Here is a 46,467-nt window from a genome sequence, read left to right on the forward strand (position 1 = left end):
AAGGTTTATCGTAGAAGATTCTACAATGCGAAGTCCTTATTCTTGCAGTGAGGGCATTTAACTTTTTGTGAGCTAGTGGAGTGCATAAACTAATGCATTTTTCTTTGTGAAAATGAAAAACATGAAATTGAATTTATAAGATTTTTCAAAAAAGACGAAAAAAAACAGAGAATGCGCATAAAAGCAAAAAGAGCTAAAAAGCTAGAAAAATTGCTTATTACGCCTCTTAATTAAGTTGCGTTTTTTTTTTTTTTGGTTACAATTCGCAATTTAAGTTTCAAATTACAACATAATTTTAGTTTGAAAAGTGCAATTTTCAATAGTAAAGAGATAAATTTATGAAATTCACCAGAGTTCTCCAACCCTTTTTGAGTCCCAAAAAATTAAAAAAACTCCAAAATAATCCCACAGCATTTTTTAATGATGCCATAAATAAACGCGCTATTCCTATCAAAAATCAACTCAAAAACCTAAAACCAAAGAAAAAGCACGGTTATGCAGAGTATTACATCATCTCTGCAGTTTATAATGTAGAAAAATACTTAGAGGATTATTTTAATTCTATCCTCAAGCAAAGACTTGATTTTAAAAACAATATTCACATCATTTGCGTAGATGATGGCAGCACAGATAAAAGTGCGCAAATCATTAAAAGCTACCAAAAGCAATCCCCTAATAATATCTTTTATCTCCATAAAGAAAATGGTGGGCAAGCCAGTGCTAGAAATATGGGATTAGAATGGCTACAAGAGAGGCTAGGAGACCAAAATGCAGAATCCTTTGAAGAGTATTTGTTTGCCTCACAAGCCCAATATGACAAATGTGGTAGTGGCGAAGCGACTAAATCCATTTGGATTACCTTTATAGACCCTGATGATTTCTTAGACAGAGATTATTTTTATGAAGTGGATAGTTTTTTAGAAAAATCACAAAATTTAGCCCAAAATCTAGCAATGATTTCCTGTAATCTTATCTTTTATTATGAAGCTAGAAATACCTATTCCCAAACACATCCCCTAAGATTCAAGTTTCAGAAAAAAGAAGAGATTCGCTCTATTGCTAATCTGAATAATTTCATACAACTTTCAGCCGCATCTGCTTTTTTAAACTTCGCAAAACTCCCTAAAAACTTACGTTTTGATGAAGAGTGCAAACCAGACTTTGAAGATGCTAAGTTTGTCAATGAGTTTTTGTTAGAAAACTTAAGCCTTAAAGCTACGTTCTTAAAAGATGCGCAATATTTTTATAGAAAAAGGAGCGATGGGACTTCTACACTTGATAATAAACTCCAAGCTGATATCAATCCAGTCTTAAAGCTAGGTTATCTTCTTCTTCTTCATGCCAAAAATAAAAGCGGCTATATCCCAAGCTTTATCCAAAGAATGGTTATTTATCATATTTATTGGATAATAGCATTATGCTTAAATAAAACACAATTTAGCTTTCACACCACAGAGCAGAGGGCGGAATTTCATAAGCTCTTTAAAGAGATTTTCTCCCTTATTGCAACTCAAAATATTTTAGATTTTACTTTAAGCGGTTTTGAATGGCTACATAGAGTTGGAATCCTGCATTGTTTTAAAGAAGAATATCCCCCTTATCAAGTTGTCAAATTAGAAAAAATAGCGCACAAACAGAGGCAGATTCTACTAAGCTATCTCACCCCTTACCCAAGAGATGTGGAGAGTGTTAGGGTTGATGAGAAGGAAGTTTATGCAGACATTGAGAAAATTATGCAGTATAACTTCTTAGATAAAGTCTTCTGCTATGAAAAAAGACTTTGGGTGCATATTCCAAAAGATGCTAAAGAGCTTCAAATTTTCATCAGAGGAAAAGAAGCAAGAATCTTTTTTAAAAAGGAATGGTATAGCAAAATCCCTCTTTTAGGGCTTTTTGAAATAAAGAAGAAAGAGGATTTATGGGTATTTTGCGATAGAGACTATGAAGCAAGGGATAATGCCGAGTATCTCTATACCTATATTGCAAACACTTATCCTAATCAAAAGATAATCTTTGCGCTCAATAAAGATTCCAAAGATTACAAAAGGCTAGAGAGGGAGGGATTTAATCTCGTAGAATTTGGAAGCAAGGATTTCTGCGCATATCTTCAAAAAGCAACTAAAGTCATCTCCTCTCACTGCGATGCTTATCTTACTAGATATTTTCCAAAGGACATAGAATTTGACTTTATTTTCTTGCAACATGGAGTTACAAAAGATAATGTCTCTAGCTGGCTTAATAACAAAGCTATTGATGGCTTTTTAACAACCTCAAAAAGAGAATATGATTCCATAACAGAAGATTTTACCACTTACAAATACACCAAAAAGGAAGTCAAGCTCACGGGATTTGCTAGATTTGATCCCCTCTTAAAAAACAACCAAACAAACACAAAACAAATTTTGATTATGCCAACTTGGAGGAAATATCTAGGACTTGAAACTCAAACTGGAGGCTATAACCCCAATCTTATAGCTTCAGCTGTGCTTCATAGGAGTGCTTATTTTCAGGCATGGCATAGCTTTCTAAGCTCTAAAGCTTTAGAAAATCTAGCTTTGAGATTTAATGTCAAAGTCGTCTTTAACCCTCACCCTAATGTAGCCCTTTATGTGCATTACTTTAACCTCCCTAGCTTTATCTCTATCAATTCAGAAAAACCCTTCTTGGAGCTTTTTTGCGAATCCTCCTTGATGATTACAGATTATTCAAGCGTTGCTTTTGATATGGGTTATTTGCAAAAACCGGTTTTGTATTATCAATTTGATGAGCAAACATTCTTTGAGCAGCACTCCTATACGAAGGGATATTTTGATTATAGGAAAGATGGCTTTGGTCCTGTTGCGAACACAGAGGAAGAGTTGCTTAAAAATTTAGAGGAGATTTTAAAAAACCATTTTCAAATGGGAGAGTCCTATAAGCTAAATAGTGAAACTGCCTTTGCCTTTAGAGATGGAAAATGTTGCGAGAGAATCTATCAAGCCCTCTTAGAAATGGATAAACCCTATGAGAAGCATATATCCTTAGGGTATATTTTAACGCTTGCAAATAACGCCTTAGAATTGCAATGCTATAAGGAAGCAAAAGAGCGATTCCAAACTCTCTTAGAGTTGAGCCAAGATTTTAGTTTCAAAGAATCTAATTTAGCGCAATCTTTTAGAGAGGATTGGATTTTGAACTATCTTAAGTGCGCAAGAGTGAGTGGGGATTCTAAAAATGCTTTAGAACACCTAGAGAAATTAAAGATTCAAAAACAACAAAGACTTTCTCCGCCTTGCATTTTTGAGATTGTCAAAAATGTCCTTGCGATAGAGACTAAAGCAATAAAAGAGAATCAAGAGACTCAAAAAGAAATTAGAGAAACAAAACATATCAAAGAAGCCTTGAAAGCCTTAGAAAGCATTCCTTTATCCTCCTTAACCCATAAGGAATCTTTGGAGTTTATAACTCTTAAACTCCAAATCACCGCTCTTTTAGATAAAGCAAACTTAAAAGAAGTCTATGCAACATTAAAAAGAGATTTTGCAAGGGATTCTAAAGAATTGGATTTAGAATTATTGCTTTTTATAGCACTAACTCACTATTTTGCCCCCCCCCCCCGCATAATTCTAGGATTCCTCTTTGTTCTTATCCAAGCACAACCTAAGGTTTTAAAAACTCTTAGATTCCAAGCAGGGCTTCAACCTGCCTTTAGTTTAGTTTCAGCATATTGGACCCCCATTTTAGCATCAGCCCCATTAGAAAAATCTACAAATTCTGTATTAAGGACTAAAGAGTATTTGCAATGTTGTTTAATAGAAGCTTTGCTTAAAAATCCTTATCTTATCTTAAATAAAGGAGAGAGGTATGCAAGCTAAAGTTGCCGTTATCATTCCTGTTTATAATGCAGAACAATACCTTAAAAAATGTCTAGATTCCCTGACTTCTCAAACGCTTACAAGCCTACAAATCCTTTGTATTAATGATGGCTCAACAGATAGGAGCTTACAAATCCTTGAGGAGTATGTTAAAAAAGACAAAAGAATACAAATCCTCAATCAAGAAAATAGCGGACAAGCCAGTGCTAGAAATCTAGGCATTGCTTATGCTCATGCAGAATGTGTCTATTTTGTAGATTCTGATGATTGGCTAGAAAGGGACGCTTTAGAGAGATTTTATACCCTACTTTTAAAAAGCGATGCCGATATTCTCTTAAGCGGTGCATTAGCCTATTATGAACATACAGGAGAGTATCATTTAACAGAGTTTTCTACGATTCTCCATAACACCCCTTATACCTCTTCGCAAACCTATTGCCCAAAAGAAATAAAACCCCTTATTTTTGCAGGATTTGCACCATTTTTTAAATTCTACCGCTATGATTTTCTAAAAACTCTTCTTGATAAAGGAGAGCTTTTTCCGCAAAAAAATAATGAGGAGAAGCTACTTTTTGAAGATGTTTTGCCATCTGTTAAAAGTATGCTCCTTGCAAAAAAAATCTGTCTCTTCAAACAAGACTTATACTATTATCGTATGCGAGAGGGCTCTACAATGCGAAATAGCTATTCTAGAGGCGCAGGCATTTATGATTCCTTTGTGATAATGCATCAAGTGCAGCAGTTTTTATTAGATACCCATATGATGAAAGAGTTCAAAGAGGAATTCTTTCTCTTTGTTTGTAAATACATTGCATATCACTTTAAAAATTGCACTTCAAGCTTTAGACCAACTTTTTCTCAAAAGTCTAGAGAATACTTAGCCACCTTTGATAATTCTTATTTTTTGACAAAAGAAACACAAAAATACAGAAAAAAGATTCTGCGCACTTTAGATTCCTTAAATAAACCAAATGGTGCCGCCCTAAGAGTCAAAAATCATCTAAGCTATAAATTAGGATATGCGATAATCCAAGCAAAATCCCCCTTAAAAGCCCTAGCTCTTCCCTTAACTTTGATTCAAATACTCCTAACGCATAAATTAGAATCCAAAGTTTTAAAAACCCTTTATAGATTCCACGTAGAGCTTCAACCTCCTCCCTTAGAAAGCTATGCAGACTATGAGGAGGCATTAGAGACTAAATGGCATTTAAGTTATCGCTTAGGAAAAGCCCTACTAAAAAATCCTTTGACTTTTGTTTTTAAGATAAATTCTATTTATAGGGATTATAAAAGGAAAAAACAATGAAAATAGCGGTTGTTTTAGCTGGGGGTATTGGCAAAAGAATGGGAGATGTGAAGTTGCCTAAGCAATTTTTAGAAATCAATGGCATTGCTACGATTGTTTTAACTCTAAAAAATCTCTTAGACTCACGGCTTTTTGATAGCTTATATATTGTGATTCACAAAGACTGGAGACAATATCTTTATGAGTTGCTCACAAACTCTTTACTACAAATTCCTAAAGAAAATATTATTTGCGGGGGAAGGGAGAGAATAGATTCCATAGAAAATGCCCTTGATATTCTAAAAGCAAAAGGGACAAACCCTGATGACATCGTGCTTTTTCACGATGCAGTGCGACCCTTTATTACAAAGGAACTCTTAGATAGAGGTTTGTGTGCAGCCCTTAAATATGGTGCTTGTGTCGCTATTACTCCTGTTAAGGATACGATGATTATTGTAGAAAATGAAGTAGCCCTTGCAATGCCTAATCGCTCCTCACTCTTTCATGGACAAGCTCCTGATATTTTTAAATTTGGTCTTATTTATGACTGCATTAAAAGCTTAAAGCCCGAGGAAAAGCTAACAATCACAGGCACAGCGCAAATCTGCCAGAGACAAGGAGTGAAAGTGCATACTTATCTAGGCGATGAGAGAAATATAAAAATTACAAGCATAATGGATTTATTTTTAGCAAAAGCAATTTATAGGGAGATGTATGAACAATGAAAGCGTGCGTATTACAAGGAATCGAAAAGATAGAACAAACAAAAGTCGCTAGACCTAACGTGAAAGTAGGCGAAGCTCTCGTGCAAATCAAAGCCTGCGGTATTTGTAGCAGTGATTTAGACAGATTTCACAAGGGAGCTTATCATTATCCCCTAATCTTAGGACATGAAATTTCTGGAGAAATCGTTGCAGTCGCAGAGGATTTAGATAAAAATCTCATTGGCAAAAGAGTCGTGGTATTTCCTCTGCTCCCTTGCAAAAAATGTCAAAATTGTCAGAGTAGAAATTATGCACAATGTGAAAATTACAATTACTTTGGCTCAAGGAGAGATGGAGGATTTGCAGAATTCTTATCTGTGCCATTATGGAATCTTAAGATTTTTGAGGACAAATTTGACTTTTTAAACGCTTCTCTTTGTGAGCCTGCTGCTGTGGCAAAACATGCCCTCTCAAAACTACGTGCAGACAAAAGAATTTGCATTGTAGGCTCTGGTGTGATTGGCATTTTAATAGGCATTTGGGCAAAACTTGAAAATTTAAGAATCTCTTTTTTAATACGTAATGCAACAAAAGCAAAATTCCTAGAATCACTAGGCTTTGAAGTCATATTTAATGAAAAAATTGCAACGCAAAAATTTGATTCTTGTATAGAATGCGTAGGCTCTGAAGAATCCTTGCAATCTTGCATAGAAGCAACTAAAAGTAAAGGCAAAATCATTCTTGTAGGCAACCCAAAAGGTGCGATAAATCTACCGCAAAAAGTCTATTGGAAAATTTTAAGAGAGGAGTTACAAATCATAGGAGTTTGGAATAGTGATTATCCTAAAGATTGGGATTTTGTTTTAAAAAACTTAGATAAAATCCCCGCAAAATCACTCATTACGCATACTTTTAAGCTCCAAGAATGTCAAGAAGCTTTTAAATTCTTATCAAATGCTAATTTTCACATAAAAGGAACTTTTGTTAATGGGTAAAATTTCTGCTTCTTTAATGTGTAGCAATCCTTACACACTCCAAAAGGATATACAAACTCTAGAAAAGGCAAAGATTGATTATTTGCATCTTGACATTATGGATGGGCATTTTGTCCCAAATCTAGGCTTTAGCATAGATTTTATACACTCCTTACGCAAAACCACTTCCACCCCCTTTGACTTCCATCTCATGGTAGAAAACCCTCTTAAAATCATTCCCCGCCTTTCTTTGCAAAAAGGCGATATTATCTCCATTCATTTTGAAGCAAGCTATTACTTAGAGGATATTATCGCGCTACTTAAAACCTATGAATGTGAGCTTTTCATCGCGCTAAACCCACAAACTCCTATCTGCATACTAGATTTTATCCATCCTCACATTAATGGAATCAATTTCTTAACCATAAATCCGGGATTTTCTGGGCAAAAGCTCTTACCTCAAACGATAGAAAAATTTTCATACCTTAAAAATTATCTTTGTAAAAACAATTTAAAACACATTCTTATTGAAGTGGATGGAAATATGAGTTTTCAAAATGCTAAGAAATTTAAAGAAATGGGCGCAGATATTTTTGTCGCTGGCACTTCTAGCATCTTTCCTAATAAAAAACTCTCCAAAAAAGAAATCCAAAACTTCCAAACTCTCCTAAAAGGATAAAAGATGCAATTCTCCATAATTGTTCCTGCATATAATGCACAAAACACAATTGCAGATACTCTACAATCCCTATTAGAGCAAAAAGTAACTCCCGAATATACTTTTGAGATTATCATTATTAATGATGGAAGCAGCGACGCCACCTTAAAAGTGTGTGAATATTATTCGCGCTTTTATCAAAACATAGCAATCTATACGCAAGAAAACGGGGGCTTGACAAAGGCTAGAAATGTAGGTGCTTCAAAGGCTAGAGGTGAGGTGCTTCTTTTTGTAGATTCTGATGACATGCTTCCTCCAAACACACTTTGGAATTATTATTTAGTCTTTAGCAATTATGCAGTTGATTTTGTAGCTGGTCTTATGGGGAATTATTGGGAGCATAATAAAACATATAGCATACAAAAAAACTATCTTAAAGGACACAAAGGATTCTTAGAGGATAAATCTTTATGGGTGCCTATCTTTGCTAATGCATGTAGTGCTTGCACAAAGGCTTATAAAAAAGAATTTCTCAATAAGCATCATTTACGTTTTCTTGATGGACATCATTTATGCGAAGATCATCTTTGGACTCTCTCGCTCCTTAAATATGCTAAATCCATATTTTTGCTTGATGAAGTTGTTTTCTATTACCGTATGCACCCTAATAATAGCGTAAGCAACTGGAAAAAAAGCTATTTAGAAGACATGATAGCGGTGCAAGAAGGAATCTTAAAACTCCAAATTCCTTTGGATTTAGACTGCTATTACCGAAGATTTTTAAAAGATTTTGATTTTAAAAAACATTTGATAGAACAAGCTATTATTGGACAAGGGAGAGATAGCTTAGAAGAGATGGTTAAGCCTTTGCAAAAAGTCTTAGAGACTATCCCGCTCCAATACCAACAAAAACATATGCCCAAATGGTATGCTTTCAAAGACCATAGCGAGAGTGGAATCTATAAGGAAATGCTACGTATAAGGCGCAATAGAAAAATCAAACGTTTCGCCAAGAGATTAAAAAATCCTTTTATCAAGCCACTAAAAAACTTTTTTGGTCTTGTTAATGGATTATGGTATAGGAGATTTCTTAACAAATATCAATGTCGCGATAAACTCCTTAAAGCTCTCTACCAAAGCTTCTTGCTTCTGCCCATAAAAAAGGGGAAAATTACTTTCTCTGAAGGTGCTTACGGAATGAAATATCTAGGTGCTATAAAAGAAGTATTACTTTCAAATTCTGAATTTTTTGTCAAAACTATTCCTAATAAAACACTCTTAAGTGCAGATATAAAAAGAATGTATCATTTCGCAAAATCGCAAGTGATATTAATAGATGATTACCACAGACCTCTTTTTGGTATCACACCAAGAAAAGAAACTCTTGTGTTGCAGTGTTGGCACGCAGGAGGGCTTTTTAAAAAATTTGGTTGTGATAGTGCTAAAAACAACAAAGAATTTGCAAAAGAAATCAAATGGCACCAATCCTACTCTTATGCTTTTGTCTCTGGGAGGGAGGCAATAGAGGGCTATATGAGTGCTTTTAATCTCAAAAGGGAGCAAATCAAGCTTACAGGAAATATTGCCACAGATATGCTTATCAAAAATCAAAGAAGCCAAATGGAAGCTAAAGTGCTTCTAGGTGTCAATCCTAAGAAAAAACTCCTCGTCTATGCCCCGACTTTTAGGGACTGGGATAGACCTAACTTTAACCTTAATTTAAACTTCCAAGCCTTGATAGAAAAATATGGCGATAAGTACGAATTTGCCATAAGAATACACCCGAGCCTAAAACCTACAATTCCTTTAAGCAATGTTTATGACTTCTCCTTAAAAGAAGAATGGCTAGTTTTAAATGCCGCAGATGCTCTAATTGCAGATTATTCCTCTATTATTTTTACCTATGCTTATTTTGGACGCCCTATTTACTTCTATCCTTATGATTATCCAAAGTATATGGGAGAGAGAGGATTTTATAAAGATTATTTGCATTTTGTTCCCGGAGATATCGCCTTTAGCGAGGAGGAATTACTAAAGCTTTTAGAAAATATCCCACAGACAAGCCAGAGGGTGCAAAAGCTATGGAAAGACTATATGGGAGAATGCGATGGCAACACCGCACAAAAAATCGCTAACTTTATAAAAGATAAGGTAGAGATAGAGAATGTTTAGTTTCTTTAAATGTTTGGGCTAATTTGTCTCATAGAAGCGACATAGACTAACCCCCTTACATGGCTCTTAAGGATTGCTTAGAGTCTAATTTCCACTTTATTTTCTATTGGTTTTTTGATTCTAATTGCCTTAAAATGCGCTCTTTAAGCAAACACAATAAGCTTAAAACTTAATCCACAAAAGCTAAAATGTTTTAGGGATTAAGTTTAAAATTTACAGCCTTGTATTTGTAAAGTTTATAGGTTTTGCTAGAAAAACTTCTTGTATTATCGTCTAGTTTTCCCTGCAATGATGAATCTTAGTGCATTTAGCTTAATGAAACCTCCTGCATCTTTTTGATTATAAACAGAATCTTCCTCAAATGTGCTATAAGCTGCGTTAAAAAGCGAATTTTTAGACTCTCTACCAAGGATTGTAACATTGCCTTTATAAAGCTCTAAACGAACTACGCCTTCTACTTTTTCTTGTGTTTTATCAATCAAGGCTTGCAGGGCTTCACGTTCTGGACTAAACCAATACCCATTATAAATCAAACTTGCATATTTTGGCATAATTTCATCTTTTAAATGCGCTTCTTCTCTGTCAAGACATAACGATTCTATTGCACGATGTGCTTTTAAATAAATCGTTCCTCCCGGAGTTTCATAACAACCACGTGACTTCATTCCCACATAACGATTTTCTACTAAATCTAAACGTCCAATTCCATTTTCTCCTGCTAACTTATTAAGTTTTTCCCAAAAATTTGCGGGACTTAATTTTTCTCCATTAATTGCAACTCCATCTCCATTTTTAAATTCTATTGTAAGGATTGTTGACGTATCAGGGGCATTCTTTGGCGAAACACTCCAACGCCACATATCTTCTTCAGGTGCAATACTTGGATCTTCTAAAATCTGCCCCTCATAACTAATATGTAGTAAATTAGCGTCCATTGAATAAGGAGATTTATTTGCTTTTTTTTCAATAGGGATTCCAGCATTTTCCGCATACGCAAGTAGTTTTTCACGACTATTTAAATCCCACTCTCTCCAAGGGGCAATCACTTTAATATCCGGGCTTAACGCATATGCTCCAATCTCAAAACGCACCTGGTCATTTCCTTTGCCTGTTGCGCCATGCGAGATTGCATCTGCGCCTACTTTCTTAGCAATCTCTACTAAGTGTTTTGCAATCAATGGACGTGCAATGCTAGTTCCTAGCAAATACTCCCCTTCATAGATTGTATTTGCCCTAAACATTGGAAACACAAAATCACGAATAAACTCTTCTCTTAAATCCTCAATAAAGATATTTTCAGGCTTGATTCCAAGCTTCTGCGCCTTTGCTCTTGCTGGCTCTACCTCCTCTCCTTGTCCGATATCCGCAGTAAATGTTACCACTTCACAACCATAAGTATCGCCAAGCCATTTCAAAATCACACTCGTATCTAATCCGCCACTATATGCCAAAACCACTTTTTTGAAGTCTTTTTGCATTCTAAATCTCCTATTATAAATTGCTAGCGCGATTATAGCGTTAGATAAATTAATCTTATTTTAGCTAGAATACCACAAAGGATAAAGATGAGAGTTGATAAATTTTTAAATGCGGTTAATATTGTAAAAAGACGCGCAATTGCTCAAGATATGCTTGCAAATGGAGTTGTTAAAATTGCAGGCGTTAAACTAAAGGCGAGTCGCGATGTGAAAGTTGGTGATATTATAGAAATTGCCTTTTTAGAAAAGTCAAAATTCTACCAAGTCTTACAAATTCCAGAACAAAAAACTATTAAGAAAAACGACTCGCACCTATATTACAAAGAGGTGCAGCAATGATTTATTGCGCAGGAAAAATAGAAAACTTCGCTTTTGCAAAGAGTATAGGTGTAGGATTGGTGGAATCCTCTATCAATCTCACCCGCTCAATTCTACATGATAAGCCTGATGAAATCGTTTTTGTTGGCACATGCGGAAGCTACTCTATCAAAAAACCTTTACTAGAAATCTTTGAATCTTCTAGTGCTTGCAATATTGAACTCTCTTTTTTGCAGGAGCAATCTTACACTCCTTTGAATAATTTTTTAACAAATGTTTCATGTGAAACAATGCCTAAAGATTCCAATACTTCAATACAAATGCTCACCAAAGCACAGAAAATTATTAACTCTAGCAATTACATCACAACAGACGCTAAGTTAGCCGAGCATTTTGTAAAACTTGGAATTTTATATGAAAACATGGAATTTTTTAGCGTGTTGCAAGTCGCTCAAGCCTTTAACCTTCCAGCAATTGGAATCTTTTGTAGCACAAATTATATCCACAAAGACGCGCAAAAAGAATTTCTTGCGAACCACAAAGTGGCAATGCAAAAGTTAGAATCCTATGTCAAAAACAAATTAGATTCCACTTTAGGCGTCTAAATGCAAGATATTTTTAGCCTCTCTCTAAATGCTCTTGGAATTATGCTTGAAGATGCAGGATTCCAAAAATTCCGCGCAAAGCAAATTTATCATTGGCTTTATGTCCGCTATGTGGAAGATTTTGAAGCAATGGACAATCTCCCAAAAGATTTAAAAACTTATTTAAATCAAACTTTCACCAGCACAAGTGCGCAAATTTGCAAAGAAGAAAAAAGTTGCGATGGTAGCGTGAAATATCTTTTTCAAACACAAGACAACCTAAGCTATGAAGCTGTCTTTTTAAAGATGAAAGACGATAAATTTACTCTATGTTTATCCTCTCAAGTGGGCTGTAAAGTAGGTTGTAGTTTTTGCTTGACTGCAAAAGGAGGATTTATGCGGAATCTAAGTGCTGGAGAAATTGTCTATCAAGTCTTAGCAATTAAAAAACAACAGGGCATTCCGCATAACAAAGCAATCAACATTGTCTATATGGGAATGGGTGAGCCGTTGGACAATTTAGAGAATGTTACAAAAGCAATTAAAATTCTTGCTGAACTTGATGGATTAAGCATTTCTACACGTCGTCAAACCATCTCTACAAGCGGAATCGCACCAAAGATTAAAAAGCTAGGCGCACTTAATCTTGGAGTGCAACTTGCAATCTCTCTACACGCAGTAGATGATAAACTAAGGACAGAACTTATGCCGATTAATAAAGCTTATAATATCCAAGCGATTATTGATGAAGTAGTGCAATTTCCTATTGATAATCGCAAAAGAGTGATGTTTGAATATCTTATGATTGATGGCTTAAATGATGGTTTAGATAGCGCAAAAAAGCTTGTAGTCTTGCTGAATAAACTTAAAGCGAAAGTGAATTTGATTTATTTCAATCCTCATGAAGGTAGCATTTACAAGCGTCCAAGTGCAGAAAAAATGGAAGCCTTTAGAGAATTTTTGCTCAAAAAGGGACTTTTATGCACCATTAGAGAATCTAAAGGTTTAGATATTAGCGCAGCTTGTGGGCAACTAAGAGAGCGCGCAATTACACAAGATGAAGATACACAACACGACAACAAACAAAAGGAAATACAATGGGCTTATTAGATATTATTTTAGTTATATTTTTAACAATTGTATTTGTCATTGGAATGGGTGCATTCTTGTATTATGCGTATAAAAAATAATTCCTAATTCAATATTTTAATAAATCTCCCTTGCTTTAATAGTTTGCATACAATGCCAAAACTCAAAATCCTAGCCAGACAAGCTTAAGCACCAAAAGACAATAGTCAAAAATCTTAAACCCTAATTTGTTTTCAAAATTTTTAAATTATACGGAATGCTTTTTGCTTGTAGTTTTGTATATTTTTTAAAGAAGTCTAAATGATAAAAAACTATTAAGTCTGCGTTAGCAAATGTTTTAAGCAGCACAATAGCATTTAATGCAGAGAATTAATAAATGACAAGGGAGTATCGTAGATAGCTTTATTAATTGGGATATTTCAAAACTAGTCAATACGCGTGGAATATTTGAATTTACGGCTACTTCTATTAATAATCCAGTGGTGCTTAAAAGTCCCTTTTTGAGCAAAAACTCTCTAAAAGCAAACAAGAAAAAATGCTAGAAAATGTGCTAAAAGTTTTAGAATCTGAAACTGCGATTCAAAGGGACAATGAAAGCCCTAAACATTTTGTAAAACACAAAAAATCAAGCATTAATATTTTAAGCAATTGGCAATAAGATTAGAGCAAAAAATACTAAACAGCTTTAAAATCCTAACTCCTCATAAAGCGCAATAGCGTATCTATCTGTCATGGACGCAATATAATCTGCGCAAATACGATGCGTTTTTTCACCATTTTGGATACGTTTTTGCAAATCCTTTGGCAATAAACTAGTCTCATCATTAAAACATTCATAAAGTTTGCGCACACAACGTTTTCCCATAAACATCTTTTTAGCGATTTCTTCGTGGCGATAAAGAGATTGGAACAGAATCTTTTTTAACACTTTAATTTCTTTCTCCATTTCCTTTGTGTGTGTAAGTGGCAAAGGTTCAGCCGCATTGTATTTAAAACATTGCGGAATCTCTTGATGAAATACTGCATTATTCTCTAAAATATCATAAACAAGTATGGTAATCAAACGTGAAGTGAAGCGATGGCGAAATATGGAATCCTTACACCCTATTTTTTCCACCTCCTCCACATAAATAATCGCCCTATTAACAAGCGCACTATCTCTTAATGTATCAAAATCTATCAACCCATATTTAATTCCATCATCAATATCATGGCTAAGATAAGCAATTTCATCGGATAAATCCACAAGAATTGCTTCTAGGCTTGGGTGAAACTCTAATTGAAAAGTCGCTTTAAGATTCTCTTTCAAAAAAGGCTTTTCATAAGGATAAGAATGCTTTAAAATTCCCTCTAATGTCGCAAAAGTAAGATTTAATCCATCAAAGTCTTTGTAACGTTTTTCTAACTTTGTTACTACACGAAAAGATTGAAAATTATGCTCAAACCCATTGCTATACCCATATTTACGCATAACTTTATCTAGCTCGTCTCCCCCTGCATGTCCAAAAGGAGTATGCCCTAAGTCATGTGCTAGAGCAATTGCTTCTGCTAACTCTGCATTTAAGCCCAAATGTGTTGCTAAAGTGCGCGCAATTTGACTCACTTCTAAAGAATGCGTTAAACGTGTGCGAAAATAGTCTCCGCTATGGTTTAAAAACACTTGTGTTTTATACTCTAAACGTCTAAAATAAGAGCTGTGGATAATGCGGTCTCTATCCCGACTAAAAGGATTTCTAAAATCGGGATTTACTGGATAAAAACGTTGTGTTACACTCTCCATATTTTTGCCTTTTTTGTATTATTTTAGCGATTTTGCGTTAAGATTTGCAAAGATTTTGAAAAGAAAAGGAATTAATCCTATGCAAGTTTTTGACAATGATTTTTTTTATGTATTATGTAAGCCTTTTGGAGAATACCAAACAAATTGCTATTTAGTCTTTGATAAAACTAAAAAGGAAGCTTTAATCATTGACCCAGGGATTGGTGCAAGTTCTTGGGTGATTGATACCCTTAAAAGCACAAATACGATTCCTCTTGCGATTTTAAACACACATGGGCATTTTGATCATGTATGGAGCAATGCAGAATTATTAAAATATTTTGCAGAGATTCCTTTGCTTTGTCCTTATGAAGACGCCTTTATGTTAGCGCAGGATTGTTTTAGCACGGGATTACCAAATTCCATCCCCACACTCCTAATTGGTGCAAAAGAAAACGATAAAATTTGCGAAAAAACTTCCAATACAAGCAATTTAGAGCGCAAAAACGACTTTACCTATGGAAATTTTGCAATCACATTTATCTGCTACCCCGGACATACGCCCGGTTGCAGTGTTGTTGTTATTTGCCATAAAGATTCCAGCTCCTTAGAATCACAAGAAGATTTGCAATCCCTCTCTAGTGGAAATAAAGTAATGTTTAGCGGAGATTTTATCTTTCATCGCTCTATTGGAAGAAGTGATTTTCCCTACTCTTCCCACACCACAATGAAAGCGAGTCTAGAGAAGTTTTTAACTTTGCAAGAAGATATGCTTATCTTGCCAGGACATGGCAGCCCAACAAGTGTAGCACAAGAACAAAGCAACATTCCCTTTTGGCTTCCACGTCTTTAGTGTTTGTTTTCATAAAGCATAAATTGAAATCGTTGTGCTATCATTTGTGCGCGTTGCAAAATCTCACTAGCAATTTTGTCATTAAAAACCTCTTTTAAGCTCTCATCAAACAAATCTAGCCAAATCTTAAAATACTCTCTAGGAAATGGAGGTAAATCTAAATGTGCTTTTAAAGGAACACCTGCATAATTGCCCTCCCCTAATAACATTCCCTGCCAAAAATTAGAAATTTTGCTTTTATGGAGATTCCACACCTCATCACTTTTGCCAACAACATTATTAAAAATCTCTCCAACACCATTTTTATCTGCACGAATCCTTGCATAAAAAACATCCATTAAAACATCTATGCCTTCTTTGCAAATCACATCATATTTTTGCATCTCCTCTCCTTAATAAAAAGCTAATTTTGCTAACAAAACAATAAAGATTCCAAGTCCCAATGTGATAGGGTGTATGATTTTTCTTAAAGGGCTTGGTTTTTTAAGTCCATAAAAGTAAGTTAGAGACACTATAATCATTGCGCCTATCCCAAGTGCTAAAATTGTTTTAACTACTAAAAATTGTTGCAACTGTGTATTAAAAAATCCAACTTCAGAATTAACATATTGTGAAAGCATTGCCCCGCCGCTTAGAAGCAAAACCAAAAAACACAAAGGCATAAACTTGCTTCTTGTGCTAATAATGTTTGAAACTTTATTTGCAATTTCATCATCTAGTCTTTTGCGCACCAAACTCAAAAATACCACATCACAAAAAATATAGCCTAGAAAAATAATTGCACACATTAAATGTGTTACTAGAAAATAGGGATAAAAAGATTCCATTTGTTTTTTATAACCTTTGCATAAAATTCTGTAATACTATCCAAACTTTCATATTTAAAAATTGATAATCGTTAATATTTCTGTTAAAATACTTCTAACAAAAGGAGGAATACATGGAAGATTATTTCAAGCTACTTTACAACATAGGTTATAAGCGCTTTTTCAATAAAGATGAAATTTTGTTTTTTGAGGGGGAGACTCCCAAAAAACTTCTTGTCTTACTAAGTGGAAAAGTTAGAATCTACAAATCTACGCAACCTGCTAAAGACATAGCCCCAAGAGAAAAGACTCTGCACTACATCAGTGCTCCAAATTTTCTAGCAGAAATGCCAAGCCTCTTAAAGCAACCCTTTCCAGCAAGTGCAGTTTGCGCTCAAGATTGCGAAGTTTTAGAGATTAATCTTGAAACTTTTCAGAAACAATGCGCAGAAAATCCGAATTTCTACCAACAACTTATTGCTTCACTCTGTCAAAAAATCAGAATCCTAGAAGCATTAATCACAGAATCTCATCTAAGTTTAAAAGACAAACTAATGTCCTTTTTACAGAATAATACACAAAACCTAAGCACTCTAACACAGCGCGAAATTGCCAAACGTCTAAATACAAGCCCAGAATCCCTCTCACGCATAATTAGAGAGCTAAAAACACAAGGCAGAATTGAGACAAAGAAAGGAAAAATTATCCTAAAATAATTCCTAAAAACTCTTTTGAAATAAAATTGTTAGTGCATCAAATGCGCTTAAGAATTCTCTTTTAAAATGCAGTATGATCGCAGGCACAATTACAATTAACACAGCAAAAGCAATGGCGATTTTAACAGGAAACCCAATGGCTAGCAAGTTAAATTGTGGATGTGCTTTCATAATCATTCCAAAAATAATATCACTCAATAAAATCAATGCAATAATAGGAAAAGACATTGTAAGTCCAATCACAAAAAGATGAGAAAAAGACTTAACAATATATTCTATGTAATTTTGTGCATACATAAATCCACCAAGCGGAATCTCTTTAACACTCTCACCTACAAAATAAAAAAAGAGATGGTGATAATCAAGTCCTAGCATAACAAGAAGCGCAAGAAGCGTTAAAAGCTGCCCAACAATTGGCTTTTGCGCCCCAGTTACAGGATCATAAGCATTAGCAATAGTTAAACCCATAGCAAAAGAGATTAGCTCACCTCCAAAAGAAATCATGCCAAACACAATCTGCAATGCCATAGAAGCAAGAAATCCCAGCATAATTTCTGAAAGTCCAGCCACAATAAAGCGCAAAATCGTCCAATCTGCAGGAGGAATCACATCAAGCATTGGAATAAAAAAAATCGTCAAAAAGAAAATCAATGCACCCTTTAATTGCGCAATGATAAGCTGATTTTCAAAAAAAGGAAAAAATGCAATGATCCCAGCAAAACGTAACAATAAGAGCAAAAAGTTTGCAACATTACCCTCCGTTAAGTATGCTAAAAGTTCCACGACTAAAAAACCTTCTTTTTAGAAATCATTTCTTGAAACTCATTATAAAATCTACTTAAATAGAATCCCTCACACATAGCATGTGATATTTGCTCCGATGATGGAAGCAATATTCCTTTCTCTTCATAAAATTTTTCTATTGTGAATATTGGTAACAAATATTTTTCTCCCTTTAGTAAATTCTAAACGCAATTTCTATGAAACTTTTTAAAATTATCCTCATATACTTAATTAGCATAGGATTCTAACTATTTCAAAGGCACAAGCTGCGTTTTTTCTAAACGATAAGCATATAAGGCTTTATTAGCTAAAATTGGGTCGTGTGTAACAAATACTAGCGAAGATTGGGTCAATTTGACATAGTCAAAAAGTAACTGCATTACACTAAAAGCGGTCTCTCTATCTAAATTCCCTGTAGGCTCATCAGCAAAAATGATTTTTGGACGCTTTGTTAAGATTCTAGCAATAGATAAGCGCTGCTGTTGCCCACCACTTAATGTGCCTATATTTTGAGGTAAAATCTCTGAGATTCCAAATAAACTCAAAGTTTCTGCATCAATTTTTTCTCCACTTAATAATGCTGCAACTTCCAAATTTTCCTGCGCACTAAATCCAGAAAATAAATAGTGGGATTGAAAAATAATTCCAATGTCATTACGTCGTAAGGCAAGAAGTTTATTTGTAGGAAGCGTGTAAATATCATCACCAAAGATTCTAACTTCACCACCTTGTGGTTTTAGAAAACTTGAGAGTATATGCAAAAGTGTGCTTTTGCCACTTCCGCTAACTCCCATAATAGAAAGCGTTTCTCCAGCTTTTAATCCTAAAGAAACTTTCTCTAAAATTTGTCGTTCATAGCCAAAAGAGAGATTTTTAGCTACTAGCATAGGCTAACTAGCCAAGTTGTGCCGCAACTTCATCTGCGAAATTGCTCGCCTGCTTTTCAATGCCCTCACCAAGCTCAAAGCGCACATATTCCACCACTTCAATAGAGTCATTAAGCTCTTTTGATTTTTCTGCCAACACTTGTGCAATTGTTTTTTTATCGTCCATTACAAAAAATTGTCCAAGAAGTGTTAATCTTTGATCCAAAATCGTGGAATCTGCCTTAAAACGTTCAATTTGACCCGGAATAATTTTATCCCAAATTGCTTCAGGCTTGCCTTGTGCTTTAAGTTCTGCTTTTAGCACTTCTTCTTGTTTTGCTAAAATAGCATCTGTCAATTCTAACTGGCTAATGTATTGTGGAATCTTATGCAAGGGCTTACCAAGTCTTTTTAGTTCTTCATTTTCCTTTTCAAGCTCCGCAATAATCGCAGTTTTTTCAGTATTTACGAAGTCTCTGTCAAAAGAGTGGTAAGAAATCACTTGTGGCTTCATTGCTGCTGCGTGCATACAAAGATTTTTTGTAAAATCAGCAAGCTTTTTAGCATTTGCTTCATTTTGACATTTAAGAGCAATGATAACACCCACGCGCCCATTAGAATGCACATACGCATTTACGATTCCACTACCTTGTGCTTCTACTTTTGCAATTCTTCTTACAACGATATTTTCACCAATTTTTGCAATTTGCGTTTTTAAATATTCTTCAAATTTCGCACCATCAAGCTCTAAGGAATGCAATTCCTCTGCTGTTGAAATATTAGAATCTTGCACCATTGTAATGGTCTTTGCGCTCAATTCTCTAAAGCCGTCATTTTTCGCAACAAAATCTGTTTCAGAGTTAATCTCTACCATGCTTGCTTTTTTAAAATCTTTGGAGACTTGGATACTAATTGCACCCTCTGCTGCAACTCTATCTGCCTTTTTAGCAGCCTTACTCAAACCCTTTTCTCTTAGGTATTCCACAGCTTTTTCTAAATCGCCACCAACTTCTACAAGAGCCTTTTTACAATCCATCATTCCTGCATCAGTCATATCACGGAGTTGCTTTACTAATTGCGCACTAATCTCTGCCATAAGTTCTCCTTATTTTTCATCTTTTGTGAAATCTTCTTCATGCATTACTTCCTCAATAAGCTCCTGTTTTTCCTCTTCACTTGCTAAAGTGGCTTCTGCTAGAACTACTTCTTCAGCAACAGCCTCACCACCTGCGATTGCGCGTCCTTCAGTAATTGCCTCTGCCATTTCTTTACAAAAAAGTTGAATGGAGCGAATTGCATCGTCATTTCCTGGAATCGGATAATCTACCACATCAGGATCACAATTTGTATCAAGTGGTGCAACAACAGGGATTCCGAGTCTTCTAGCTTCTGCAACGGCTATTTTTTCCTTTGCTGCATCAATGACAAAAATCATATCTGGAGCTTTCTTAAGATGCCTTACACCACCAAGATATTGTGTTAGCTTCTCTTTTTTACGCAAAATCATTAATTTTTCTTTTTTTGTCAAAAGATCAATTTGTCCGCTTGCTTCCATTTCCTCAATAATTTCTAATTTACGGATAGATTTTCTAATTGTTGAAAAGTTTGTTAGCATTCCGCCAAGCCAACGATAATTCACATAAGGGGCTTGCACACTCTCTGCATATTGCTTTAACGTTTCGCTCGCTTGCTTTTTTGTCCCTACAAACATAATTGTTTTACCCTCTGCTGCTGCATCACGCACGATATTATAAGTGTAGCGAAAGTAACGCAAAGTCTTCTGCAAATCAATAATGTGAATATTTTTTCTTACACCAAAAATGTATTTTTTCATTTTTGGATTCCAACGTCTTGTTTGGTGTCCAAAATGCACACCGCATTCTAAAAGGTCTTTCATTGTTACCATAAATTTCTCCTTATAATGTTGGTTTTCCCTCCACGCTCCTTAACGCAATGCGCAACCTAACTAGGATTAGCGTGTGTGAGTTTTGATAAAATAAAAGGTCGTGATTTTACTGAAAATCTGTTTAAGTTTAGCTAAATTAAAGCTACAAATGTGGAATCAAAAAGGCAAAAAAACGATTCCATATAAGCTATTAAGCCCCAACAAACTCCGCAATGTTTTTTAAGATTCCATCAATTAAAATCTCCTTACTCTCTTCATAACCCCACGCATTATGTGGTGTTAGCACGAGTTTATCAGCGATTTCTTTATCAAGCAGTGGATGATTTTGCACCATTGGTTCTTTTATAAACACATCAAATCCTGCACAAATTTCACGTTTTTTAAGCTCTTGTGCTAGTTCTTCTTCATTAACAATTCCACCACGTCCAACATTTATCAAAATTGCTCCCTCTTGCAAAAGCCCTAAATTCCCCGCATTAATTAAATTTTGTGTGCTAGGATTAAGTGGCGCGTGGATAGAAATGATTTGTGATTCTTTTAAAAGTGCTTCTAATTCTTTCCTAGGATAGCTTGGATTTGCATTCTTTCCACTCGTGGAGAAATAACTCACTTTTGCTCCAAACGCACTTGCAAGCTTTGCTACGCATTGTCCGATATTTCCAAAGCCAATGATTCCCCACTGCTTATTTTGGATAAGGTTTAGCGGATAAGAGAGATTTGTAAATAATGGATTTTGCGCATATTCACCACTTTTGCAATATTTATCATAAAAGGGCAGTTTTGCACTCAAAGCCAATGCCATCATTAGCGTGTGTTGTGCCACGCTTTGTGTAGAATATCCTGCAACATTTTTAACCACGATTCCAAACTTGTTAGCAGCTTCTAAATCTACATTATTCATTCCTGTTGCTGTGATACACACAAGCTTTAAAGTCCCCTTTAACTCTGCTAAAATCCCACTATCTAACACAACTTTATTTGTCAGAATAATCTCTGCTCCTTTACAACGTTCAAGCGTCTCTTTAAGTGCTGTCATTGGGTATTCTATGTAACTAAAATGTGGATTAATAGCTTCTAATCGCTCTTTTAAAGAATTTTTTCCGAGCGTTAAACTATCTAAAAATACGATTCTTGTGTTTTTCTTTTGCATTTACAAACCTTTTAGCTTTTAGTTATAATTTTAACCATTCTATCACAAAAGAGGCAAAATGCATAACCATTCTAAAATTGTTTCCATTCTCTTAGATTCTCTCCCTTACATTCGCCTTTTTCGTGGCTCAAAAATCGTTATCAAATACGGCGGTGCTGCGCAAATTAACCCAAAGTTAAAAGAGCAATTTGCCATTGATATTGTCATGCTCTATATGCTAGGAATTAAACCTATCATCGTACATGGTGGTGGTAAGCGTATTAACGAACTCCTTGATGCGCTAAAGATTCAAAGTGAGTTTGTTAATGGACTACGTGTAACAAGCATTGATGCACTAAAAATTGTTGAAATGGTGCTAAGTGGTGAGATTAATAAAGAAATCACAGCATTTTTAAACTTTCATGGTGTTAATGCACTTGGGATTAGTGGCAAGGACGCATCGCTTTTTCAAGCCATTCCAAAAGAGAATGGAAAATACGGCTACACAGGAGAGATTACCCAAACTAATAGTGAGGTAATTAACAATCTCTTAGCACAAAATCTTGTCCCTGTAATTGCCCCTATTGCTTGTGGCGATGAGGCAGGACACCCCGGATTTAATATCAATGCAGATTCTGCTGCAAGTGCCATTGCAATCGCAACAGGTGCAAAACGTGCAATTTTTCTAACCGACACCAAAGGTGTGCTAGATAAAAATGGTGAAATTATAGAGTCTCTAAACATCTCCCAAACGCAAGATCTCTATGCGGACAAAACAATTAGTGGCGGAATGATTCCAAAGGTTGAAGCCTGTTTGGATTGTGTGAAAAGTGGTGTAGAAAAGGCGCACATCATTGATGGTAGAATTCCACATTCCTTGCTTTTAGAACTTTTTACGAGTGCGGGAATTGGAACAGAATTTACAGCACAATAAGATACAAAATTTAAAACAGATTCTAATATATTTAAACAAGTTAGAATCTAAATTTTAAAACTTTTGCATTTTACTTTAAAAATTACTTTCTGTAACAAATCTAAAAGCTAAACAATAAAAACACAATCAAAACTTACTTAAGCTTTTAGCATATGAGCAAATAATGGTCTAAATTTTTTTAGCTTTCAAATATGCTCTTTTGGGAGCGGGATAGCCTTCAATCGTCTTTTCTCCTGTGCAATCTAAAAAATTTTCTAGAGATTCTCCACTACTCCAAGCAGTTTTGCGCTGTTCATCAAAGGCAGTTTTAAGTGTGCTAATATGCAACACTTCCTTAAATCCACAAGATTCTAACCAATTTATAAAAGTGAGCAATGTTGGGATAAAATATACATTTGGCATTTTTGCATACCGCTCTTTTGGACAAAGTGCGATTTCCTCTTCTCCCTCAATAATTAAGCTATCAAACACTGCTTCACCGCCCTTTTTAAGTGCGTTATAGACTAATTTTATAGAATCTAGCGGGTTTTTTCTATGATAGAGTACACCAAGACATAGCATAGTATCAAAGGAATTTGTAAAATATCCTAACTCTTCAATCCCTAAAAGCTCAAAGTTTAAACGCATATCCTTAGCAAAAAATTGCAAAAACCTGTATTGCAAAAAACAAAGTGGCATAGGGTCAAACCCTAAAATTTGCTTAGGATTTTGTTCTAAACTTCTAAACATATAATACCCATTGTTGCAACCTACATCTCCTAAAATCTTGTTTTCTAAATCCAAATGTGATGCAAGTAAATTGTATTTTATCGCACTATTCCACTCACTAACAATTTCTAAGTCATTGATTTTAAAAGGACCTTTACGCCAAGGAATAAGTGCTTTAGCTACCTCAAAAATTAAAGTAAAAGATTCTGCACTAATGTGTGGAATCTCTATGCTAATGCAATCTCTATATTCAACCTTAATATGTGTTAATTCATGCCTTGGAATTCTATTTAAAGATTCCAACTTTTCTTGCAAGGGTAAAATATGTTTAAAACGCAATGCGCGATTCCGCACAGCTCTTATTTCTTCTAAACCCTGTGTTACCAAACTTCCTGCTCTTGGCTCTGTTTTAAAACTTTATCTTTGTAGATAATATTATCAGGACACACTTCATGGTATTTTCCCTCTGCATCATAATAGTAACTTTTCTCGTCCCAATAAGAATTAGAAATACCACAAGAATTTTGATAAAAACACCCACTAAAACTCATCACAATAAAAAGAGAAAAAAGACTTGTTTTAATCCACATATTCTGCCTTTTGATTTTATGAAAGTGTATAACGCAAATGCTTAAGAGTTAGAATCCAATGGTAAATTATTTAAACAAAAAGTAAAAATATAAAACAATGGAATCTTAAAGATGAGATTTTAGAGAGCTTTGTTACTTTGTTTCTTATTCCTTTAAATTTTGCCCATCAATTCTTTTTTGCAAAAACAAAAATAACCTGTTGGGAGATTCCTTTTATGCGTTTTATAGATATTTAAAACATAAGATTCGGATAAAAACAAATTGAATAATTCCTCTTGCCTTAGACGATTCCTAACCCAAATCTTATTATCAATACCACTTACATTAGTGAAGTTATAACTACACAAAATCAACTTGGGAGAAAGCTTACAAATCCTCTCTATAAATTTTGGCAAATCCCAAATATATTCAAACAAGCCCGCACAAACAATCAGCGTAAAAGAACCCTTAGAAAAATAAGGAAATTCTCCCTGATTAAAATCACAGAGGATATTATCCTTATGATGAGGATACAAATCTACCCCTGTATAAGAAGGATTGCAATGATTTTCTCTCAATACTTCTCTAAAATACTGCACACCACAACCCAAATCCAACACAGATTCTAAACTCTCCCTCGCTTCAGGTGAGAGCAAATCTAATAGAATCTGTGCTCTTTGTTTAAATTCTAAATCATACTTAAAATCTTGTTTCCATAAATTGATATCATTAGAAATACTTTTTGTTTCTAAATTATAATTTATGCCCCCCCCCCGCTAGAACTTTCATCAAAATTTTTTGCTTTAAATTCTGCAATTCTCATTCTAATTTGTAAAAGTTGCTGTTCCTCAATCTTTTCACCCATTTCTTTTTGGATACTCAATCTTAAATTCTCTAGCATATCTTTTTTAAGGGATTCTATCTCTAAAGATTTGGGATTAAAATCAATTAAGCCAGCCTTTAATTCCTCTAAAGTCCAGATTCTTAAAATCCCACTCACAGCAGAAAATCTTTGTTTATTTTCTTCGTTTTTTGCGATTAAAACTACCGGAATCCCCATTGCTACACAAGGAGCAGCACAATGAAGTGCGCAGGTAATGACAAGTTTTGCTTCTTTTTTATAAGTTTCAAGTAAATTTTGCGTTTGGGATTCAAAATTTAAATTTTGATGTTTTGTCTCTACATATTGTTGATTAATTTGTATTGCGTTTTTGGAAAGATTTTGTGGAATGTATCGCAAATCTTTTTCAGAAATCCCCACTAGAAAAACTTTATTTGCTTCTACATTTGCCTCTCTTCTAGGTAATGTCAAAGTCAAACAACGTGAAAAATAAGCCTTAAGCCCTTTATTTTGACAGAATTGCAAAGTCCATAAATCCCTACAACCGATTTCTTTGTTTTTAAAATAAAAAGGATAATAAGCAATAAAGTATTCTAAAAATTTATGAATCTCTGAAGTAAAATGTGTCCCGACAAAAATAGGTAAAGTTTGGTTATTGGGAATAAAATGGTTAGAATGCGCGAACCAACCCTGCATAATAACAGGAGTTAGCCCCCCCCCCGCACAGAAACTAGTAAGAGAATCTCTATCGTGAGTTTGAAAAGTCGCATTAGGAAAAAGAGTTGTAAGGGCGTTTTTAACTGCAAGAGTTTGGACATAATCACCTAAATTTGTTTGATTAACTCTAAAAATATGTGATTCATAATTAAAAAGTAAAAAATGATTTTTTATAGGTTTATTATCATTAGGAATCACAAAATTTCTTAAAGAAAGCATTTGATTTTCAATAAATTGTTTTAGAAATTTTTCTTCTTGCTCTGCAAATTTTTTATTCAATGTCTTTCTAAAAATTAGCATAATTTTCCTTTGAATTTTAATTGACTAGGCATTGTGTCTAGATTATATCACCTTTTGTTCTTTTTTCTGAATTAAACGAATAATATTAGGAATATGTTTATAAAAGATAATGCACATCATTAAAACCAAAGGAGTATGGGTTGTGATATGTGGAATCTCTGGATGCAAAAAGAAGCTAGAACCTATACCACAAACTACACCAAAAAGCGAAGCTAAAGAGGAGATTTTTAAAAATTTTCCCACTAAAAACCAAACGATTAAGCCCAGAATTGCTTCAAATGGTAAAAATACAGCGACAACACCAACTGTTGTTGCAACTCCCTTGCCCCCTTCAAATTTCAAAAATGGACTAAAACAATGCCCAACCACAGCCAAAAATGCAAGCATCCATTGTGCTTCATAACTAAGCCCTACAAGTTTTGCAATTCCAATAATGACTACACCTTTTAGCGCATCACTTAGCATCGTAAGAACTGCAACTTTCTTAGCAAGTTTTGGATTACTCTGTTTTAATGCACGTAAAACATTAGTTGCACCAATGCTACCGCTTCCTACTTCTCTAACATCTACACCACCTAAATATTTTCCATACAATAAACCAAATGGAATTCCACCTACTAAATAAGTTAGAGTGTAGAAGATTCCATTAATACTTGTAAAAAAATCAATAATCCCTGCTAAAATATACATTAAGATTCCTAGTTACACATCTAAGTGCTTTACATCTTTTGCATGGGCTTGGATATATTCACGACGTGGTTCTACCTCATCTCCCATAAAAAGTGAAAATACATCACTTGCAGTGTTATCATCTTCAATCTCCACGCGGATTAATCGGCGATTTTCTGGTGTCATTGTAGTTTCCCATAATTGTTCAGGATTCATCTCTCCTAAACCTTTATAACGTTGAATATAAGCACCTTTTTTACTACTTTCTTCAATACGTTCTAGCATTGTAATAGGGTCTTCTCCTTTTAAAAATGTTAAATCTCTCTCTTGCATTTTTTCATATACATAACGTGCTTCTTCAAAAAGTGGATGTAAAAAAAGTTCATCATCAATTTTAATATCTACAAGTCCAGAATCTGTTTGCACATATAAATGGATTCTTTCCTCATCAACATAGGAGTTTAGGATATTAAAATTAAATGTAGCAATTTTTTTCTCAATGGATTTAATTAACACATCATTTTTTTGTCCGATTAAATCAGGATTTTCAATTAAAAATTTTACAATTTCAATAAGTGAAAAACGTTTTTTAAGGTTCTGTAATGTTGTGCGATAATGCGCTGTAATTTTGAAAAATTCCATTAAATCTTTATTTCCGATTCCACTAAATTCAAAGTTTTCCATTCCATTTTCAATTAAATACTCACTCAAGGCTTTTTCATCTTTTAGATAAATTTCTTTTTTACCCTTTTTAAAACGATAAAGTGGAGGTTGAGCAATATACAAATATCCTGCTTCAATGATACCTTTTAAATAACGAAAAAAGAAAGTCATTAAAAGTGTTTGGATATGACTTCCATCAACGTCTGCATCAGTCATTATAATGATTTTGTTATATCTTGCTTTCTCTATATCAAATTCCTCTCCGATTCCACAACCAAGAGCAGTGATAAGATTTTTAATTTCTTCACTTTTTAAAATCTTATCAAGTCGAGATTTTTCTACATTTAAAATCTTCCCACGCAAAGGTAAAATTGCTTGATAAACCCTATCACGACCTTGTTTTGCTGAACCTCCAGCGGAATCACCCTCTACTAAATACAATTCGCTAATACTTGGGTCTTTACTTTGACAATCTGCTAATTTTCCCGGCAATGTCCCTACACTAAAAGATTCCTTTTTGCGTGTAAGTTCTCTCGCCTTTTTTGCTGCTTCCCTGCCTCTTGCAGCAAGTAAAGCTTTTTGCATAATAACTTTAGCTTCATTTGGATTTTCTTCAAAGTATTTTGAAATTTTTTCGTAAGTAAGTTTTTGCACAATTGGTTTTACAAAAGTGCTTCCAAGCTTACCTTTGGTTTGTCCCACAAATTGTGGATCAATCACTCTTACAGAAACGATTGCAACAAGCCCTTCTCTAATATCATCTCCTGTGATTTTAGAATCTTTTTCCCTAGTATTTGCATTTGCTTCAATATAATTTATAATTGTTCTTGTAAGTCCTGCTCTAAATCCTGCTTCATGTGTCCCACCATCACTTGTATTAATATTATTCACAAAACTTAGCACTTTTTCGTCAAAACCTTCATTATAAGTCAGCGCAATTTCAACTTCTACACCCTCATCTTTACCTTCAAAGTCTAAAATATTAACAATAGCTGGCTTTTTATTAATGTCTGTAATAAATTGTGATAAGCCCCCATCAAAATGATAAGTTTCGTTAAATCCATCACGTTCATCAGTAAAATGAATTGTAATTTGGCGATTTAAATATGCAAGTTCTTTAAAACGTTTTTTTAAAATTTCTTTGTCAAATTCTACCACTTCAAAAATTGTAGAATCTGGGATAAATTCAATAGTTGTTCCATTTTCTTCCGTATCCCCGATAATTTCTAAATTATTTTGTGGAATTCCTTGTGCAAAATCTTGACGATAGATTTTACTATTTTTATAAATTGACATTTGCAAAAAGGATGATAAAGCATTCACAACAGACACCCCAACACCATGCAAACCACCAGAAAAAACTTTTTGGTCAAATTTTCCTCCGGCATGGAGGACGGTCAATGCAACAGTTGCAGCTGGAATATTTTCTGTTGGGTGCATATCAACTGGGATTCCACGTCCATTATCTGTAATTCTTGCACCACCTTCTTTAGTTAAAATTACATCAATTTTGGTGCAATATCCTGCCATTGCCTCATCAATACAATTATCTACGACTTCATAAATTAAGTGATGCAAACCATTAATACTTGTATCACCAATATACATTCCCGGACGTTTTCTAACAGCTTCTAAACCCTTTAAAACCTTAATGCTTTGGCCGGTGTATTCTAAATCTTCCATATATTCCCTTAAATAATAATTGGCATAACAACTGTTGAAAAATTCCCACTTTTTAGAACAAATGGAGCATTCTTGCCATTTAAAGACCAAGTAAAAGTTGCTGTGTCAATTTGTGTCAGAAAATCTAAAATATGACGAGAATTTATACCAATTTCAATTTCTTCATTAATTGGGAGTTCAATTTCAATTTGTGTTTTTGCTTCAGAATTATCTTGACTTAGAGATTCAAATAAAATTTCATGCGCTCTAAATGTAATTTTTACATCATTAGTTACAGAGTTAATGACTTTTACCCCTTCAATAATATTGGATTTTGGAATGTTGAGTTCAATTTGCATTTCTTTTGGTAAAATTTTCTCATAGTCAGGAAATTTTCCATTAATGAGATAACAGAAAAAAATGTAATTTTGTGATTTAATAACAACATTTTTTTCATTATAAAATAATTCAACATTATCAAAAAAAAGTCTTTGAATCTCTGTAATTGCTTTTCTTGGGAATATTAAGGAGAGATTTTTACCAGAAGGCTTATCAAATTTAACCATTGCAAGACGTTTTGTATCTGTGGCAACGAAATTATAAGAGTATTCTTTAATATCTAAAAGTGCGCCGTTTAATTCGCGTTTTTGATTATTCATATCAATAACTGGAAAGATTTTTTTCATTGAGGTGATAAGTTCTAATGAGTTGATTTCTAGTTTAGGTAAATTTTCAAATTCTGGAAAAGTTGGAAATTCTTGTGCATTAAACATTGGGAGTTTAAAAGAACTTTTGTTTTGTTTAATATGGAGATTTTCATTATTTGTGTAAAGATTCACATCTCCTTCTTTTAAGCGTTTAATGATGTCTAAAATTTGCTTTCCATTAACTGTTGCGATTCCTTCTTCTTTAATATTTAAAGAATCCGTAATTGCACAAAGTCCCATTTCAAAATCTGTGGCTTTTGTGATGAGTTGATTATTTCTAGTTTCTAGGTAAATGTGAGAAGTAATTTGACTAGAATCTTTTTTGTCTAAAAAGGGTTGTAGAGATGTAAAGATATTATCCAACACACTATTTGGAATTGTAATATTCATAAAAGCTCCTTAATTATTTTTAAAATTTTAGAAGTATTAGTAGAGTAGTTGAATTGTTGAATAACTGCTAAAGACTTCTAAAATTAGGGTTTTTTGCCGTGTGTAAATGCTATTTGGAATTTCACATTAATGCACAATTTTAGCAAAATTTTGTTTGTATGGTCTTTAAAGAAGTTATTTTATCTTATTTTTGATTTCTTCAATGATAGTTTTAAAATTTTGATTTTCATTGATTTCATTTTGGATGCTTTTCATTGCTTTACTTACTGTGCTGTGGTCTTTCATCCCGAAGAAATTTGCAAGATATGGCATAGAATTTGGTGTGAGTGTACGTGCTAGATAAATTACAATTTTACGTGCGGTTACAATGTTTTTAGAGCGACTTTTGCTTTTAATATCAGAGGGCTTGAGATTATAATATCTTGAGACTGTTTCAATAATAGAATCCATATCTACGTTTTCTTTAGATTCTTTAATATATTCTTTTAGAATATCTTTGATAAACTCAAGGCTGATTTCTTGGATATTTGTAACATTCATTGAAAAATTGAGTTTAACTAAAACACCTTCAATTTCGCGGATATTATCATTAATATTTGCTGCAATAAAGTTAATAATTGCGTCATTTAAATGGATTCCGTCTAATTCACATTTTGCGCGAATAATATTGATTTTTGTTTCAAGTTCTGGAGGTTGAATATCTGCAAGAAGTCCAGAAGTAAAACGTGTTTTTAAACGTTCTTCTAAACCATTCATGTCTTTTGGAGGGCGGTCAGAAGTAAGCACAATTTGTTTATTATTTTCTTTGAGTTCATTAAAGGTATGAAAAAATTCTTCTTGAATTTGGTCTTTACCACTTAAGAATTGAATATCATCAATGAGTAGATAATCACAAGCACGGTATTTTTCACGAAATCGTTCCATTGTGTTATTACGAATATGGAATAAAAAATCGTTTAGAAATTGCTCACTTGTGGTATAAATGACATTTTTTCCAACACTAACATTAGCATTACCAATGGCATTTAATAAATGTGTTTTTCCAAGTCCTGTATTTCCATAAATTACAAGAGGATTGTAACTTGTGCTTTGATTTTGTGCCACAGCTTTTGCAACATTAAATGCAAAAGTGTTAGAATTTCCCACCACAAAAGAAGCAAAAGTAAAAGAGGGATTGAGATTTGAAGCAGTATTTTGCTTACGAATGTTAGGTTTATTTTCTTTTTTCTTATTAGGATTTAAAACTTCTATAATCACTTCTGGTTTAAAGCCATTATGCGCTTCAAAGAGATGTGCAATTTTATTAGCATACTTAGTTTTTATCCAGCTAGCAACAAAAATATTAGGGGCATTTAACACAATTCTATCATCACGGGAATATTTTTCATTATACGATAATTGGCTAATATAATTGTCAAATTCAAAGGGCGTAAGTTCGTTTTTTAATTGTAAAAGGATTGAATGCAAGGGATTCTCCAAAGTTATTCACAGAATGTGAAAAAGATGTGAATAAATCTTGGAATTTTAGCAAATTTTTTCATTTAATTTATAAAAATAGATAACTTTAGTAGAATCCTAAAATTATTTTTGGATTAGGAGAGTGATGAATATTTTAGGAATTGACCCAGGAAGTAGAAATTGTGGTTATGCAATTATAAAATTAGAAAATGGTGCAATTTCCTTGATTGAAGCGGGATTAATTAAAATTAAAGAGAGGGTTTTGCAAGACCAAATTGTAGAGTTTGTAGAAGGGATTGATTTGGTATTAAAACAACATAAAATTAATAGCGTTGCTATTGAAGATATGTTTTATGCGTATAATCCAAAAAGCGTGATAAAGTTAGCACAATTTAGGGGGGCTTTAAGCCTCAAAATTTTACAAGAGCTTGGAAATTTTGCTGAATACACTCCTTTACAAGTAAAAAAAGCACTTACAGGTAATGGAAAAGCGGCAAAAGAGCAAGTTGCATTTATGGTGAAACGTTTGCTTGGAATAAAGGGTGAGATAAAACCTCTTGATATTACCGATGCAATCGCCATTGCTGTCACGCATGCACAACGACTTAAACTTCAAAAAGGATAAAAATGCAAATAGAATTGTTATCTTATACAGATTTAAATATCTGTTCACATGCAATTAGAACTTGTTGGCAAAGCTTTGAAAAAGGAGATAATGGGGGAGAAAAAGATAAAGAATTAATTGATAGAGTGGGAAATAAACTTAAACACGCTTCTACTTTGGAACATTTAAATTATTCTTTTTATATTCAAGGTATCAGTCGTGCGTGTTTGCAAGAATTAGCAAGGCATAGAATGGCTTCACTTAGTGTAAAATCTAGTCGTTACACGTTAAAAGAGCTTAAGGAGATGGAATCCTTTTTTCCACTTTGTGAAGAAAATTTTACAAGAGCAGGAGAATTTTTAGTATTTACAAGTAATCAAGCTGTGAATGAAGCTTCTATCTACGCATTAGAAAATTTAAGAAAATTGCTTGTGGCAAATATTAGTAATGATTTAGCAAAATTTGCAATGCCAGAATCCTATAAAACAGAGCTTACTTGGAGTATTAATGCAAGAAGTTTGCAAAATTTTTTAGCATTGCGTAGTTCAAAAGTTGCACTTTGGGAGATTAGAGAATTAGCTTTTAATATTTTTAATGCATTGCCACAAGAACACCAGTTTATTTTTAGTGATTTGCTAAGTAATGCTTGAATTTTTAAATCTGCTTAAAAATGGAATTCCACTTGATTTTAAACTTGCGGAATCTTTTTTACAATTCCTAGAATCTTTGCGTTCCCTCAATGTGCTTGATGTGCGTAAAGGTTGTTATGTGCTAAAAAAGCAATTTTGCATTGGCAAAATTGATATTGCAAAAGAAGGATATGGTTTTGTGATTCCATTGCCAAAGGAAAGGGCGGTGCGTGATTGGCTTGTAGAAAAAAAACTGCTAAAAGGCGCCCAAAAAGATGATATTGTGTTAGCTAAAATGCTAAATAAAAAACATAATGTGCGCATTTATGCAAAAGTTATCCAAATCTTAGAAACAAAAGAAAGTAGTGTGCTTTGCTATTTAGAGAAGTATAAGCTTGATTGTATGGCAATTTCAATTCCTAATGAGATTCCTTATAAAATTAAAGCCTCCCAAAAGTCGTTAAAAACATTACCTACAAATACGATTCTAAAAATAAATCCCAAAAATGGTGAAATTTTAGAGATTTTAGGAGCACTTAGTGATTCTAAAATGGACGAGAATATTACCTTAAGCCTTTATAATAGGCAAGAATCTTTCAGTCTGCAAGCACAACTTCAAGCGAATAGTTTTAAAGCTGTGCGTTTAAAGGATTTTAAAGAAAGGGTAGATTGCACACATTTACCCTTTTGCGTTATTGATCCTATGGGAGCGAAAGATCATGATGATGCAATTTTTTATGATAGTGAAAATTCTATGCTTTATGTCGCTATTGCAGATGTCAGCTATTATGTTTCAAAGGATTCTGCTCTTGATATTGAAGCAAAGGCAAGAGGTTTTAGTGTGTATTTTCCGCACAAATCTATCCCCATGTTGCCTAGAATTTTAAGTGAAAATCTCTGCGCATTGAGCGAAGGAGATTTGCGTTTAGCAATGGTTTGGAAAATCCGCTTACATAAGCGCACCAAAGCAGTATTAAATAGTGAGCTTTTTGAAGCTGTGGTAAAAGTGCGTCAAAAACTCACTTATGAAGATGTTGATGCACTTTTAGATTCCAAAGATAGCAAGGCAGTAAAAGCAAGTATAAAACCAATGCTTTTTGCACTCAATGCCTTAACACAAAAATTGCGTCAAAAGCGGTTAAAAAGCGGATTTGATTTTTTAGGTGATGATAGCGTGATGGAGCTAGATAAAAATCTAGAACTAAAAGATACTAAGATGAAATCCCAAACACAAAGCCATCAACTTGTAGAAGAGTGTATGTTGCTTGCAAATATACAAAGCGCACTATTACAGAGCAAACAAAGCACACAAGGAGATGAGCAGTTAAAATTAGGAATCTATCGTGTGCATAATGCACCAAAACAAGAGAATATTGAGGATTTATTCGCTGAATTTAGACTACTTGGAATTTATAAAAAAAATAAGATTCCAAAAAACATTAGAGAATTTCATAATGCTATTTTAGAAATCCAAGCTTTAACACAACATTCTAATATGGCAGTAGAAGTAGATAAGCTTATCATTCGTTCAATGCAACAAGCGTTTTATGCAAGTCATAATATCGGACATTTTGGACTAGGATTTGAAGCATATAGTCATTTTACTTCACCCATTCGCCGTTATAGTGATTTGCTTTTACACAGAATTCTAAAAGCTAAAATTCAATTAAATCAAGAATCTTTGGAATCCTTACCTCAAATTTGTGAAGATTTGAGTCAAAAAGAACGTGAAGTGGCAAAAATAGAAATGGATTTTAAAGACCGCAAATTCGCACGTTATCTAAATAAAAAAATTGGACAAGCATATTTAGGTGTAATTATTAATGACAAAAGCCCAGAGTTAATTGCTCTAACCACTCCACCTTTACAGGGTGCACGTGTTGTATGTTTAAAAGGCACAGGAGTGAAATACCAAAAAGTGCGTGTGCAAATTATTGATGTTAATCTTGCCACAGCAAAAGTCTATGGTAGAATCTTAGAATGCTTTAATGAAAGGTTTGGAATCCAAAATGAACAAATCTCTAAATATCTTTTTATAAAAACGCATCAAAAGGCACAGAATGTGCGCAAAAGAGCAAAACTAAATGCTAAGAAAATGGATAAAAATATTAAAAGAAGCACTAAAGCAACAAACCTTAAAAGTGTAAATTATAAGCCGCGCCATAAGCGTAAAGGGAAATAATGTATAAAAAAGAATTAGACACAAAACTTGCCAAAAATATACCGATTCGTGCGATTTTTCTTTATGGGGCGGATGCATTTTTAATCGGATATTATGGCGAGAAAATTGCTAAAATTGCTCTTGATAGAGGTTGTGAGAAAAATAGCTTTCATTTTAATGCCTTTGATTTTCAAAATGCACTAAATTGCTTCCTGCAAGGCTCACTTTTTGGTAATGAAGCACTTGTTTGGATAAAAGTGGATAAAAAGATTCCAAAAAAACAGCTTGATTCCCTTGTGGAAGCTTTGCTTAAAAATGGCAATGGAACTTTAATTTTGGAATTTTATCAAGCGGAGAATAAAACGAGCGTAGAATATATGGCAGATGCAAGGACTATGGTTGGGAGTTTTGGGGCAAGTTTAGCAAAACATGGTGTGTTTGAAGTGCGCTTTTTTGTTCCTAATCTTTATGAAGCAATGCCAATTTTACAGGAATACGCAAGAGAATTACAAATTAAAATTCCTGATTTTCTACTCCATAAAATTTTTGAACAACAAAATCTTGATTTAGGACTAAGTATTGCAGAACTTCGTAAATACGGAATCTTTGAACAAGAAATTACTGCAGAAATGATTGAAAGTTTAGGTTATGGATTAGGCAGTGTTGAGGTTGATGAGATTTTAGAATTATTGCTTCTTAAAAAACCCTATTTTATGAAACTTTCACAATTTATAGAACAAGGCTTTGATGAAAATCAGCTTGTAAGGGCAGTGCAAAAATATTTTTTTACACTTTTTTTGCTAACAAGTCATATTCGTTTAAAAGGTGATTCTAATCTCTCCGAAGCGTTAGGTTATAATCCACCAAAGGCAATCTTAGATAGAAAGAAAGCCTTTGCAACTACAATTAAAGAAACACAATATGAGTCGATTTTTTTTGTTTTAAATACTTGGAGAGAGGAATTGTTTAAAGGAATAAATCGTGGTAATGGTTTTCTAAGTGCTTTAATAAAAATTCAAGCAATTTTAAGATAGAATAAACGCCTTTACATTTTGTAAAAAAATTGTAAAAAACCTATAAAATCCTTGCTCTTTTGTTAGATGAAATTGTAAAGCAAAAGGGCAAAATCCATAAGGAGACTATATGCGTTTTTATGAAACAATGTTTGTGGTAAAACCCACTTTAACACAAGAAGAAATCACCCAAAAGATTGATTTTTACAAAGTCGCAATTCTCAACAATGGTGGCGAAATTAGCGCGACTTTAGATATGGGAATGCGCAACCTTGCTTATGAAATCAAGAAAAATAAACGTGGATATTATTTTGTGATTTATTTTAAAGCAGAGCCAAAGCTTGTTTTAGAGCTAGAGCGCTTATACCGCATTAACGAAGAGATTTTGCGTTTTATTGTGATTAAATACGAGAGTAAAAAAGAGCAAAAAGCATGGGAAACATTAGTAGATCGTGCAATTAATAATAAAAAATCAGCACCATTAAAAGAAGTTGAGGACAAATCACAAGGCGCTTAAATCTAAAGGAATATTAGATGTTTAACAAAATCATTCTAGTTGGAAACTTAACACGTGATGTTGAGTTGCGTTACTTGACAAATGGGAGTGCATTAGCAAAATTAGGACTTGCCACAAATCGCCGTTATAAAAAACAAGATGGCTCACAAGGTGAAGAAGTGTGTTTTGTAGATGTGAATCTCTTTGGACGCACGGCTGAAGTGGCTAATCAGTATTTAAGACGTGGTTCTCAAGTATTGATTGAGGGGCGTTTGGTGCTAGAGAGTTGGACAGATAATAACGGACAAAAGCGTAGCAAACATAGTATTACAGCAGAAAGTATGCAAATGTTAGGTTCAAAAGGGGAAGGTGGAATCCAAAATGGTGGTTATAGCCCAAGCAATTATCAAGAGGATTATGAACAAGTGGGCGTTAGCGGAAATTATGGTGTAAATAACAATGGCGGTACCAACCAAAATAGCCACAATAATCAAAACGCTTATAGTGGTTATGATAGTCAGCCAAGCTATCAAAAACCAAAGGCACAAAAACCACCAAAAGAAAATGAGATTCCAGTGATTGATATTGATGATGAAGAAATACCATTTTAAAGGAACATTATGGCAGAGAAAAAAAGATATTCAAAGAGATATTGTCGTTACACAGAGGCGAAGATCGAATTTATTGACTACAAAGATGTGGATATGTTAAAGCATTCACTTTCAGAGCGCTACAAGATTATGCCCCGTCGTTTGACAGGTAACTCAAAAAAATGGCAAGAACGTGTGGAGGTTGCAATTAAACGCGCAAGGCACATGGCGTTGATTCCATACATTGTAGATCGTAAAAAAGTAGTGGAGAATCCTTTTAAAATCTAAAATTACTATTTAGATTTTCTCTCCATTTGGGGGAGACTCTTTCATTAATCCATTTATATTAATAATGCTACTAGATTAATCAGATTTCAAATTTTTTAAAAATTTAAATACTTTTTCTTTATAATAAACAGATAATTAGTTCTAAAATAAGAAAGGCGGAAAGATGTCGGTATTTATGATACTTTCAACGCTGTTTGCCGTTGTGGTTGTAGCATATTATATTCTAAAAAAATATAATCCTATTTTTGTTTTTTTATTTTCTGGGATATTAATCCTTGTTTTTGCATTTTATTTTCTAGGTGTGCCTATACCAAAAGCTCCTCTTAGAGAGAGTGCAAATTTTTTAGATGTGGTGCTTGATAGCTTTGCCTTTATCACAGTAACTTTTAAAACACAGCTTGCTGGTGTCGGTCTCATCATTATGAGTGTGGCGGGATTTGCAGCTTATATGAAGCATATTAATGCTTCTGCAAAGCTTGCCTTTTTAGCCAATAAGCCACTTGGAAAGATTAAAAATAAATATTTAATCTTAAGTGGAACTTTTGTTGTGGGAATGGCTTTAAAAATTGTGATTTCAAGTTATGCTGGATTACTTTTATTGCTACTTACTTGTATTTATCCTGTTTTAATCGCTCTTAAAATTCGCTCTATCACTGCTGTTTGTGTTCTATCTTTAATCGCTCTTGATTATGGACCAAAAGATGGAAACTTTATTAATATGGCAGATATGGTGGGGCAGAAAGATAATGTTGTTGGACTTTTCTTAAATTATCAAATTTGGAGTGTTGTTGCCTATGTGGTAGTGATTGCAGTTTTGATTCCGCTTTATTTTGCAGGGGTGGATAGGAGAGATAGGCTTAAGGGTGTGCTTTGTGATGAAGCAGAGACACCAGAGATTATAGATCCAAAATGTCCAACACTTTATATCTTATTTCCTTGGCTACCTGTGGTGTTTTTGTTTAGTGCATATTTCTTAAACATTAAATTAGATGTGGTAACGGCAAATTTTGTGAGTATTGCCCTTGTATTTGTTATAGAATTTATTAGACATAGGGATGGCAAGAAGCTAGGCGAAGATATGGTTGTGATTTTAAAGGCTATGGCAGAGATTTTCATTAGTGTTGTTAGCATTATTATTGCAGCGAGTGTGTTTGCAGAAGGGATTAAGGCTCTTGGTGGAGTTGGAATCTTGGCAAATGCGGTGTCTTCACTTGGTAAAGAGGGAGAATTTGCAACAGTGGCTGTATTTGTTAGTATTACTCTGCTTAGTTTCTTAGTATACGGATTTGCAGTGATTATGGGAAGTGGGATTGCTGCATTTAATGCTTTTGGAAGATTAGCTCCTGATATTGCCACAAGACTTGGAATCGCACCTATTACTTTAGTGCTACCTATAGAAATTGCTTCTTGTTTAGGGCGAGCAGCTTCTCCTATTGCTGGAGGAATTCTAGCTCTTGCCGGATTTGCAAAAGTTTCCCCCGTAGAAATTATCAAGCGCACAACTCCTTTACTACTTATTGCAATGGCAGTAAATATCTTAGTTGCTTTCTATCTGGCTAAGGTAAATCCGCTTCCACAGCAAACACAGCCTAGTGTGCAAATGGAGAAACAAGTTAAATAGTTAAAACCGATTCCAACTCTACTGAATTTTTCTTAAAAGTTCCGCAAGAGTGGCAGAATCCAAATCCCCTAACTTACCCTTTTGTGCCATTTCTTGAATACTTTTTTCAAGTTCCAAACTCTCTTGAAAACTAAGCTCTGGAATCTTGTCTAAAGAGCTAAGTGCAGAGTTTTGACTCTGTAAATATTCTAAAAGCACTTTAGCCCCCTCATCTGTTTTATTAAATAAATTTTTGATTCCAAATTGATTTCCCATTGCACTTTGTGTATTTAGAAAGTTTCCGGGCGTCTTGTATTTACCTAGTAAATTTTGATTAGGATGCACTTTTTGCGGTGTTATACTCTGTATTTTTGGGGGTGGATTATGAGAAGTTATGGAATCATTTTTGTCTTGCACATTTGGTTTTTGTATGTTTTGTAAAATAGGTTTTTGTGTCGCTTGAGTATTGATTTTAAATGCCATTTTTGGAATCCTTTTTAAGCCTTAAAGTCTTTTATAATCGCACATAAAGAATCTAAGATATATAAGGCTTCATCTTTGGTTAGGATATAAGGAGGCATTAGGTAAATGGTATTACCAAGTGGGCGCAGTAGTAACCCTTTCTCTAAACCTTTATTAAAGACTTCTAAGCCCTTGCGCTCCCTTTCAAATCCTATTAAATCAAAAGCAAAAACCATTCCTTGATAGCGTAAATTCCCTATGCAGTTAAATTCTCTTAAAATCTGCATTTTCTCCCAAATGAATGTGGATAATTCTGCATTTTTTGCAATTACGTCATCGCGTTCAAAAATATCCAAAACTGCATTAGCACACGCACAAGCTAGTGCGTTTCCAGTGTAAGAGTGTGAGTGTAAAAAGGCTTTGTTTTCTGCATAAGGTGCGTAGAATAAATCATAAATTGCATTGCTTGTTACAAGCACAGAGAGAGGCAAGTATCCTCCTGTGATTCCTTTGCTAAGGCATAAAAAATCTGGCACAACACCACATTGCTCATAGGCAAACATACTGCCTGTGCGCCCAAATCCTACCGCAATTTCATCAAAAATCACATACACACCAAAGCTATGGCACAGCTTTACAGCTTCTTTTACAAAGCGAGGGCTATACATATTCATATTTCCAGCACATTGAATAAGGGGCTCTAGCACAAAGGCAATAATAGAATCTTTTTGCGTAGTTAGTAAGATTTTCAAGGCTTCTAAAGAGGCATCAATATCCTCTCCCACAGGAGCCTTAATTTTCAAAGTTTCTAGTAAAATAGGTGCATAAACTTCTGTATAAATTCCAATATCTCCAACACTTAAAGCCCCAATAGTCTCGCCATGATAAGCATTCTCTAGACATAAAAATTTGTTTTTTTTCTCTCCTTTGAGAGTGCTTGCATGAAATGCCATTTTAAGCGCGACTTCAATTGCGCTTGAGCCATTGTCTGCATAAAAACATTTGCCAAAGTTGGAATCCAAAAGCCCTAAAAGACGTCTTGATAAATCAATAATTGGCTTATGCGTAAAGCCTGCAAAAATGATGTGTTCTAAAGAGTCCAGTTGCTCTTTGAGTTTTGCATTAATATAAGGATTACAATGCCCAAAGAGATTCACCCACCAACTAGAAATACAATCCAAATATGCTTTCTCTTCAAAGTCATAAAGATATACACCTTGTGCGCGTTTGATTGGAATAAGGGGAATGTTGTTTTCGTGGTCGTGCATTTGTGTGCAGGGATGCCAAATGCATGATAAATCAAGTTCTTTTAGCATTTTGGATTCCATATTTTGCCCTTTATTAAGTTTTTGTTATTTTACTCCTTATAAAGGATAAATTGAAGCACAAAAATAATAAATTGCGCTAAAATCGTAAAAATAAATTAAGAGAATTAACTCAAGGGTAAGTTATGCAGAAAATGGCAATTTTTGGTGCAGGCGGACATGGTGTGGTGGTGGCAGATGTTTTAGAAGCGCTTAAAATCCCTTATCTTGTGATTGATGATGCGCCAATACCAAAGCAATTAAATGGAATCTCAGCCATTACAAAGTCGGACTTTTTAGCTCTTAGAGATGCAAAAGAGCATGGCGTGGTTTTAGCCATTGGAAATAATGCTGTGCGCAAAAATCTTTATGAATTTTTTATGCAAAATGACTTTTGCTTACCATCTATTATCCATCCTAGTGCTATAATCTCAAAAACTGCAAAGATTGCTAATGCTGTTGTGGTGATGTCAAATGCTGTTGTTAATGCGCGTACTCAAGTTAGCGCAGGGGCAATCCTCAACACTGCAAGTGTTGTAGAACATGACTGTCATGTGGGTGCATTTGCACATATTGCACCTAATGCAACACTCTGTGGAGGTGTTAGTATCGGTGCTTTGACGCACATTGGTGCAGGTAGTGTTGTAATTGAGGGCAAAAGCGTTGGTGAGCATTGTGTTATCGGTGCGGGTAGCGTTGTTATAAATCCAATTCCATCTTTTAAAAGAGTTGTTGGTAATCCAGCAAAGAGAGAAGTCTAAAAGGAGAAGTAATGGCGTTTAAAATCTTTTTGTCTCCACCGCAAATATGCGGACAGGAACAACGTTATGTAAGTGATGTGTTTAAAAGCAATTATATTGCCCCACTTGGTGCATTTGTCAATCGTTTTGAAGAAGATATTAAAGCTTATACGCGCTCTCCAAATGCTCTTGCGCTAAATGCTGGCACAGCTGCATTGCATCTTGCTTTAAGAGTGAGTGGAATTAGGAAAGGCGATATTGTCCTAGCAAGTAGCTTCACATTTATTGGCTCTATTGATGCAATCTTGTATCAAGGGGCAATCCCCGTGTTTATTGATAGCGATTTGGATTCTTGGAATTTAGATCCTAAATTATTGCTTAGTGCGATAAATGCGCTTCCAAAAAAGCCAAAAGCACTGATTTTAACACATTTGTATGGGCAGTGCGCAAAGGTTTATGAGATTATGGAGATTTGCAAGGAACATGGAATCTTGCTTATTGAAGATGCGGCAGAATCTTTAGGAGCATTTTATGATGGGAGGCATAGTGGAAGTTTTGGGGAGTTTAGCGCACTTTCTTTTAATGGAAACAAAATTATTACTTGTGGGGGTGGCGGAATGTTGCTTGGAAAGGATAAAGAAAAGATGGAGAAGGCACGTTTTTATTCCACACAAGCAAGGGAGAATTTACCTTATTATGAGCATTTAGATTATGGCTATAACTATCGCTTAAGCAATGTTTGCGCAGCAATTGGTGTTGGGCAGCTAGAGCAAATTGAGCAAAAAGTAGCAAAAAGACGTGAGATTTTTAAATGGTATAAGGAATCCTTATCACAGATTGAACACAAGCTAGAGTTTATGCCTGAGATTCCAAATTCTAGGGGAAACCGCTGGTTAAGCACTTTGCGCTTTTTGGATTATAAAATTAATCCTTTAGCTTTAGTGAATTATCTTGCAAAAGAGGGGATAGAATCACGTCCATTGTGGAAACCAATGCATTTGCAACCATTATTTAGAGATTCTAAATCTTTTGTGAATGGTGTGAGTCAAAAACTCTTTGAGAGTGGAATCTGTTTGCCAAGTGGTGGTGCGCTAGAGAAAAACGATATTGATTTGATTTCTAGTTTAATTTTGGATTTTATAAAGAGTTGTTAAGTGTTTAAATCTTCCCTTTTTCGTCCAAGCAATACGAAACGTATTACATTTTTTGTGTTTATTGATATTGTTGTTTCGTATTTTACGTTGATTTTGTCTTACGATTTGCGCTTTAGCTTTCAAGTTCCTTTGGAGTTTAGTGCAGACGTGATGTTTGTTTTTTGTGCGTTAATTGCGCTAAAGGTGCTTTGTCTTGGGTTATTTAAGCTTTATTTGGTGCCGTGGCGCTTCTTTGGACTTTTAGAAGCACTAAGGCTGTTTTATGCGCATGCTCTAGCATATGGAATATTTTGCGGAATCGCATTTTTAGATGTTTTTGGGGATTTTCCACTAAGTGTAATTGGAATAGACTTTGTCATTTCTAGCATTTTAATTGGGGCAATTAGAATCTCAAAGCGCATTTATTTAGAAAACTCTCCTAAAAACTCACCAAAACCTGCCGTTATTTTTGGGGCAAATACGCAAACACCAACACTAATTAAAGCCGCGCTTAACAGCGAGATTCCTTTTTATCCTTTAGCAATTATTGAGGATGATTCAAAGGCAATTGGAAGCTACATTTCAAACTTAAAAGTCTATCCTAGTAGCGCACTAAAAGAGCTCATGTTAAAGCACAAAATCAAAAGTGCGATTCTAACGCGTGATTACGCAAAACCACCACTTAAAGATCTCTTTGATGCACTTACAAAACTTGGCATTGAAGAGATAAAAATTGCTACAATGCTAAAAGATGAGCAAGAAAGCTTAAAAGATATTTCTATTGAGGACTTGCTAAGTCGCCCAATTAAGGATTTAGATAAGGAGGCAATTGGAGCATTTTTAAAAGATAAAAAGATTCTAATTACAGGTGCTGGAGGGAGCATTGGCAGTGAGATTGTGCGTCAGTGTGCGGACTTTGGAGCTAGGCGTTTGGTGCTTGTGGAGCATAGTGAGTTTAATTTGTATATGATTTTAGAAGAGTTAAACCAAAAATATCCACAAAATGCTACAACTCTTTTTCGTCCCTGCTTACTTAGCGTCCTAGAAAAAGAGAGCCTTTTGTCTCTTATTAAAGAAGAAACACCAGATATTATCGTGCATGCAGCAGCTTATAAGCATGTGCCATTATGTGAATATAATCAAAAGAGTGCAATTGAAAACAATATCATAGGAAGTAAAAATGTGCTTGATTGTGCTATTGAAGCAAATGTGTCAAAGATTGTGATAATTTCCACAGATAAGGCGGTGCGCCCTACAAATGTAATGGGTGCAACAAAACGTGTTGTGGAGCTGTATGCGCAAAATGTGGAATCTAAAAATAGTGAAATTGTGGCAGTGCGTTTTGGTAATGTGTTAGGAAGTAGCGGTTCTGTTGTGCCAAAGTTTAAAGCACAAATCCAAAGCGGTGGTCCTATAACAGTTACGCACCCAGATATTACGCGCTATTTTATGTTAATCCCAGAGGCATGTCAGCTTGTATTGCAAGCGGGGGCGATTGCTAAAGGTGGTGAGATTTTTATTTTAGATATGGGTGAGCCCGTGAAAATTGTGGATTTAGCAAAGAATATGTTGCGCCTATATGATAAGGAACATGAAATTGCCATTGAATTTAGTGGGTTGCGTCCAGGAGAGAAGCTTTATGAGGAGTTGTTAATCGGGGAGAGTGAGAGAAAAACGAAATATCCATCTATCCAAGTAGCGCACCCAACACATTATGATATCAACAAATTAAACAACGACATTGCCGAGCTTTTAACGACAAAAGATAGAATTGCAAAGCTTAAAGAAATCGTTGTGGAGTTTAATCACAATGCTAGATGAGAAGTTAGAATCTAAAATAGCACAAAAAACAGAAACACAAGGGCAAAAGTGCATTGTTTTAGTTGTGTCTTCTTTACGAATGGGTGGAGCGGAGAAAGTAGCAAGCTTCCTAGCAAACGCCTTCTCTGGTGTGTATAAAGTTGTGCTAGTGCTTTGGAACAAAGAGGAGCAGTTTTATGCGTTAGATTCTAGAATTAAAGTAGAGGTTATCTCTAGCAAATATTATGGAATTTTAGGAAATATAAAGAGAGTTAAGGCTCTTGCAAAGCTTTTTAAGGAGCAAAATGCAAGCCTTGTGATTAGCTTTATCCATCAAACCAATATTTTAGCAATTCTTGCAAGTCAATTTAGAAGAATTCCAATTATTGCCACAGAGCATAGTATTTATACAAGCTTAAGTGGTGTGTGGAGTTATTTGCGCCTTTTGACATATCCTTATGCTACATGCATAACAACACTAACACATAAGGACTTACGCCATTATGGGAGCTTAAAAAATGTGCGCGTAATGCCAAACCCTATCTCTGTCAAAAAATGTGATTCTAACAATTGCGAGATTTTTAAACCCTATGTGTTAAGTGTTGGACGAATGATAAAAAGTAAGCATTTTGATGAGCTTTTGTCAGCATTTAAAATTTTTTCTGCTAAGCATCCAGAATTTACCTTATTGCTTATTGGAGATGGTGATGAGTATGAAAGATTAAAGAAACAAGCACAAGAATTAGGAATCAAAGTTGTGTTTTTGGGGAGATTAGAGAATCTCTACAATGCGTATATTAATGCGGAATTTTTTGCACTCTCAAGTCATAAAGAGGGCTTGAGCAATGTATTAATAGAGGCTTTGCTTTGCGGAATCCCTGTTGTCAGCTATGACTGCCCTTATGGACCAAATGAGATTATAGAAGACAATGGCTATCTTGTGGAACTAGGGAATGTAGAATCTCTAGCGGAGCATTTTGAAAAAGTTTTAGAAAATAAGGAAATTTTAATAAAAAATACACTTAAAATTAAAAAGCGCTTTGATGAGAAAGTTGTGCTTGAAAAATGGCACGCTTTGGTAAAGGAATTTATCGTCTAATACACAAAAGAATTGACCCAAAAATAATTAAAAATGCCCCAAAATACTGCAAAGCACTAAGAGTATCTCCCAAAATCCAAATAGATAATACCACAGCAACAAGCGGTTCAATCATTCCTAAAATTGCGGTTTTTGTAATTCCAATTTTTGGCATTCCTAGATAATATGCAACCATTGCAAAAAGTGTGGAAAAAATCGTTAGCGCAAGCAAGGCGAATATTCCAATAAATGGAATCTCAAAAAGATTTGGCATAGTCTCGTGCGCCCTTAGCATACTAAGAAACATTGCAATAGAGGAGAAAAAGCATACATAAAAGCTTGCAACTAGAAAGTGGCAGTTACGCGTAATGCTTTGACTAAAGATGACATAGAGTCCATAAAAAAGAGCACCAATTAAGGAGAGTGTAACACCTAAATGGTTAAGCGTAATATCCTTTGGAATCTGTAAAATTACTACAAGTCCAATAATGCAAAGCACAAGAGCAAGGAGTGTTTTTAGTTGGATTTTTTCTTTAAAAAACATAAGGGCGACAAGTGTAACAATTACGGGATAAATGTGGTAGAGCATTACAGAGAGTGCTGTTTGGATATAGCGTAGGGAGTCCAAATAGGCAAAAGATTGGACAGAATATAGGATTCCACCTAGGAATAAAAATTCTAAAATCTTGCGTTTGGGCAATAGAATCGGAATTTTTTCAAAGCGCGAAAGGAGAAAAAGCAAAGCGCTTGCACACGCAAAACGGAAGAAAAGAATAAAGTCTGTTGTAAGTTCGCTATTTTGCCCAAGAACTGTCCAAATAGGCATAAACCCATATGCAACGCTTGCACTAACCATCCAAAGCGCACCGATTTGCTCCTTGCTCAACACTTCTCTCCAACCTTTCTAAACACAGAATCTTAACACCCCCCTATTTAATCTACCCTTAAGCTTATCTAGATATAATTCCACTTCCTTTTTTGCACTAAATTTTAAATCCCTTAAATTAGCATTTGCGT

General features: G+C 34.5%; 46 protein-coding genes and 1 pseudogene. 26 read left to right on the forward strand and 21 right to left on the reverse strand.

The annotated features are described in order from the left end of the window. The first annotated feature begins 338 nt into the window (after window positions 1-338). Genes K4G57_RS08135 through K4G57_RS08160 form a run of 6 tightly spaced genes read left to right on the forward strand, consistent with a single transcriptional unit; the run spans window position 339 to window position 9,647 of the window. Entirely contained in the window at window positions 339-3,854 is a 3,516-nt protein-coding gene (locus K4G57_RS08135) for a CDP-glycerol glycerophosphotransferase family protein (protein ID WP_221561831.1), read from the forward strand. Further along, a complete protein-coding gene (locus K4G57_RS08140; protein WP_221532286.1) occupies window positions 3,844-5,160 on the forward strand; it encodes a glycosyltransferase family 2 protein in 1,317 nt (438 codons plus the stop codon). Before K4G57_RS08135 ends, K4G57_RS08140 begins: the two co-directional genes overlap by 11 nt. Then, entirely contained in the window at window positions 5,157-5,864 is a 708-nt protein-coding gene (locus tag K4G57_RS08145; RefSeq protein WP_221532287.1) for an IspD/TarI family cytidylyltransferase, read from the forward strand. The genes K4G57_RS08140 and K4G57_RS08145 overlap by 4 nt, the downstream gene beginning before the upstream one ends. Next, complete coding sequence (locus tag K4G57_RS08150) at window positions 5,861-6,838, forward strand: galactitol-1-phosphate 5-dehydrogenase (protein WP_221532288.1); 978 nt, start codon at window positions 5,861-5,863, stop codon at window positions 6,836-6,838. Before K4G57_RS08145 ends, K4G57_RS08150 begins: the two co-directional genes overlap by 4 nt. Continuing rightward, complete coding sequence (locus tag K4G57_RS08155) at window positions 6,831-7,496, forward strand: ribulose-phosphate 3-epimerase (RefSeq protein WP_221532289.1); 666 nt, start codon at window positions 6,831-6,833, stop codon at window positions 7,494-7,496. The genes K4G57_RS08150 and K4G57_RS08155 overlap by 8 nt, the downstream gene beginning before the upstream one ends. Before the next feature lie 3 nt (window positions 7,497-7,499). After that, the gene (locus K4G57_RS08160) at window positions 7,500-9,647 is read left to right on the forward strand and encodes a bifunctional glycosyltransferase/CDP-glycerol:glycerophosphate glycerophosphotransferase (RefSeq protein ID WP_221561832.1); all 2,148 of its coding nucleotides are present in this window, start codon (window positions 7,500-7,502) and stop codon (window positions 9,645-9,647) included. A 266-nt stretch (window positions 9,648-9,913) separates the two neighbouring features. Here K4G57_RS08160 and K4G57_RS08165 read toward each other — a convergent pair whose 3' ends face one another. Next, window positions 9,914-11,125 carry an argininosuccinate synthase gene (locus K4G57_RS08165; protein WP_221532291.1) on the reverse strand — a complete coding sequence of 404 codons (1,212 nt, stop codon included), beginning with the start codon at window positions 11,123-11,125 and terminating at the stop codon, window positions 9,914-9,916. Between the two features lie 87 nt (window positions 11,126-11,212). Here K4G57_RS08165 and K4G57_RS08170 point away from each other — a divergent pair, with 87 nt between their 5' ends. The 5 genes from K4G57_RS08170 (at window position 11,213) to K4G57_RS09270 (ending at window position 13,774) form a co-directional block, all read left to right on the forward strand. Then, complete coding sequence (locus tag K4G57_RS08170) at window positions 11,213-11,464, forward strand: RNA-binding S4 domain-containing protein (RefSeq protein WP_221532292.1); 252 nt, start codon at window positions 11,213-11,215, stop codon at window positions 11,462-11,464. Next, window positions 11,461-12,048: a phosphorylase family protein gene (locus tag K4G57_RS08175; RefSeq protein ID WP_221532293.1), complete on the forward strand. Its 588-nt coding sequence runs from the start codon at window positions 11,461-11,463 to the stop codon at window positions 12,046-12,048. Before K4G57_RS08170 ends, K4G57_RS08175 begins: the two co-directional genes overlap by 4 nt. Continuing rightward, the gene (gene rlmN, locus K4G57_RS08180) at window positions 12,049-13,137 is read left to right on the forward strand and encodes a dual-specificity RNA methyltransferase RlmN (RefSeq protein WP_221532294.1); all 1,089 of its coding nucleotides are present in this window, start codon (window positions 12,049-12,051) and stop codon (window positions 13,135-13,137) included. A gap of 217 nt (window positions 13,138-13,354) precedes the next feature. Continuing rightward, the gene (locus K4G57_RS09360) at window positions 13,355-13,420 is read left to right on the forward strand and encodes a sortase B protein-sorting domain-containing protein (protein WP_429913090.1); all 66 of its coding nucleotides are present in this window, start codon (window positions 13,355-13,357) and stop codon (window positions 13,418-13,420) included. A 231-nt stretch (window positions 13,421-13,651) separates the two neighbouring features. After that, entirely contained in the window at window positions 13,652-13,774 is a 123-nt protein-coding gene (locus K4G57_RS09270) for a hypothetical protein (protein WP_283249685.1), read from the forward strand. A 27-nt stretch (window positions 13,775-13,801) separates the two neighbouring features. On the opposite strand, the gene K4G57_RS08190 is transcribed toward K4G57_RS09270, so the two are convergent. Continuing rightward, on the reverse strand, window positions 13,802-14,896 hold the full coding sequence (locus tag K4G57_RS08190; RefSeq protein ID WP_221532295.1) for a deoxyguanosinetriphosphate triphosphohydrolase: 1,095 nt from the start codon (window positions 14,894-14,896) through the stop codon (window positions 13,802-13,804). A 79-nt stretch (window positions 14,897-14,975) separates the two neighbouring features. Here K4G57_RS08190 and K4G57_RS08195 point away from each other — a divergent pair, with 79 nt between their 5' ends. Further along, window positions 14,976-15,728, forward strand: a complete 753-nt coding sequence (locus K4G57_RS08195) for an MBL fold metallo-hydrolase (RefSeq protein WP_221532296.1) — start codon at window positions 14,976-14,978, stop codon at window positions 15,726-15,728. On the opposite strand, the gene K4G57_RS08200 is transcribed toward K4G57_RS08195, so the two are convergent. Continuing rightward, a complete protein-coding gene (locus K4G57_RS08200) occupies window positions 15,725-16,111 on the reverse strand; it encodes a group III truncated hemoglobin (RefSeq protein WP_221532297.1) in 387 nt (128 codons plus the stop codon). The two genes, K4G57_RS08195 and K4G57_RS08200, sit on opposite strands and share 4 nt — an antisense overlap. A 9-nt stretch (window positions 16,112-16,120) precedes the next feature. Beyond that, window positions 16,121-16,555, reverse strand: a complete 435-nt coding sequence (locus tag K4G57_RS08205; protein ID WP_221532298.1) for a copper resistance protein CopD — start codon at window positions 16,553-16,555, stop codon at window positions 16,121-16,123. A gap of 113 nt (window positions 16,556-16,668) precedes the next feature. On the opposite strand from K4G57_RS08205, the gene K4G57_RS08210 reads away from it, so the two are divergent. Next, the gene (locus K4G57_RS08210; RefSeq protein ID WP_221532299.1) at window positions 16,669-17,250 is read left to right on the forward strand and encodes a Crp/Fnr family transcriptional regulator; all 582 of its coding nucleotides are present in this window, start codon (window positions 16,669-16,671) and stop codon (window positions 17,248-17,250) included. A gap of 3 nt (window positions 17,251-17,253) precedes the next feature. Here the strand turns inward: K4G57_RS08210 and fliR are convergent, their stop codons facing one another. The 6 genes and pseudogenes from fliR to K4G57_RS08240 all read right to left on the reverse strand — a co-directional run bounded on the left by fliR (window position 17,254) and on the right by K4G57_RS08240 (window position 21,955). Next, window positions 17,254-18,033 carry a flagellar biosynthetic protein FliR gene (fliR, locus tag K4G57_RS08215; RefSeq protein ID WP_221532300.1) on the reverse strand — a complete coding sequence of 260 codons (780 nt, stop codon included), beginning with the start codon at window positions 18,031-18,033 and terminating at the stop codon, window positions 17,254-17,256. A gap of 2 nt (window positions 18,034-18,035) precedes the next feature. After that, window positions 18,036-18,200: pseudogene (locus tag K4G57_RS09365) on the reverse strand (CatA-like O-acetyltransferase); the annotation flags it as partial. Between the two features lie 81 nt (window positions 18,201-18,281). Beyond that, window positions 18,282-18,920 (reverse strand): ABC transporter ATP-binding protein, encoded by a 639-nt coding sequence (locus K4G57_RS08225; RefSeq protein ID WP_221532302.1) that lies wholly within the window; start codon window positions 18,918-18,920, stop codon window positions 18,282-18,284. Between the two features lie 7 nt (window positions 18,921-18,927). Next, window positions 18,928-19,995, reverse strand: a complete 1,068-nt coding sequence (gene tsf / locus K4G57_RS08230) for a translation elongation factor Ts (protein WP_221532303.1) — start codon at window positions 19,993-19,995, stop codon at window positions 18,928-18,930. Window positions 19,996-20,004: 9 nt separating this feature from the next. Further along, the gene (gene rpsB / locus K4G57_RS08235) at window positions 20,005-20,805 is read right to left on the reverse strand and encodes a 30S ribosomal protein S2 (protein WP_221532304.1); all 801 of its coding nucleotides are present in this window, start codon (window positions 20,803-20,805) and stop codon (window positions 20,005-20,007) included. A 190-nt stretch (window positions 20,806-20,995) separates the two neighbouring features. Then, window positions 20,996-21,955 (reverse strand): D-2-hydroxyacid dehydrogenase, encoded by a 960-nt coding sequence (locus K4G57_RS08240; protein WP_221532305.1) that lies wholly within the window; start codon window positions 21,953-21,955, stop codon window positions 20,996-20,998. Window positions 21,956-22,013: 58 nt separating this feature from the next. Here K4G57_RS08240 and argB point away from each other — a divergent pair, with 58 nt between their 5' ends. Then, entirely contained in the window at window positions 22,014-22,868 is an 855-nt protein-coding gene (argB, locus tag K4G57_RS08245; RefSeq protein ID WP_221532306.1) for an acetylglutamate kinase, read from the forward strand. Between the two features lie 168 nt (window positions 22,869-23,036). Here the strand turns inward: argB and cmoB are convergent, their stop codons facing one another. The 8 genes from cmoB to dnaA form a co-directional block, all read right to left on the reverse strand. After that, complete coding sequence (gene cmoB / locus K4G57_RS08250; protein WP_221532307.1) at window positions 23,037-23,963, reverse strand: tRNA 5-methoxyuridine(34)/uridine 5-oxyacetic acid(34) synthase CmoB; 927 nt, start codon at window positions 23,961-23,963, stop codon at window positions 23,037-23,039. Continuing rightward, window positions 23,957-24,166, reverse strand: a complete 210-nt coding sequence (locus K4G57_RS08255) for a hypothetical protein (protein ID WP_221532333.1) — start codon at window positions 24,164-24,166, stop codon at window positions 23,957-23,959. The genes cmoB and K4G57_RS08255 overlap by 7 nt, the downstream gene beginning before the upstream one ends. A 152-nt stretch (window positions 24,167-24,318) precedes the next feature. Continuing rightward, entirely contained in the window at window positions 24,319-24,801 is a 483-nt protein-coding gene (locus tag K4G57_RS08260) for a methyltransferase domain-containing protein (protein WP_221561833.1), read from the reverse strand. Between the two features lie 104 nt (window positions 24,802-24,905). Continuing rightward, the gene (locus K4G57_RS08265) at window positions 24,906-26,003 is read right to left on the reverse strand and encodes a polysaccharide pyruvyl transferase family protein (RefSeq protein ID WP_221561834.1); all 1,098 of its coding nucleotides are present in this window, start codon (window positions 26,001-26,003) and stop codon (window positions 24,906-24,908) included. A gap of 42 nt (window positions 26,004-26,045) precedes the next feature. Continuing rightward, window positions 26,046-26,693 carry a glycerol-3-phosphate 1-O-acyltransferase PlsY gene (plsY, locus tag K4G57_RS08270; RefSeq protein ID WP_221532309.1) on the reverse strand — a complete coding sequence of 216 codons (648 nt, stop codon included), beginning with the start codon at window positions 26,691-26,693 and terminating at the stop codon, window positions 26,046-26,048. A 12-nt stretch (window positions 26,694-26,705) separates the two neighbouring features. Next, on the reverse strand, window positions 26,706-29,018 hold the full coding sequence (gyrB, locus tag K4G57_RS08275; RefSeq protein WP_221532310.1) for a DNA topoisomerase (ATP-hydrolyzing) subunit B: 2,313 nt from the start codon (window positions 29,016-29,018) through the stop codon (window positions 26,706-26,708). Window positions 29,019-29,026: 8 nt separating this feature from the next. After that, window positions 29,027-30,094 (reverse strand): DNA polymerase III subunit beta, encoded by a 1,068-nt coding sequence (gene dnaN, locus K4G57_RS08280; RefSeq protein WP_221532311.1) that lies wholly within the window; start codon window positions 30,092-30,094, stop codon window positions 29,027-29,029. A gap of 174 nt (window positions 30,095-30,268) precedes the next feature. Next, on the reverse strand, window positions 30,269-31,561 hold the full coding sequence (gene dnaA, locus K4G57_RS08285) for a chromosomal replication initiator protein DnaA (RefSeq protein ID WP_221532312.1): 1,293 nt from the start codon (window positions 31,559-31,561) through the stop codon (window positions 30,269-30,271). 136 nt (window positions 31,562-31,697) lie between these two features. Here dnaA and ruvC point away from each other — a divergent pair, with 136 nt between their 5' ends. The 8 genes from ruvC (at window position 31,698) to dcuC (ending at window position 38,954) form a co-directional block, all read left to right on the forward strand. Beyond that, window positions 31,698-32,177: a crossover junction endodeoxyribonuclease RuvC gene (gene ruvC / locus K4G57_RS08290; RefSeq protein ID WP_221532313.1), complete on the forward strand. Its 480-nt coding sequence runs from the start codon at window positions 31,698-31,700 to the stop codon at window positions 32,175-32,177. 2 nt (window positions 32,178-32,179) lie between these two features. Further along, the gene (gene thyX, locus K4G57_RS08295) at window positions 32,180-32,806 is read left to right on the forward strand and encodes an FAD-dependent thymidylate synthase (RefSeq protein WP_221532314.1); all 627 of its coding nucleotides are present in this window, start codon (window positions 32,180-32,182) and stop codon (window positions 32,804-32,806) included. Continuing rightward, complete coding sequence (locus tag K4G57_RS08300; protein ID WP_221532315.1) at window positions 32,799-34,967, forward strand: RNB domain-containing ribonuclease; 2,169 nt, start codon at window positions 32,799-32,801, stop codon at window positions 34,965-34,967. Before thyX ends, K4G57_RS08300 begins: the two co-directional genes overlap by 8 nt. Further along, window positions 34,967-35,980: a DNA polymerase III subunit delta gene (locus tag K4G57_RS08305; protein WP_221532316.1), complete on the forward strand. Its 1,014-nt coding sequence runs from the start codon at window positions 34,967-34,969 to the stop codon at window positions 35,978-35,980. Before K4G57_RS08300 ends, K4G57_RS08305 begins: the two co-directional genes overlap by 1 nt. Window positions 35,981-36,089: 109 nt before the next feature. After that, window positions 36,090-36,476, forward strand: coding sequence for a 30S ribosomal protein S6 (gene rpsF, locus K4G57_RS08310; RefSeq protein WP_221532317.1), 387 nt, complete (start codon window positions 36,090-36,092; stop codon window positions 36,474-36,476). 17 nt (window positions 36,477-36,493) lie between these two features. Next, complete coding sequence (locus K4G57_RS08315) at window positions 36,494-37,066, forward strand: single-stranded DNA-binding protein (protein WP_221532318.1); 573 nt, start codon at window positions 36,494-36,496, stop codon at window positions 37,064-37,066. Window positions 37,067-37,075: 9 nt separating this feature from the next. After that, the gene (gene rpsR, locus K4G57_RS08320) at window positions 37,076-37,333 is read left to right on the forward strand and encodes a 30S ribosomal protein S18 (protein ID WP_034291136.1); all 258 of its coding nucleotides are present in this window, start codon (window positions 37,076-37,078) and stop codon (window positions 37,331-37,333) included. A gap of 163 nt (window positions 37,334-37,496) precedes the next feature. Beyond that, window positions 37,497-38,954, forward strand: coding sequence for a C4-dicarboxylate transporter DcuC (gene dcuC / locus K4G57_RS08325; protein ID WP_221532319.1), 1,458 nt, complete (start codon window positions 37,497-37,499; stop codon window positions 38,952-38,954). 18 nt (window positions 38,955-38,972) lie between these two features. On the opposite strand, the gene K4G57_RS08330 is transcribed toward dcuC, so the two are convergent. Both K4G57_RS08330 and K4G57_RS08335 read right to left on the reverse strand, forming a co-directional pair. Further along, window positions 38,973-39,416, reverse strand: coding sequence for a hypothetical protein (locus tag K4G57_RS08330; protein WP_221532320.1), 444 nt, complete (start codon window positions 39,414-39,416; stop codon window positions 38,973-38,975). Window positions 39,417-39,430: 14 nt separating this feature from the next. Then, window positions 39,431-40,723: an adenosylmethionine--8-amino-7-oxononanoate transaminase gene (locus K4G57_RS08335; protein WP_221532321.1), complete on the reverse strand. Its 1,293-nt coding sequence runs from the start codon at window positions 40,721-40,723 to the stop codon at window positions 39,431-39,433. A gap of 122 nt (window positions 40,724-40,845) precedes the next feature. Here K4G57_RS08335 and K4G57_RS08340 point away from each other — a divergent pair, with 122 nt between their 5' ends. The 4 genes from K4G57_RS08340 to K4G57_RS08355 are packed head-to-tail and all read left to right on the forward strand — an operon-like array spanning window position 40,846 to window position 45,471. Next, window positions 40,846-41,460 carry an acetyltransferase gene (locus K4G57_RS08340; RefSeq protein ID WP_221532322.1) on the forward strand — a complete coding sequence of 205 codons (615 nt, stop codon included), beginning with the start codon at window positions 40,846-40,848 and terminating at the stop codon, window positions 41,458-41,460. Between the two features lie 11 nt (window positions 41,461-41,471). Then, window positions 41,472-42,593 (forward strand): aminotransferase class V-fold PLP-dependent enzyme, encoded by a 1,122-nt coding sequence (locus K4G57_RS08345; RefSeq protein WP_221532323.1) that lies wholly within the window; start codon window positions 41,472-41,474, stop codon window positions 42,591-42,593. Beyond that, complete coding sequence (pglF, locus tag K4G57_RS08350) at window positions 42,594-44,393, forward strand: polysaccharide biosynthesis protein (protein WP_221532324.1); 1,800 nt, start codon at window positions 42,594-42,596, stop codon at window positions 44,391-44,393. It begins immediately after the preceding gene. Further along, on the forward strand, window positions 44,365-45,471 hold the full coding sequence (locus K4G57_RS08355) for a glycosyltransferase (protein ID WP_236033250.1): 1,107 nt from the start codon (window positions 44,365-44,367) through the stop codon (window positions 45,469-45,471). Before pglF ends, K4G57_RS08355 begins: the two co-directional genes overlap by 29 nt. Here the strand turns inward: K4G57_RS08355 and K4G57_RS08360 are convergent. After that, window positions 45,461-46,339 carry a DMT family transporter gene (locus K4G57_RS08360; RefSeq protein ID WP_346727938.1) on the reverse strand — a complete coding sequence of 293 codons (879 nt, stop codon included), beginning with the start codon at window positions 46,337-46,339 and terminating at the stop codon, window positions 45,461-45,463. The genes K4G57_RS08355 and K4G57_RS08360 overlap by 11 nt on opposite strands. Window positions 46,340-46,467: the final 128 nt, after the last annotated feature.

The sequence above is a fragment of the Helicobacter turcicus genome (assembly GCF_019711685.1).
In the GTDB taxonomy this organism is placed as follows: Bacteria; Campylobacterota; Campylobacteria; order Campylobacterales; family Helicobacteraceae; genus Helicobacter_D; species Helicobacter_D turcicus.

What these genes read in the sequence shown, in the direction of transcription:
- K4G57_RS08135 (WP_221561831.1), top strand. Translation starts at nt 339, where the DNA reads ATGAAATTCACCAGAGTTCTCCAACCCTTTTTGAGTCCCAAAAAATTA.
- K4G57_RS08190 (WP_221532295.1), bottom strand. Translation starts at nt 14,896, where the DNA reads ATGGAGAGTGTAACACAACGTTTTTATCCAGTAAATCCCGATTTTAGA.
- tsf (WP_221532303.1), bottom strand. Translation starts at nt 19,995, where the DNA reads ATGGCAGAGATTAGTGCGCAATTAGTAAAGCAACTCCGTGATATGACT.
- rpsB (WP_221532304.1), bottom strand. Translation starts at nt 20,805, where the DNA reads ATGGTAACAATGAAAGACCTTTTAGAATGCGGTGTGCATTTTGGACAC.
- K4G57_RS08340 (WP_221532322.1), top strand. Translation starts at nt 40,846, where the DNA reads ATGCAGAAAATGGCAATTTTTGGTGCAGGCGGACATGGTGTGGTGGTG.
- K4G57_RS08265 (WP_221561834.1), bottom strand. Translation starts at nt 26,003, where the DNA reads ATGCTAATTTTTAGAAAGACATTGAATAAAAAATTTGCAGAGCAAGAA.
- K4G57_RS08330 (WP_221532320.1), bottom strand. Translation starts at nt 39,416, where the DNA reads ATGGCATTTAAAATCAATACTCAAGCGACACAAAAACCTATTTTACAA.
- K4G57_RS08205 (WP_221532298.1), bottom strand. Translation starts at nt 16,555, where the DNA reads ATGGAATCTTTTTATCCCTATTTTCTAGTAACACATTTAATGTGTGCA.
- K4G57_RS08155 (WP_221532289.1), top strand. Translation starts at nt 6,831, where the DNA reads ATGGGTAAAATTTCTGCTTCTTTAATGTGTAGCAATCCTTACACACTC.
- K4G57_RS08175 (WP_221532293.1), top strand. Translation starts at nt 11,461, where the DNA reads ATGATTTATTGCGCAGGAAAAATAGAAAACTTCGCTTTTGCAAAGAGT.
- rpsF (WP_221532317.1), top strand. Translation starts at nt 36,090, where the DNA reads ATGCGTTTTTATGAAACAATGTTTGTGGTAAAACCCACTTTAACACAA.
- K4G57_RS08305 (WP_221532316.1), top strand. Translation starts at nt 34,967, where the DNA reads ATGTATAAAAAAGAATTAGACACAAAACTTGCCAAAAATATACCGATT.
- thyX (WP_221532314.1), top strand. Translation starts at nt 32,180, where the DNA reads ATGCAAATAGAATTGTTATCTTATACAGATTTAAATATCTGTTCACAT.
- K4G57_RS08165 (WP_221532291.1), bottom strand. Translation starts at nt 11,125, where the DNA reads ATGCAAAAAGACTTCAAAAAAGTGGTTTTGGCATATAGTGGCGGATTA.
- K4G57_RS08140 (WP_221532286.1), top strand. Translation starts at nt 3,844, where the DNA reads ATGCAAGCTAAAGTTGCCGTTATCATTCCTGTTTATAATGCAGAACAA.
- dcuC (WP_221532319.1), top strand. Translation starts at nt 37,497, where the DNA reads ATGTCGGTATTTATGATACTTTCAACGCTGTTTGCCGTTGTGGTTGTA.
- K4G57_RS08195 (WP_221532296.1), top strand. Translation starts at nt 14,976, where the DNA reads ATGCAAGTTTTTGACAATGATTTTTTTTATGTATTATGTAAGCCTTTT.
- K4G57_RS08145 (WP_221532287.1), top strand. Translation starts at nt 5,157, where the DNA reads ATGAAAATAGCGGTTGTTTTAGCTGGGGGTATTGGCAAAAGAATGGGA.
- K4G57_RS08345 (WP_221532323.1), top strand. Translation starts at nt 41,472, where the DNA reads ATGGCGTTTAAAATCTTTTTGTCTCCACCGCAAATATGCGGACAGGAA.
- K4G57_RS08300 (WP_221532315.1), top strand. Translation starts at nt 32,799, where the DNA reads ATGCTTGAATTTTTAAATCTGCTTAAAAATGGAATTCCACTTGATTTT.
- gyrB (WP_221532310.1), bottom strand. Translation starts at nt 29,018, where the DNA reads ATGGAAGATTTAGAATACACCGGCCAAAGCATTAAGGTTTTAAAGGGT.
- ruvC (WP_221532313.1), top strand. Translation starts at nt 31,698, where the DNA reads ATGAATATTTTAGGAATTGACCCAGGAAGTAGAAATTGTGGTTATGCA.
- K4G57_RS08315 (WP_221532318.1), top strand. Translation starts at nt 36,494, where the DNA reads ATGTTTAACAAAATCATTCTAGTTGGAAACTTAACACGTGATGTTGAG.
- K4G57_RS08335 (WP_221532321.1), bottom strand. Translation starts at nt 40,723, where the DNA reads ATGGAATCCAAAATGCTAAAAGAACTTGATTTATCATGCATTTGGCAT.
- K4G57_RS08210 (WP_221532299.1), top strand. Translation starts at nt 16,669, where the DNA reads ATGGAAGATTATTTCAAGCTACTTTACAACATAGGTTATAAGCGCTTT.
- argB (WP_221532306.1), top strand. Translation starts at nt 22,014, where the DNA reads ATGCATAACCATTCTAAAATTGTTTCCATTCTCTTAGATTCTCTCCCT.
- K4G57_RS09270 (WP_283249685.1), top strand. Translation starts at nt 13,652, where the DNA reads ATGCTAGAAAATGTGCTAAAAGTTTTAGAATCTGAAACTGCGATTCAA.
- K4G57_RS08240 (WP_221532305.1), bottom strand. Translation starts at nt 21,955, where the DNA reads ATGCAAAAGAAAAACACAAGAATCGTATTTTTAGATAGTTTAACGCTC.
- rlmN (WP_221532294.1), top strand. Translation starts at nt 12,049, where the DNA reads ATGCAAGATATTTTTAGCCTCTCTCTAAATGCTCTTGGAATTATGCTT.
- dnaN (WP_221532311.1), bottom strand. Translation starts at nt 30,094, where the DNA reads ATGAATATTACAATTCCAAATAGTGTGTTGGATAATATCTTTACATCT.
- K4G57_RS08170 (WP_221532292.1), top strand. Translation starts at nt 11,213, where the DNA reads ATGAGAGTTGATAAATTTTTAAATGCGGTTAATATTGTAAAAAGACGC.
- K4G57_RS08225 (WP_221532302.1), bottom strand. Translation starts at nt 18,920, where the DNA reads ATGCTAGTAGCTAAAAATCTCTCTTTTGGCTATGAACGACAAATTTTA.
- K4G57_RS08150 (WP_221532288.1), top strand. Translation starts at nt 5,861, where the DNA reads ATGAAAGCGTGCGTATTACAAGGAATCGAAAAGATAGAACAAACAAAA.
- plsY (WP_221532309.1), bottom strand. Translation starts at nt 26,693, where the DNA reads ATGTATATTTTAGCAGGGATTATTGATTTTTTTACAAGTATTAATGGA.
- K4G57_RS08160 (WP_221561832.1), top strand. Translation starts at nt 7,500, where the DNA reads ATGCAATTCTCCATAATTGTTCCTGCATATAATGCACAAAACACAATT.
- K4G57_RS08200 (WP_221532297.1), bottom strand. Translation starts at nt 16,111, where the DNA reads ATGCAAAAATATGATGTGATTTGCAAAGAAGGCATAGATGTTTTAATG.
- rpsR (WP_034291136.1), top strand. Translation starts at nt 37,076, where the DNA reads ATGGCAGAGAAAAAAAGATATTCAAAGAGATATTGTCGTTACACAGAG.
- K4G57_RS08255 (WP_221532333.1), bottom strand. Translation starts at nt 24,166, where the DNA reads ATGTGGATTAAAACAAGTCTTTTTTCTCTTTTTATTGTGATGAGTTTT.